This is a genomic window from Methylocystis sp. Uni0008 (assembly GCF_056838045.1).
The window spans coordinates 2,097,898-2,151,634 of sequence record NZ_CM166370.1 but is presented as its reverse complement, the minus strand read 5'-3'; the positions used below and the strand labels follow the sequence as shown (position 1 = coordinate 2,151,634).

Annotated in this window: 59 protein-coding genes, 2 tRNA genes and 2 pseudogenes (2 of these 63 running past the window's edge); 41 read left to right on the top strand and 22 right to left on the bottom strand. The window is 62.3% G+C overall.

The annotated features are described in order from the left end of the window. The 4 genes from AC0X69_RS10760 to AC0X69_RS10745 form a co-directional block, all read right to left on the bottom strand. A protein-coding gene (locus tag AC0X69_RS10760) for a carbamoyltransferase family protein (protein WP_482607510.1) crosses the window boundary here: on the bottom strand, positions 1–1,681 show its 5' portion. 155 nt of this gene lie to the left of the window's left edge; the window shows 1,681 of its 1,836 coding nt (coding positions 1–1,681); its start codon is at positions 1,679–1,681; the stop codon falls past the left edge of the window. Positions 1,682–1,686: 5 nt separating this feature from the next. Continuing rightward, a complete protein-coding gene (locus tag AC0X69_RS10755) occupies positions 1,687–1,833 on the bottom strand; it encodes a DUF5989 family protein (RefSeq protein WP_409980301.1) in 147 nt (48 codons plus the stop codon). A gap of 14 nt (positions 1,834–1,847) precedes the next feature. Further along, complete coding sequence (locus tag AC0X69_RS10750; protein ID WP_482607508.1) at positions 1,848–2,264, bottom strand: SxtJ family membrane protein; 417 nt, start codon at positions 2,262–2,264, stop codon at positions 1,848–1,850. Positions 2,265–2,480: 216 nt separating this feature from the next. Continuing rightward, the gene (locus tag AC0X69_RS10745) at positions 2,481–3,638 is read right to left on the bottom strand and encodes an SGNH/GDSL hydrolase family protein (RefSeq protein ID WP_482613367.1); all 1,158 of its coding nucleotides are present in this window, start codon (positions 3,636–3,638) and stop codon (positions 2,481–2,483) included. A 159-nt stretch (positions 3,639–3,797) separates the two neighbouring features. Here AC0X69_RS10745 and AC0X69_RS10740 point away from each other — a divergent pair, with 159 nt between their 5' ends. Continuing rightward, positions 3,798–5,453, top strand: coding sequence for an adenosine deaminase family protein (locus AC0X69_RS10740; RefSeq protein ID WP_482607506.1), 1,656 nt, complete (start codon positions 3,798–3,800; stop codon positions 5,451–5,453). On the opposite strand, the gene AC0X69_RS10735 is transcribed toward AC0X69_RS10740, so the two are convergent. From AC0X69_RS10735 to AC0X69_RS10720, 4 genes are all read right to left on the bottom strand, one after another. Continuing rightward, positions 5,450–5,599, bottom strand: a complete 150-nt coding sequence (locus tag AC0X69_RS10735; protein ID WP_482607504.1) for a lmo0937 family membrane protein — start codon at positions 5,597–5,599, stop codon at positions 5,450–5,452. The genes AC0X69_RS10740 and AC0X69_RS10735 overlap by 4 nt on opposite strands. A gap of 36 nt (positions 5,600–5,635) precedes the next feature. Beyond that, positions 5,636–5,968: an acid-activated periplasmic chaperone HdeA gene (gene hdeA, locus AC0X69_RS10730; protein WP_482607503.1), complete on the bottom strand. Its 333-nt coding sequence runs from the start codon at positions 5,966–5,968 to the stop codon at positions 5,636–5,638. 107 nt (positions 5,969–6,075) lie between these two features. Then, positions 6,076–6,867: a TOBE domain-containing protein gene (locus AC0X69_RS10725; protein ID WP_482607501.1), complete on the bottom strand. Its 792-nt coding sequence runs from the start codon at positions 6,865–6,867 to the stop codon at positions 6,076–6,078. 90 nt (positions 6,868–6,957) lie between these two features. Beyond that, positions 6,958–7,215 carry a hypothetical protein gene (locus AC0X69_RS10720; protein WP_482607500.1) on the bottom strand — a complete coding sequence of 86 codons (258 nt, stop codon included), beginning with the start codon at positions 7,213–7,215 and terminating at the stop codon, positions 6,958–6,960. 634 nt (positions 7,216–7,849) lie between these two features. On the opposite strand from AC0X69_RS10720, the gene AC0X69_RS10715 reads away from it, so the two are divergent. The 3 genes and pseudogenes from AC0X69_RS10715 (at position 7,850) to AC0X69_RS10705 (ending at position 12,248) form a co-directional block, all read left to right on the top strand. Then, positions 7,850–8,653, top strand: coding sequence for an ABC transporter substrate-binding protein (locus AC0X69_RS10715; RefSeq protein ID WP_482607499.1), 804 nt, complete (start codon positions 7,850–7,852; stop codon positions 8,651–8,653). Further along, a pseudogene (locus tag AC0X69_RS10710) lies at positions 8,650–9,945 on the top strand (di-heme oxidoreductase family protein). The gene AC0X69_RS10715 and the pseudogene AC0X69_RS10710 overlap by 4 nt, the downstream one beginning before the upstream one ends. 17 nt (positions 9,946–9,962) lie before the next feature. Next, positions 9,963–12,248, top strand: coding sequence for a TonB-dependent receptor (locus AC0X69_RS10705; RefSeq protein WP_482607498.1), 2,286 nt, complete (start codon positions 9,963–9,965; stop codon positions 12,246–12,248). Between the two features lie 81 nt (positions 12,249–12,329). Here the strand turns inward: AC0X69_RS10705 and AC0X69_RS10700 are convergent, their stop codons facing one another. Both AC0X69_RS10700 and AC0X69_RS10695 read right to left on the bottom strand, forming a co-directional pair. Then, a complete protein-coding gene (locus tag AC0X69_RS10700; RefSeq protein WP_482607497.1) occupies positions 12,330–13,235 on the bottom strand; it encodes a hypothetical protein in 906 nt (301 codons plus the stop codon). Then, on the bottom strand, positions 13,232–14,389 hold the full coding sequence (locus AC0X69_RS10695) for a ribonuclease Z (RefSeq protein ID WP_482607495.1): 1,158 nt from the start codon (positions 14,387–14,389) through the stop codon (positions 13,232–13,234). The genes AC0X69_RS10700 and AC0X69_RS10695 overlap by 4 nt, the downstream gene beginning before the upstream one ends. A 26-nt stretch (positions 14,390–14,415) precedes the next feature. Here AC0X69_RS10695 and AC0X69_RS10690 point away from each other — a divergent pair, with 26 nt between their 5' ends. Continuing rightward, positions 14,416–15,408, top strand: a complete 993-nt coding sequence (locus AC0X69_RS10690) for an aldo/keto reductase (protein ID WP_482607494.1) — start codon at positions 14,416–14,418, stop codon at positions 15,406–15,408. A gap of 203 nt (positions 15,409–15,611) precedes the next feature. Next, positions 15,612–16,190: an HdeD family acid-resistance protein gene (locus AC0X69_RS10685; RefSeq protein ID WP_482607493.1), complete on the top strand. Its 579-nt coding sequence runs from the start codon at positions 15,612–15,614 to the stop codon at positions 16,188–16,190. Positions 16,191–16,357: 167 nt separating this feature from the next. Here AC0X69_RS10685 and AC0X69_RS10680 read toward each other — a convergent pair whose 3' ends face one another. The 3 genes from AC0X69_RS10680 to AC0X69_RS10670 all read right to left on the bottom strand — a co-directional run bounded on the left by AC0X69_RS10680 (position 16,358) and on the right by AC0X69_RS10670 (position 17,303). Then, positions 16,358–16,564, bottom strand: a complete 207-nt coding sequence (locus AC0X69_RS10680) for a hypothetical protein (RefSeq protein ID WP_482607491.1) — start codon at positions 16,562–16,564, stop codon at positions 16,358–16,360. A 51-nt stretch (positions 16,565–16,615) separates the two neighbouring features. After that, positions 16,616–16,692, bottom strand: a tRNA-His gene (locus AC0X69_RS10675). Positions 16,693–16,742: 50 nt separating this feature from the next. Then, the gene (locus AC0X69_RS10670; RefSeq protein WP_482607490.1) at positions 16,743–17,303 is read right to left on the bottom strand and encodes a DUF721 domain-containing protein; all 561 of its coding nucleotides are present in this window, start codon (positions 17,301–17,303) and stop codon (positions 16,743–16,745) included. Between the two features lie 63 nt (positions 17,304–17,366). Here AC0X69_RS10670 and mutY point away from each other — a divergent pair, with 63 nt between their 5' ends. Beyond that, on the top strand, positions 17,367–18,428 hold the full coding sequence (gene mutY / locus AC0X69_RS10665; protein ID WP_482607489.1) for an A/G-specific adenine glycosylase: 1,062 nt from the start codon (positions 17,367–17,369) through the stop codon (positions 18,426–18,428). A 23-nt stretch (positions 18,429–18,451) separates the two neighbouring features. Then, the gene (locus AC0X69_RS10660; RefSeq protein WP_482607488.1) at positions 18,452–18,718 is read left to right on the top strand and encodes an Imm74 family immunity protein; all 267 of its coding nucleotides are present in this window, start codon (positions 18,452–18,454) and stop codon (positions 18,716–18,718) included. A gap of 8 nt (positions 18,719–18,726) precedes the next feature. Here the strand turns inward: AC0X69_RS10660 and glpK are convergent, their stop codons facing one another. After that, positions 18,727–20,223: a glycerol kinase GlpK gene (gene glpK / locus AC0X69_RS10655; RefSeq protein WP_482607486.1), complete on the bottom strand. Its 1,497-nt coding sequence runs from the start codon at positions 20,221–20,223 to the stop codon at positions 18,727–18,729. A gap of 406 nt (positions 20,224–20,629) precedes the next feature. Here glpK and AC0X69_RS10650 point away from each other — a divergent pair, with 406 nt between their 5' ends. Next, positions 20,630–20,866: a (2Fe-2S)-binding protein gene (locus AC0X69_RS10650; protein WP_482607485.1), complete on the top strand. Its 237-nt coding sequence runs from the start codon at positions 20,630–20,632 to the stop codon at positions 20,864–20,866. Between the two features lie 27 nt (positions 20,867–20,893). Further along, a complete protein-coding gene (gene bfr, locus AC0X69_RS10645; protein ID WP_482607484.1) occupies positions 20,894–21,373 on the top strand; it encodes a bacterioferritin in 480 nt (159 codons plus the stop codon). Between the two features lie 45 nt (positions 21,374–21,418). On the opposite strand, the gene AC0X69_RS10640 is transcribed toward bfr, so the two are convergent. Continuing rightward, positions 21,419–22,036, bottom strand: coding sequence for a helix-turn-helix domain-containing protein (locus tag AC0X69_RS10640; RefSeq protein ID WP_482613365.1), 618 nt, complete (start codon positions 22,034–22,036; stop codon positions 21,419–21,421). A gap of 257 nt (positions 22,037–22,293) precedes the next feature. On the opposite strand from AC0X69_RS10640, the gene AC0X69_RS10635 reads away from it, so the two are divergent. The 3 genes from AC0X69_RS10635 (at position 22,294) to AC0X69_RS10625 (ending at position 25,104) form a co-directional block, all read left to right on the top strand. After that, positions 22,294–23,127 (top strand): UDP-2,3-diacylglucosamine diphosphatase, encoded by an 834-nt coding sequence (locus AC0X69_RS10635; protein WP_482613363.1) that lies wholly within the window; start codon positions 22,294–22,296, stop codon positions 23,125–23,127. Then, on the top strand, positions 23,127–24,227 hold the full coding sequence (locus AC0X69_RS10630; protein WP_482607482.1) for a glycosyltransferase family 4 protein: 1,101 nt from the start codon (positions 23,127–23,129) through the stop codon (positions 24,225–24,227). Before AC0X69_RS10635 ends, AC0X69_RS10630 begins: the two co-directional genes overlap by 1 nt. A gap of 97 nt (positions 24,228–24,324) precedes the next feature. Further along, complete coding sequence (locus AC0X69_RS10625; RefSeq protein WP_482607480.1) at positions 24,325–25,104, top strand: HesA/MoeB/ThiF family protein; 780 nt, start codon at positions 24,325–24,327, stop codon at positions 25,102–25,104. Between the two features lie 38 nt (positions 25,105–25,142). On the opposite strand, the gene AC0X69_RS10620 is transcribed toward AC0X69_RS10625, so the two are convergent. Continuing rightward, complete coding sequence (locus AC0X69_RS10620) at positions 25,143–25,496, bottom strand: RidA family protein (protein ID WP_482607478.1); 354 nt, start codon at positions 25,494–25,496, stop codon at positions 25,143–25,145. 250 nt (positions 25,497–25,746) lie between these two features. Between AC0X69_RS10620 and AC0X69_RS10615 the strand changes: the two genes are divergently transcribed. The 6 genes from AC0X69_RS10615 to AC0X69_RS10590 all read left to right on the top strand — a co-directional run bounded on the left by AC0X69_RS10615 (position 25,747) and on the right by AC0X69_RS10590 (position 33,445). Next, positions 25,747–25,822, top strand: a tRNA-Phe gene (locus AC0X69_RS10615). A gap of 201 nt (positions 25,823–26,023) precedes the next feature. After that, positions 26,024–27,331, top strand: coding sequence for a tyrosine-type recombinase/integrase (locus tag AC0X69_RS10610; RefSeq protein ID WP_482607477.1), 1,308 nt, complete (start codon positions 26,024–26,026; stop codon positions 27,329–27,331). A gap of 200 nt (positions 27,332–27,531) precedes the next feature. Then, positions 27,532–28,728, top strand: coding sequence for a DUF932 domain-containing protein (locus tag AC0X69_RS10605; protein WP_482607475.1), 1,197 nt, complete (start codon positions 27,532–27,534; stop codon positions 28,726–28,728). Positions 28,729–28,903: 175 nt separating this feature from the next. Beyond that, a complete protein-coding gene (locus AC0X69_RS10600) occupies positions 28,904–31,048 on the top strand; it encodes a ParB/RepB/Spo0J family partition protein (RefSeq protein ID WP_482607473.1) in 2,145 nt (714 codons plus the stop codon). 70 nt (positions 31,049–31,118) lie between these two features. Continuing rightward, positions 31,119–32,177 (top strand): DUF7146 domain-containing protein, encoded by a 1,059-nt coding sequence (locus tag AC0X69_RS10595; protein ID WP_482607471.1) that lies wholly within the window; start codon positions 31,119–31,121, stop codon positions 32,175–32,177. A 308-nt stretch (positions 32,178–32,485) separates the two neighbouring features. After that, a complete protein-coding gene (locus AC0X69_RS10590) occupies positions 32,486–33,445 on the top strand; it encodes a DUF2493 domain-containing protein (protein WP_482607470.1) in 960 nt (319 codons plus the stop codon). A 46-nt stretch (positions 33,446–33,491) separates the two neighbouring features. Here AC0X69_RS10590 and AC0X69_RS10585 read toward each other — a convergent pair. Beyond that, a pseudogene (locus tag AC0X69_RS10585) lies at positions 33,492–33,884 on the bottom strand (MerR family transcriptional regulator); the annotation flags it as partial. Between the two features lie 70 nt (positions 33,885–33,954). On the opposite strand from AC0X69_RS10585, the gene AC0X69_RS10580 reads away from it, so the two are divergent. The 4 genes from AC0X69_RS10580 to AC0X69_RS10565 all read left to right on the top strand — a co-directional run bounded on the left by AC0X69_RS10580 (position 33,955) and on the right by AC0X69_RS10565 (position 35,891). After that, a complete protein-coding gene (locus AC0X69_RS10580; RefSeq protein WP_482607468.1) occupies positions 33,955–34,386 on the top strand; it encodes a mercury transporter MerT in 432 nt (143 codons plus the stop codon). Beyond that, on the top strand, positions 34,387–34,629 hold the full coding sequence (locus tag AC0X69_RS10575) for a GDCCVxC domain-containing (seleno)protein (RefSeq protein ID WP_482607466.1): 243 nt from the start codon (positions 34,387–34,389) through the stop codon (positions 34,627–34,629). 24 nt (positions 34,630–34,653) lie between these two features. Continuing rightward, complete coding sequence (locus AC0X69_RS10570) at positions 34,654–34,956, top strand: hypothetical protein (protein WP_482607464.1); 303 nt, start codon at positions 34,654–34,656, stop codon at positions 34,954–34,956. A gap of 611 nt (positions 34,957–35,567) precedes the next feature. Next, positions 35,568–35,891: a DUF736 domain-containing protein gene (locus AC0X69_RS10565; RefSeq protein ID WP_482607462.1), complete on the top strand. Its 324-nt coding sequence runs from the start codon at positions 35,568–35,570 to the stop codon at positions 35,889–35,891. Between the two features lie 54 nt (positions 35,892–35,945). Here AC0X69_RS10565 and AC0X69_RS10560 read toward each other — a convergent pair whose 3' ends face one another. Next, complete coding sequence (locus tag AC0X69_RS10560; RefSeq protein WP_482613361.1) at positions 35,946–36,284, bottom strand: helix-turn-helix domain-containing protein; 339 nt, start codon at positions 36,282–36,284, stop codon at positions 35,946–35,948. Positions 36,285–36,401: 117 nt separating this feature from the next. On the opposite strand from AC0X69_RS10560, the gene AC0X69_RS10555 reads away from it, so the two are divergent. From AC0X69_RS10555 to AC0X69_RS10515, 9 genes are all read left to right on the top strand, one after another. Continuing rightward, positions 36,402–36,692, top strand: coding sequence for a hypothetical protein (locus tag AC0X69_RS10555; RefSeq protein WP_482607460.1), 291 nt, complete (start codon positions 36,402–36,404; stop codon positions 36,690–36,692). Positions 36,693–36,875: 183 nt separating this feature from the next. Continuing rightward, complete coding sequence (locus tag AC0X69_RS10550; protein WP_482607458.1) at positions 36,876–37,070, top strand: transcriptional regulator domain-containing protein; 195 nt, start codon at positions 36,876–36,878, stop codon at positions 37,068–37,070. A gap of 286 nt (positions 37,071–37,356) precedes the next feature. Next, positions 37,357–37,620, top strand: a complete 264-nt coding sequence (locus AC0X69_RS10545; protein ID WP_482607456.1) for a DUF2285 domain-containing protein — start codon at positions 37,357–37,359, stop codon at positions 37,618–37,620. A 182-nt stretch (positions 37,621–37,802) separates the two neighbouring features. Continuing rightward, positions 37,803–38,087 carry a helix-turn-helix transcriptional regulator gene (locus AC0X69_RS10540; protein ID WP_482607454.1) on the top strand — a complete coding sequence of 95 codons (285 nt, stop codon included), beginning with the start codon at positions 37,803–37,805 and terminating at the stop codon, positions 38,085–38,087. 17 nt (positions 38,088–38,104) lie between these two features. Further along, entirely contained in the window at positions 38,105–38,998 is an 894-nt protein-coding gene (locus AC0X69_RS10535; RefSeq protein WP_482607452.1) for a replication initiator protein A, read from the top strand. Between the two features lie 379 nt (positions 38,999–39,377). Then, positions 39,378–39,845 (top strand): DUF2840 domain-containing protein, encoded by a 468-nt coding sequence (locus AC0X69_RS10530; RefSeq protein WP_482607450.1) that lies wholly within the window; start codon positions 39,378–39,380, stop codon positions 39,843–39,845. Then, a complete protein-coding gene (locus AC0X69_RS10525; protein WP_482607448.1) occupies positions 39,842–40,342 on the top strand; it encodes a S26 family signal peptidase in 501 nt (166 codons plus the stop codon). Before AC0X69_RS10530 ends, AC0X69_RS10525 begins: the two co-directional genes overlap by 4 nt. A gap of 5 nt (positions 40,343–40,347) precedes the next feature. Continuing rightward, complete coding sequence (locus AC0X69_RS10520; RefSeq protein ID WP_482607447.1) at positions 40,348–41,178, top strand: lytic transglycosylase domain-containing protein; 831 nt, start codon at positions 40,348–40,350, stop codon at positions 41,176–41,178. Positions 41,179–41,421: 243 nt separating this feature from the next. Continuing rightward, the gene (locus AC0X69_RS10515; protein ID WP_482607446.1) at positions 41,422–43,161 is read left to right on the top strand and encodes a relaxase/mobilization nuclease domain-containing protein; all 1,740 of its coding nucleotides are present in this window, start codon (positions 41,422–41,424) and stop codon (positions 43,159–43,161) included. Between the two features lie 48 nt (positions 43,162–43,209). On the opposite strand, the gene AC0X69_RS10510 is transcribed toward AC0X69_RS10515, so the two are convergent. Both AC0X69_RS10510 and AC0X69_RS10505 read right to left on the bottom strand, forming a co-directional pair. After that, entirely contained in the window at positions 43,210–44,091 is an 882-nt protein-coding gene (locus AC0X69_RS10510) for an ImmA/IrrE family metallo-endopeptidase (RefSeq protein WP_482607444.1), read from the bottom strand. Continuing rightward, positions 44,088–44,471: a helix-turn-helix domain-containing protein gene (locus AC0X69_RS10505; RefSeq protein WP_482607443.1), complete on the bottom strand. Its 384-nt coding sequence runs from the start codon at positions 44,469–44,471 to the stop codon at positions 44,088–44,090. The genes AC0X69_RS10510 and AC0X69_RS10505 overlap by 4 nt, the downstream gene beginning before the upstream one ends. A 122-nt stretch (positions 44,472–44,593) precedes the next feature. Between AC0X69_RS10505 and AC0X69_RS10500 the strand changes: the two genes are divergently transcribed. Genes AC0X69_RS10500 through AC0X69_RS10490 form a run of 3 tightly spaced genes read left to right on the top strand, consistent with a single transcriptional unit; the run spans position 44,594 to position 47,406 of the window. Further along, entirely contained in the window at positions 44,594–45,880 is a 1,287-nt protein-coding gene (locus tag AC0X69_RS10500) for a nucleotidyltransferase domain-containing protein (protein ID WP_482607441.1), read from the top strand. Then, positions 45,870–46,370, top strand: a complete 501-nt coding sequence (locus AC0X69_RS10495; protein WP_482607439.1) for a type II CBASS E2 protein — start codon at positions 45,870–45,872, stop codon at positions 46,368–46,370. Before AC0X69_RS10500 ends, AC0X69_RS10495 begins: the two co-directional genes overlap by 11 nt. Next, positions 46,360–47,406, top strand: coding sequence for a CBASS cGAMP-activated phospholipase (locus AC0X69_RS10490; RefSeq protein ID WP_482607437.1), 1,047 nt, complete (start codon positions 46,360–46,362; stop codon positions 47,404–47,406). Before AC0X69_RS10495 ends, AC0X69_RS10490 begins: the two co-directional genes overlap by 11 nt. Before the next feature lie 162 nt (positions 47,407–47,568). Here the strand turns inward: AC0X69_RS10490 and AC0X69_RS10485 are convergent, their stop codons facing one another. Together AC0X69_RS10485 and AC0X69_RS10480 are read right to left on the bottom strand one after the other, a co-directional pair. Beyond that, the gene (locus AC0X69_RS10485; protein ID WP_482607435.1) at positions 47,569–48,258 is read right to left on the bottom strand and encodes an RES family NAD+ phosphorylase; all 690 of its coding nucleotides are present in this window, start codon (positions 48,256–48,258) and stop codon (positions 47,569–47,571) included. Then, a complete protein-coding gene (locus AC0X69_RS10480; RefSeq protein ID WP_482607433.1) occupies positions 48,259–48,705 on the bottom strand; it encodes an antitoxin Xre-like helix-turn-helix domain-containing protein in 447 nt (148 codons plus the stop codon). Between the two features lie 207 nt (positions 48,706–48,912). Here AC0X69_RS10480 and AC0X69_RS10475 point away from each other — a divergent pair, with 207 nt between their 5' ends. The 6 genes from AC0X69_RS10475 to trbE all read left to right on the top strand — a co-directional run. Beyond that, positions 48,913–50,931 carry a conjugal transfer protein TraG gene (locus AC0X69_RS10475; RefSeq protein WP_482607432.1) on the top strand — a complete coding sequence of 673 codons (2,019 nt, stop codon included), beginning with the start codon at positions 48,913–48,915 and terminating at the stop codon, positions 50,929–50,931. A 7-nt stretch (positions 50,932–50,938) separates the two neighbouring features. Continuing rightward, positions 50,939–51,376, top strand: coding sequence for a ribbon-helix-helix protein, CopG family (locus AC0X69_RS10470; protein ID WP_482607430.1), 438 nt, complete (start codon positions 50,939–50,941; stop codon positions 51,374–51,376). A 209-nt stretch (positions 51,377–51,585) separates the two neighbouring features. Then, positions 51,586–52,524, top strand: coding sequence for a P-type conjugative transfer ATPase TrbB (gene trbB / locus AC0X69_RS10465; RefSeq protein WP_482607428.1), 939 nt, complete (start codon positions 51,586–51,588; stop codon positions 52,522–52,524). Next, entirely contained in the window at positions 52,517–52,840 is a 324-nt protein-coding gene (locus tag AC0X69_RS10460; protein ID WP_482607427.1) for a TrbC/VirB2 family type IV secretion system protein, read from the top strand. Before trbB ends, AC0X69_RS10460 begins: the two co-directional genes overlap by 8 nt. Beyond that, on the top strand, positions 52,840–53,124 hold the full coding sequence (locus tag AC0X69_RS10455) for a VirB3 family type IV secretion system protein (protein WP_482607425.1): 285 nt from the start codon (positions 52,840–52,842) through the stop codon (positions 53,122–53,124). The genes AC0X69_RS10460 and AC0X69_RS10455 overlap by 1 nt, the downstream gene beginning before the upstream one ends. A 12-nt stretch (positions 53,125–53,136) precedes the next feature. Beyond that, positions 53,137–53,737: the 5' portion of a conjugal transfer protein TrbE gene (trbE, locus tag AC0X69_RS10450; protein ID WP_482607424.1), read on the top strand. Its footprint extends 1,835 nt past the window's final position; only the first 601 of its 2,436 coding nucleotides appear in the window; its start codon is at positions 53,137–53,139; its stop codon lies beyond the right edge, outside the window.

The following is a 53,737-nucleotide window of genomic DNA, read 5'->3' as shown; positions in this document are numbered from 1 at the left end:
GCACGTTGAAACTGGTGTTGACGAGCACGGGACAGCCGGTCATGCGCTTGAACGCCGAAAGCAGCGCGTGATAGCGCGGGTTTGTCTCTTCGTGCACCGTCTGGATGCGGGCGGAATAGTCGACGTGCGTCACGGCAGGAATCGAGCTGCGCGGAACGTTAAGCTTGTCGATGCCAAACAGCGCCTGCTGCTCGGGCGTCATCGCGAGACGATGCTTCTCCGCGACGTCGGCGACGAGCAGCATGTAGGGCGAGTCGCCGTCGAGATCGAACCAATCGGCGACATCCTCGCGCAAAACCGACGGCGCGAAGGGGCGAAACGACTCGCGATATTTGATTTTCAGATTAAGCGTCTTCTGCATCTTGTCGGAGCGCGGATCGCCAAGGATCGATCGACCGCCGAGAGCTCGCGGCCCGAATTCCATTCGACCCTGGAACCAGCCAATCGCTCTCTCGTCGGCAAGATCGCGCGCCGTCGCCTCGATCACATCGCCTTCCGACATCGTGTCAAATTTCGCGCCCGCGCCTTGCAAGCGGCGCTCGATCTCGGCTTGCGAGAATGAGGGACCGAGATAGGAGCCGCGCATGGCGTCACCGCCGCCGTTGAGGCTCCGGGGATTTTTCTTGTAGCCGTAATAGGCCGCGAGCGCCGCGCCCAGCGCGCCGCCGGCGTCGCCTGCGGCAGGCTGAACCCAAATCTGATCGAAGCTGCCGTCGCGCAGCAGCTTGCCGTTAGCGACGCAATTCAGCGCCACGCCGCCGGCGAGACATAGATTGCGCCCGCCTGTCTCTTTCGCGAGCGCGCGTGTGAGTCTGAGGACGATCTCCTCGGTGACCGCCTGTATCGAGGCGGCGATGTCCATGTGACGCTGGGTCAGCAGCTCTTCCGGCTTGCGCGCGGGACCGCCGAAAAGCTCATCGAACTTGGCGTTGGTCATCCGCAAGCCGGTGCAATAGTCGAAATATGACTGATCGAGCCGGAAGGTTCCGTCCTGCTTGAGGTCGATGAGGCGGTCCAGGATCAAATCGGCGTATTTCGGCTCGCCATAGGGGGCGAGGCCCATCAGCTTGTATTCGCCGGAGTTCACCTTGAACCCGGTGTAATAGGTGAAGGCCGAATAGAGCAGACCAAGCGAATGCGGGAAGCGCAATTCGCGCTGCATCGACAATTCGTTGCCGTTGCCGAAAGCGACCGACGTCGTCGCCCACTCGCCGACCCCGTCCATCGTCAGAACGATCGCGTCCTTGAACGGCGAAGGATAAAAGGCGCTCGCGGCGTGACTGAAGTGATGTTCGGCGAACAGCAGCCTGTTCGCCCAGTCGACGTCCGCCGAATAGGCCTTCATCTCTTTCAGCAGCAGCGATTTTTGAAAGAGCTTTTCCCGCAGCCAGAGCGGCAGCGCCATCTTGAAGGACTGGAAGCCGCGCGGCGCAAAGGCGACGTAAGTCTCGAGCAGGCGCTCGAACTTGACGAACGGCTTATCGTAGAAGGCGACGAAATCTATGTCCTGAGGCTTGGCGCCGGCCGCCTCAAGACAATAGTCGATGGCATGACGCGGGAAGCGGGAGTCGTGCTTCTTGCGCGAGAACCGTTCTTCCTGCGCGGCGGCGATGATTTCGCCATCCTCCACCACGGCGGCTGCGCTGTCGTGGTAGAAGGCGGAGATGCCAAGTATCCGCATCGCGATTAGAAGAGCGTGTAGATGAACGGAGCGACCGCGGTTCCTTGCAGAACGATCAGCGCGCCGATCAGCAGCATGATGACCAGCACCGGCGCCATCCAGTATTTCTTTCGGGTCTTCAGATAATCCCAAAGTTCGAGCAGAAAACTCATTTTTGCCTCTCTCCTCAGAACTGTTTGCTCATGTCGCTCGCCGTCTCGGACGTATCGCGCATGTTCCAGTAGGAAGTCGCATTCTTGTCGAACGAAAGTTTGAGCGGATCGGCCCCGCGCAACCGGAAGATCACCGCGATCGGCAGAATCACGCCAAAGAACAGGACGCCCATGATGATGGGGTTGGTGATTTTGTGCAGCGTCAAGCCAAGCTTGTGCCAAAGCCGGTTAAGCGGCCGCAGTTTGGCTGGCGCAAGCAACGCCGCCGCGGCGAAAGCGAGCGCTCCGGCGAGCCCCCAGTAATGAGGCGTCTCGCCATGCCACAGCGGCAGCATGCTGATGATGGCGATCGCCGCGGCGATCACCAGTCCGAACGATCGATCGGAGCCCATGGCGGCCGAACGGTCTCTCGAAAAATCCTCATGCGACATTCAGACGAGACCCCCCACGTCGCCTCGACGGCAAACTATCTCCAAGGCTCGCGAACGGCAAATTTTCGCGACCTCCATCGCTCCATTTGAGGCGGCAAATTAAGGGATATCGTCCCGGGTATCAAGCTTACGATTTTGCCGCGGCGGGGTCGCGCCGACGTGAATTCTATCGCTTTTACGGAAGGTTACGGCGCGGCCGGGAAACCTGCCGCCGCCTCACTCAAAATTCTCGATGAGTCGGCGCGCGAGGAGTTCGTTGCCCCTGGCGTTGAAGTGGAAGTCGCCCCAGAAATACAGCGATCTGATGAAATCGGAATCCTGCGCCTTGTACTGAAAAAAGTCCGGAAAATGATCGAAGAATTTTCTGCATTTGCCGGCGCACCAGTCGCGCCAGAGGCGCGCTTGCCGGGAATGTTCATTGTCATAGAGCAGCTGTTGCGGCCAGGGATAGACGCCAACCGACAACGTCACGCCGCGCGATGAAAGAAGTTCATGCAGGCGATCCATTTGCCTCTTGGCTTTGTCGATCGACGCTTCGATCCCCAGAGCGCCATAGCAGCTTGAGTCGTCGCTATAGGTCCAACTCGGACGCGCATAGTCGCGACTATAAACAGCGCGCGACTTCGAGAGATCCTCGAAACTCGCGTGTTCGAGCGCTCTCGACAGCTGCGCCGAATAGCGCATCTGTCCGAGGAACTCGCCGATATAGGAGAGCTTCTCCCACCAGCGCCTCTCCGGACGCTGCAGCGGCGGGCGCGGCACCGGCGAACATTCCTCTGAGCCGGTCTGAAACAGGCCCATCTGCAAGACGCCATTCGCGTCGTAGGAATAGAGGATGGCTTCATCCTGTATGTCGGAGATGTCGATATAGACGACGGCTTCGTCGAATTTGAGCCCGGACTCGAGAAGATATTTGAGCTTCTCGTAATAGACCGACGGCGCGTAACTCGAAACGCCTGCATTCAACACGTCAATCGCGGGAAACGCTTGCGCAAAAAAGCCGACGAAAGACTGCTCGTAGGGAACGCCGAGGCTTTCAGTGAAGGAGTCGCCGATGAAGACGACCCGTTTGCGGTCCGTCGTTAGCGGCACGTCGCGCACGGCGGCGTCTCTGAAGCCCAGCGAATTGGTGAAAATGCGAACCTTGTTCGAGCCCCACGCGTCGAAACCGTCAAAATTCGGTTTGAGACCATGGGTGAAATGAGGGTCGCGAACGCGCAGCTCGTTTCTCGCAGGCGCCAGAAAAGGATTGCCGCTCTTGTAGACGAGATGAAGAACAATCTCCGCAACGACGACGAGACCTATGAGAAGGCCGAAGTTGATGAAAAAAATGCGGAATAGCTTGGAAGCTGAGATTCTGCGCAACCACGACATCGACATTGGGCCGAACTGAGTTTCCCGGAGATTGTGAGCGTCAGTCTTGTCATAGATCGACTGAATTGAGCAAGCTTCCTTTGCAAAAATTCGATTTGCGTAGTCGAATGCCGAGCGAAGTTTTTGTTCGCTTGAGACGCTGCATTCTCGGAGCCTTTCATGACGTCGCCTCTGCGTCGCCCTTTCACTGCAATTCGGCCAGCCGCTGCGCCGCTGCGCATTCTCGCGATGATCCTGGCGATCGCCTGGGGCGGTTGCGTAAATGCGCGAGAGACGTCGAGCGCCGCCCTGGACGCCGCTTCAGCCGCCCTGGATCGTTTCCGCGGCAATGGCGCCGCGCTGCGCAGTTTCCTTGCCGAAATGCCGAAAGGCGGCGATCTGCACAATCACCTTTCGGGCGCCGTCTATGCGGAAAGCGCTTTGGCCTGGGCGCGCGCCGAAGGCTGGTGTTTCGACGTCGCCAGCAAGGCGGCGCTGCCGCCGCCTTGCGACGCCGCGTCCAAACCGCCTCTCGCCGAGGCGTTGCGCTCCACGCAATCCTACCGGGACGCGATTAACGCCTGGTCGATGCGCGACGTCATCACCGCGCGTGTGAGCGGTCACGATCAGTTCTTCAACAGCTTCTTCCGCTTTTCAGATGTGACGGGAAACAATATTGGCGCAGCCCTCGCGGAGGTTGTCGAACGCGCCGCGTCTCAGAACATCCTGTACCTCGAGTTGATGATAAGTCCGCTGATGGGCGATGCGCGCGATCTTGGCGACAAGATCGGTTGGAAGGACGATCCTGATGCGATGCTCTCGGCGCTCGACGACAAAGGGCTCGGCGACCTCGCCAAGCGCGCTGGGGCGAGCGTCGCAGCCGTCGTCGCGGACAAGGACCGACGGCTCGGCTGCGGCGACGCGGCCACGCGCCGGCCCGGATGCGACGTTGCCGTTCGCTTCCTCGCTCAGGTTTATCGCAATGTCGATCGCGCGAAGTTGTTTGCGCAGACGGCGCTTGCCGCGCGCCTCGCCTCGCTCGACGGACTCGTCGTTGGATTGAACCTCGTCGCTGCGGAGGACGATGAAGTCACGCTGGGTAGCTACAGCGATCAGATGCGTATCGTCGGCGACGTCGGACGCCGGCATCCGAAAGCGCGGATCAGTCTCCACGCCGGCGAGCTGACGATGGGTCTTGTTCCTCCCAAGGACCTGACCTTCCATATTCGCGAGGCGGTGGAGATCGCCGGCGCAAAGCGCATCGGGCATGGAGTTGACATCGGCTTCGAGCGCGACGCCAAAGAACTGATGGGGCGAATGGCGCGCGATGGAATCATGGTCGAAATCAATCTCACCTCCAATGCGCAAATTCTTGGCGTCGAAGGCGCTGACCATCCGTTTCCGCTCTATCGTAACGCGGGGGTGCCTACGGCGCTGTCGACAGACGACGAGGGCGTATCGCGGATCGATCTCACGCATGAGTACCAGCGCGCCGCGCGCGCCTATGAACTTTCCTACCGCGACCTGAAACAGCTTTCTCGAAACAGTCTGACCTACGCCTTCCTTCCAGGCGGAAGCTTGTGGCGGGATCCCGGCGCGGCGCGCCCGGTTCCCGCTTGCGCGGGCGGACAGCTCGGGACTGGGCCTTCACGCGACTGCAGCCGCTTCTTGGCGGGCTCAGAAAAAGCCAGACTGCAGTGGGAGCTCGAAGCGCGCTTCGCCCGCTTCGAGTCGAAATGGAGTGGGCGGCAGGGGAAGCCGGCGAACGGCGTTGCGCGGGCTTCGCCGTCCCGGTCGTCGTCCAAACAGGAGCATTCTGCGCGGCAAGGTCGCTAAATGACGCTGCGGCCCCGGATGATGCGCAGGAGGATCACGACGATTGCGATCACAAGCAGAATGTGGATGAAACCGCCGAGCGTATATGAGGACACGAGGCCGAACAGCCACATGATGAGGAGAATGACGGCGATCGTTTCAAGCATTGTTCAGCCCTTCCAAATGGCGGCCACGCACGGACGTCACAGTTTTTTGCCGAGCGACTTTGCGTCGTCTTCGACCTTTTTCCAGGCGCCCTTCAACTTGCTCCAGAAAGACTCTTTCGGCGCCTTCTTGCAATCGTCGATCACCATGGGGATGACCTTTTCAGCGCCTTCGATATCGACTGTTGATCCCGTCGGCTTGCCGGCCTTGCTTTGAGCAGAGGACCAGTAGATCACTTTAGGCTGAAATTGTTCATCGACGGCCAGGAACTCATCGCACGTCCATTTCGACGTCGGCTTTTTCGTTTCCGCGATTGCGTTCGTCGCATAAAGGAATAAGCCGGCCGCGGCGATAAAATAAATTCGGTTCATGGAATGCTCCTTAGGCGCGACGCTTCTGTCGAAGCGTGGCGAAGAGACTATTGCGGAATTACGCCCGTCGCCAGTTGCGCTGCAGCCGCCGACCTCTCCGGAGGCTGCTATTCCACCGCCAAAATGACGTCCGAAGCGTTGAAGGTCGCCAGGGCGGCGTCGCCTTCCTTCAATCCCATGTCTTCGACGTCGCGCCGCGGCGTCACCACGGTCATCGTCTTGCCGAAACCAACGTCAAGCAGGATTTCGCTGTTGCGTTCGGCGTCTATGCGCTGGGTGACCACGCCGCGAAAGCAGTTGCGCTGCAGCGGCGTCGCGTCTCCTGCCGGCGCCAGGCTGACAAAGGAAGCTTTGATGAGGGCCAGAGCCTTGCGTCCCGGAGCAAGGTGCAACTGCTCGGCCGCTTCATTGGTCACGATCGCGAGGATCGTATCCTTCTCCGACACGCGCAGCGTCACTTCGACGTCGACCGGCCACTTCTTGACCTGGGTCACTTCCGCTCGGAAGACGTTGCGCGCCGAAATCGTCATCCCGGCGGTCCAGAGCAGGAAATCTTCAGCGCCGGCGAGACCCTCTTCAGCGATTGTCTCCGATATGCGCCCGAGCTTTTCCTCGAGGCGATGGAAGGTGGCGATCAGCCGCCGGCCTTCCTCGGTCACTTCTGCGCCGCCGCCGCTGCGGCCGCCCGCCTTGGTGACAAAGGCCGGCGTCGGCAGCAGGTTGTTAATGGCGTTCACGGCGTCCCATGCGGCCTTGTAGCTGAAGCCGACGGCTTTGGCGGCCTTGGTGATGCTGCCGTGGGTCGCGACCGCCTCCAACAGCTTCACGCGGTCGCGGCCGACGAGGAGTCGGCCCTCGCTGCGCAGCGCCAGTGAAGCATCAATCTTGCCGTCCGCCATGTCAGCGCCTCGCCTCATCGCCCGGATACAGGGTCGATAGTCAGGACGCAACCGGCTCAGGCGCTCCCGACGGCTTCTCCCACGCGACAATCACGCGACCGCCGCGAAGGCGATCTTTGCGCCGACGCCGAAGCGGGCGCCGTAATTCGCGTGGCGCTTGTTCTGCTGAATAGCCTGGCGCGCGGGACGCCTCCGGCGCGCCTGTAAGAACAGGAACCCTCGTCTTGTATTGAATTCGACAAAATGTAGTAAAGGCTCCAAACCGCCTGCGGCGTGCGAGGACGGCAAGATATAAGCTGTTGGAAAAGCTATATATTTTTTTGCAATCGTAATATGAATCGGTAACATATTCAGGCGTGTTGCATATATATCACACGCTTATATACTTATCATATGTGCACAACGTTCGGACGTTGACTTTTATAACCGTAGTTTGTAGTCAAGCTTTATGTAAGCTAACTACATAGCGGTGCTCGCCTCCCATGATTCGCCCCGTCGCTGTCGCTGTTATCGCCTGTATTTTCAATATTCTAGCAGCGTCGCTGTCCGGCGCGTCGGACGATGGGACGATCATCGTCGTCACAAGCTTTCCGGAAGAATTGACCACCCGTTACGAGCGGGAGTTCGAGCGAAATCACCCGCAAACCCACGTTCAATTCGTCTGGAAACAGTCCCGCGACGCGCTCGCCGAACTCAGCAAGCCGGAACAGGGTGGGGCGGATATTTATTGGTCGCCGGCGCTGGCAAATTTTGCGCTTCTTCGCGACCGCGGCGCGTTCCGCAAGATCTCGGTCGACCGCGCCGCCTATCCCGGCCGGCTGGGCGCACAGCAATTGTCCGACAAAGACGGCTTTTACGAAGCCTATGACGTCGCGGGCTATGGGATCGTCGTCAATCCGGGCGCGCTTGCCGCGGCCGGACTTTCGACCCGCCTCGGCGTTGGCGCGACCTCGCGTCGCCACAATATTCGCGCCGGACGGCCATGCCGGTCGCTGGAAAGGTCGGCTTTTCGCCCGCGCTTTACGATATCGTCCTTCAAAGCGAAGGTTGGACCGAAGGGTGGCGCCTCCTCAGCGAAGTCGCCGGCGAGGCGATGCTGCTCGAGTCCGGCTTCGCGCCGACGGCGTCCGTGCGCGAAGGCAAGGCCGCCTTTGCTCTGACCATCGATTTCATCGCCGAGAGCGCCAAAGCCAATGGCGCGCCGCTCGCGATGATCTATCCGGAGCGCACGGCGTTCCTGCCCGCCCATGTCGCGATGGCCGCCGGCTCCAAACACGCCGCCGGCGCGCAGGCCTTCATCGACTTCCTGCTGTCGAAGGAAGGCCAGCAGTTGATGATGGAGCGCGACAGCCGCCGCCATCCGGCGCGACCCGACGCCTATCAGAACGCGCCAGAGGGCTTTACGAATCCCTTTGCGCTGCCGGCGTCGACGATACTCGACTATGACTCGGAGATCGGCCGCCGGCGCCCGCCGCTGATCACGCTCCTCTTCGATCTGGCGATCGTCGAAAACCACGCCGCGAACGCCGAGCTGTGGCGAAAGCTGCACGACGCCGAAAAAAAATTCGCCGGCGACGCAAAGGCGATGGCGGTCGTCGCCGAGGCAAGGAAACTCGCCGGCTTCGTTCCGGTCTCCGACGCCGACTCGCGCGCGACTGACTTCCTTGAGCGTTTCGCGCGTCGCGACGCCATCGATCCGCAGCAGATCGCGCAGTGGCGTAAGGAGATCGCCGCTTCACGGCAAAAGGCGCATGCGCTGGTTGTGAGCCTGGACGCGGCACCGTGAAACGCCTCGGCGTCCTTTTATGCGCCGCGCTGCTGGCCGGCGCGGCGCGCTACGAGGCGAGCGGCCCCGAAAGCGAAGCCTTCACACAGGCTGTCGAGGGCTTGCAGGTCGAACAGGCCGCGAGCTTCCGCAAGGGAAGCGGCATATTCCGTCAAGCATGGGTGATCGGGCCGTCGCAGGATCATCCTGACTTTACCGGTCTCGGACCGCTCTACAATCGGCTTTCCTGCATCGCCTGCCACGTCAAGAACGGTCGCGGCGCCGCCCCGGATTTGGAAAATGGGCTCGCGCGCACGATGGCGGCGAGGCTGAGCGTCGATGGGAAGGACGCGCTTGGCGGACCACGAGCCCATCCCATTTACGGCGCTCAGCTCAATCCCGAAGGCGTTCCCGGCGTCGCTGGCGAAGGTCAGGCCGTCGTCGAATACGCCGAATTCGACGTCTCGCTCTCCGAGGGCGAGAAGATAACGCTTCGCCGCCCGACGCTCTCGTTCCGCAATCTCGCTTACGGTCCGCTCGGACCACAGACAAAGACGTCGCTGCGCAACGCGCCGCCTGTCTTCGGTCTGGGTTTGCTCGAAGCTGTGTCCGAAGCCGAGATTCTCGCTGGCAAGGGCAGGCCGAATTTCGTCTTCAGCGTCGAGACCAATCGCAAGGCGCTCGGCCGCTTCGGGCTCAAAGCCAATCAGCCCGATCTCATGCAGCAGATCGCCAACGCTTTCGCCGAGGACATCGGCATAACCTCGTCGCTGTTCCCTGACGAAAACTGCGCGTCGACTCGAAGCGAATGTCACGGCGCGTCGACCCCCGAGCTGACAGACGCGCAACTCGACGCCGTCTCAACCTATATCCGCGCGCTCGCGCCGCCAGCGCGGCGCAATCTCGAAGACGCTCGCGTCAAAGACGGCGAGGGCCTGTTTCATGAGATCGGCTGCGCCGCCTGCCATCGCGAGGCGCTGCACGTTGCGAATTTTCCGCTGCAGCCTGCGCTGAATGGCGTCGAGATCCATCCCTACGCTGATCTTCTGCTGCATGACATGGGCGAAGGACTCGCTGACGGCCGCGAGGATTTCGAGGCTGGTCCGCGCGACTGGTGAACGCCGCCGCTCTGGGGGCTGGGTCTCGCGGGCAAAGGCGGAGACGGCGCCAATTTTCTGCATGACGGCAGGGCGCGCACGCCCGCCGAGGCGATCCTCTGGCACGGCGGCGAAGCGCAAGCGTCGGCCGAAGCCTTCCGCAAACTTCCCGCACGCCAGCGCGACGCGCTGCTCGCTTTCCTCAACTCTCTCTGACGTTCATGGGGGCAAAGATGACCAGGCTGCTTACTTCGACGGCGATCTCAGGCGGCGTTCTTCTTTCGCTGTTGACGAGCGCCGGCGCGCAGACTCAGCTGCCGCCGATCGAGGTGCGTTCGCCGAAAGCGTTTGAACTCGGACAGATCAAGGTCGGCGAACGCCGCCTCGGGCTTCCGACGAAGGTCGCTGCGCCTGCGGCTCCTGGCGGCGTCGGCGCCGGCGCGGGCGCGCCGCCTCCCACATGGTCCCCGTCGGAAAAAATCGATAATGGCCCGACCCCCCGACAGCATACCGACGCCTTTGGCGGCTATACGATCACCAACAGACAGATGGAGACTTTCTCTCGCGATACGCTGGACTCCGCGGTCAATCTCGCGCCGGGCGTGAACAGCCAACTTGTCGGCGGCACGCGCAACGAGCAGAACATCTATGTGCGCGGCTTCGACCGCTGGCAGGTGCCGCTCACCATCGACGGCGTGCGCGTCTACCTGCCGGCCGACAACCGGCTTGACTTCGCGCGTTTTCTCACCGCCGATATCGCCGAAATCCAAATCGCCAAGGGCTACGTCTCGGTGCTCGACGGGCCGGGCGGCATGGGCGGCCAGATCAATCTCGTCACGCGCAAGCCCTCTCGCGAATTGGAGTTCGAAGGAAGGGCGAAACTCGAATTCGGCCGCGACGGCACATTCCTGGGACCGCGCGCCTATGCCTACGCCGGCACGAAGAGGGATCTCTATTACGCGCAGCTCAGCGGCACCTTTCAAACGATGGACGGATGGATGCTGCCCGCGAGCTATAGGTCGACGCTGACGCAAGGCTGGGGCATGCGCGGCCAATCCTATTCACGCGACTTCAACATTGGCGCCAAGGTCGGCGTTACGCCCAATGCGACGGACGAATATTCGCTGAGCTTCAACCGCCAGGAAGGTGAGAAGGGAGCGCCGCTGCATATCACCGATCCGCTTGCGAGCCAGCGCTTCTGGAGATGGCCTTACTGGCGGGTGCAGAATCTCTATTTCCTTTCCAAGACCCAGCTTGGCGACGCCTCCTATGTCAAGACGCGCGGCTACTGGACCAAATTCGACAATGGCCTCACCGCCTATGACAACCAGTCGTTCATCACTCAATCCCTGCAGCGCTCCTTCATCAGCCCCTATATGGATTATTCTCTCGGCGCCGAGGTCGAGGCGGGCCACCAGTTCGGCGACATCGACACGTTGAAAGGCCTGTTCTTCTACCGCTTCGACAATCATGGCGAACAACAGAAAGGCTTCGGCCGGAATACTCTCAGCGGGCTCTTCCCAAACAACGACCCGAGGGGAAGAGTCGGATGCTTCACGGGCGTGCCTTGCTTGTTCGAGCCGCTCCAGACAAGCCAGGAGGACACTTATTCGGTCGCGGTCGAAAACACGTTCCATCCGCGCAAGGACATCGATCTCGTCGCCGGCTTCAGCTACGACTGGCGGCACTTGCGACAGGCCGACGAGTGGACTACGGATCGCGGCTACTTCCAATATACGCCCAAGGACGTACAGGCGCCCAATTATCAGGGCGCCGCGATCTGGCATTACACCGATCAGGACCGCCTTTATTTCAAAGTGTCGAGTCGAACCCGTTACCCGACGCTGTTCGAGCGATTCAGCTCCCGCTTTGGCGGCCAAACGTCCAATCCGGGACTGAAGCCCGAACGCGCCACCAATTTCGATCTCGGCTGGTCCTCCGAATTCGCGCCCGGCAGCCGCGTCTCGATCGACGTCTTCTACAGCCTCGTCGACAGATTCATCCAAGGCGTTCCCATACTCGACCCTACGGGCGTCCCTACCACGCAGCAACAGAATGTCGGCCAGGCCCGCTTCTGGGGCTCGGAAATATCGGCCGACTATTTCGTGCGGGAGGATTTCTCGCTCGGCGGCAATCTGACGCTGATCCGCCGCCGCCTGGATGCGCCGCCATCCCTGTTTTTCTCGGGGAGGACGCTCACAGGGATCGTCACGCTCCAGCCAATCGGCGTGCCCGATGCAAAGCTGATTTTCTACGCCGGCTATCGTCCGATCCCGGGGCTGACCATTATGCCGAACATCGAGATGGCGACCAGTCGATGGACCAGCGTCTCGACCGGCCTCGTGTATTACCGAACCAACCCTTACCTCCTAACGAATTTGAACGTGGACTACCAGCCTACCGACAACGTCAAATTTCAGGCCGGCGTGCGCAATTTCTTCGACGAGCTCTATACGGTGACGGACGGCTATCCCTCTCCCGGACGCAGCTTTTATCTCGCGACAAAAGTGAACTTCTAGGCGCGTTCGCGGGCGGGCCCTTCGTCTCGGTTCTTACCTTGGCGGAGGACCCGCCGCGCGATGCGAGCGCGCCGTCCCTCTCTATTTCAGCTTTGCGTCCCAGGTCGGCGAATCCGGGCTGCGGAAATCGAAATCCCAGGCGAATCTCCTCATCAGATTGACGCCCAGCAGGAAGGGAACGTTTCGACCGAGAGCGGCGCGCAAGCGGCCGAAGTCGTAGGAGATGACATAAAGATCGCGCAGAACCCGGCCTTCGCCGAGATCCAGCGACTTGATCCTGTATACGTTGAGCGAAATGCGGTTGCCGCCGACGCCGCTTGCGCTTGCCTTGGCCCTTACGGGGACGAAAAGTCCCTTGTGCTTGCGTATGAATTGCTGATCGACCGCCGAGACTTCCGCGCCCGAGTCGAACAGGCCCACAGCAGTGGTATTGCCGACGCGCAGGTCGACGCCGACGAGCCGCCCGTCGGGTCCCAGCCGCCGGAACGGTTTCGGCCGGCCGCCGGCCGTCGCGTCTCCGAAGAAAACGAGCTCGCGGCGATCGATATCCAGGCTGAAGCGCGCGCCTTTGAAAAAATCGATTCCCAACAGATCATCGCCGTCGCCCGGCGGACAGCGCGTGACCTCATATTTCGCCCGCCCGATGTTGGCGCCCTGGCTGGCGACGAGTTCGACCTGCGGCGCTTCAACCTCGTCGCACTGCATCGACGCGCCCGACGCTCCCGTCGACGCGCTGTGGCCGAGAATGGGCAGATCCTTGTTCCATGCGGCCAGCCTGAGGCGGGTGCTGGACGCCCCCGTGTCGAGGCGCATGGTTCCCATGACGTTGCCGACGCGGACCGGCAGGTAGATGCGCCCGCCGGAATATTGATCCTCGGTCACGGTCAGCGAAATGACGGAACGGCTTCTCTCTGCGCCGGCGCCGGCGACTGGGGAGAAGAACAGCGCCGCAAAAACGAAAAACGCCGTCGCCCGAAAAATTTTCATGAACTGCTTCCCGCTTCCGAATGCGTCTTCAGCTTAAGAAACGCGTCCTGAGCTTCGCGCGCAAGCTCCGCGCCTTGTCCCTTGTAGCGGGGCGAGTAATGAAAGGTCACGAGGCGCTTCGCGCCGGCGAGACGCGCGATCGTTCCCGCCTGACGCGCCGTCAGATGCCGCCGCGCTGCGGCGGCGGCCGAGTCACACTCCAGAAAACCGCCTTCGATGAAGAGCGTGTCCGCGCCTGCCGCGAGCTGCACGATGCGTTCGATGTTGCGGTCGGTGTAGGCGCAATCGACCACGTAAGCGATTTTGCGGCCCGAGGAGATCTTCATGATCTTCTTCTTCAGCAGGCCGAAGGGCAGAGCGTCGGGCTTCTCGCCTGCCGAATCATTCCAGCTGACCTTGATGGGCGCCGCATCGTCGACCCCGCGAAGCGTCGCATCCTTGAACGTCCGTAGCCACGGGCCCACGGCGAGGCCCATCGCATCGAGCCTGTTGCGCCATATGTTGATATGCGCGCGCTCTTCCAGAGCGAAAGCGAGAACCTGCAGTCCGTGATCGAGCGTCGTGGCGCGAACCTGAATGCCAGATTCCTTGTGCAGCAGTCCATCGCTGGGCGCGCTCTTCTCTTCATCGCGACGCGCAAATTGCGTTCGTCCCGAGAAGGACGCGGAAGACTTGGATCCGGATTCGTCGATTTCGGTGACGCGGAACGTCAGATTGCCGTCATAGCCGGCGATGAGGTTCCAGGAATAGGCTCTGAGCTTATGTTCAACCGCATCGATTATGCCGCGTGGCCCATAAACGCCCAGCGTCATTTCGCGCCCGAGCAGCCGCCGCAGCAGCTGATCGAAGCCGGCGAAGTGATCCATGTGCAGATGCGTCACGAAGACGTCGCTGATGCGCAGCATCTTTCGCGGCGAAAGCCGCGCGAGATCGCCAAGATCAAAGAGCAGCGCCCGCTTTTCGAAAACGAGATCGACGTAAAGTCCGGGATCATCGAACTGATCATTGATCAGCGCAGGGTCGAAATGGCGCGGCACGGTTCTTTCGCTCTCATTGCGCCCGGCAAGCATAAGCTCATGCGCGGCCGCGAGCAGGGATGCAGTAACATATAGTTGCGCGGCGCAGACAGGTTTGCGGGCGTCGTCAATCCGCATCGATCTGCGGCTTTAGGAGATCCTAAATGATCACTCGCAAACTCGGCGCGAACGGCCCGGTCGTTTCAGCCCTCGGCCTCGGCTGCATGGGCATGTCCGACCTCTACGGCGCATCGGACCGCGCGGAAGGCGTCGCCACCATTCACGCCGCTCTCGACGCCGGCGTAACGCTGCTCGACACAGGCGATTTCTACGGCATGGGCGACAATGAAATGCTGATCGCGGAAGCGCTGCGCGGCCGCCCGCGCGACGCCGCCATTCTCAGCGTCAAATTCGGCGCGCAGCGCGATCCGGACGGAAATTGGATCGGCTTCGACGGGCGGCCCTCCGCCGTGAAGACATCGCTCGCCTACAGTCTGAAGCGCCTTGGCGTCGATCATCTCGACGTCTATCGGCCGGCGCGGCTCGACCCGAACGTGCCCATCGAGGAAACGATCGGCGCCATCGCCGACATGGTCAAGGCGGGTTACGTCCGCTTCATCGGACTTTCGGAAGTCGGGCCGGAGACGATCCGCCGGGCGGCCGCCGTTCACCCCATCGCCGATCTGCAGATCGAATATTCGCTGATCTCGCGCGGAATTGAAAAGACGATTCTCCCGACCTGCCGTGCGCTCGGCATAGGCCTCACCGCCTATGGCGTGCTGTCGCGCGGGCTGATCAGCGGCCATTGGCAAGCCCAGAAGCAAACAGGAGCAATGGATTTTCGCGCGACTATTCCGCGCTTCCAGGGCGCCAATCTGGATCAGAATCTGGCGATCGCAGACGAGATCAAGCGCGTCGCCGACGCCAGAGGCGCGACCGTCGCACAGGTCGCCATCGCCTGGGTTGTATCGCGCGGCAACGATATCGCGCCGCTCGTCGGCGCGCGGCGGCGGGACAGGCTCTCAGAATCGCTTGGCGCGCTTTCGCTGACGCTCGATGGCGAGGCGCTTTCCGCTTTGGAGAACATCGCCGATTCCGTCGCGGGAGAGCGATATGCGAAGGCGCAAATGAGCCATCTCGACAGCGAACGCTCTTGAACGCCGCTCACGACGGGCCGCTTTTGCTCGGACCCTCCGAGGCTGATTCTATGTTCGTGGTTTCGCGTCGCTCGGAAAAGCCGGCGTATCTTCCGTCGGCCACAAAGCAGTGGAGGCGCGTTCTTCGCGGAATTATCCGCTTGCTATTTGCCTGTGATCGGCAAAGATCTGGCTTTCACCCACCTTGCCATGGAAGCCCTTAGATGCAGCGCCAGTTTGACTCTTTCGTTTCGGCCGCCCCCGACGTCCTCGCCGTACACTGGGGCTGGGTCATAGCCTTGGGGATATTTGTCGGGGCGCTGGGAATCCTGGCGATCATCCGCGCCCGAATGGCGACCTTCATCGCGGTCGGCTTTCTGGGCGCGCTGCTCATCGTCAGCGCGGTGTCGGTTCTCATCTTCGCCTTCTCGGCGGCGGGCCTGTGGACCGACTTTTTCGTTCACGTGCTGTGGGCGGTTCTGCTGGCGGTCGTTGGAATCATGCTCCTGACGCGCCCGGCGATCAGCGCCGAAGCGATCACGCTGCTGATCGCCTTCTATTTCATTGCCGAAGGCATACTCATCATCGGTTTTGCGCTGACCTCTCAAATCGAGGGTCTGTGGATGTATCTCCTGCAGGGCGGCGTCGCTTTGGTGCTCGGCGCGCTGTTGCTGACCGGCTGGCCGTTCACCGGACTCTGGGCGATCGGCACTTTCCTCGGCATCGATCTGCTGTTCAAAGGATGGGGCATCATTGCGCTGGGCTTCGCGCTTCGCGCCATCTCGGAAGGCAATCTGCTGTAACCGGAATCGCTCGATGTCATTCCCGAGGCGCGTAGCGCGATCGGGAATCCCGCGTCCGACCAAATTCTTGAACGTTGCTCGGAATTCCCGGTCAGGCCTCCGGCCTGCCGGGAATGACAGGCCCAGCGAATTCGACAGCCGGATTCAAAGGCCTTCGATGGACGGGCTCAATCGAGGCCGCCGGTCGGGTTGGCAAGCCAATAGAGCATGCAGAAGGCCGCCGTGATCAGGCCGGAGCCGAAAAAGGCTCCCGCCACGCCTTCATCGGGAATGGCGTAGCTCGCCGCCGACATCAGCAGACCGAAGGTTGCGACATAGATCGGCCGCGGGTCGCGTTCCGGCTGCTTGCCCTGAAGCCTTTTCCGCCAACTCATAAGTCGCCTTGCTCCCGGCGGACCAGGCCTGAATGTGGCGCACTAAGAGCATGGTACCGCCACCCCGGCTCGAACGGGGGACCCCCAGATCCACAATCTGGTGCTCTAACCAACTGAGCTATGGCGGCATTGAGCGGCGCGAACCTATGCGCGATTGCAAGCCTTTGCAAGACCGGCGTCAAGCGTCGCGGGGGTCCTGAATCGCGCCGGCGAGCGCGCGTTCGCCGAGCCTGATGAGCGCGGCGCGCAGGGCCTCTTCCGCGACGCCCTCGACCGCCTCGGCGGCGCGGGCGCGGGCCGCCGCGTCGGCCTTTGGCGGGCGGCCGGGGCTCGGCCGGGCAGGGGACGCGGGAGCCAGTTCCTCCTGCCGCAGCGAGAGCCGCGCGACGCATCGCCAGCCGAGATGCGCGTTGACCCGGTCGATGATGGTCGGCGCGAGATGCTGCAGCTCGAGTCCGAAGCCCGGGTCAACCCGCAGCACGAGAGTGGCCGGCTCGCGCGGCGTCTTTTCGCGGCGTTTTGCGCCGGGCGGCTCGGCCGGTTTCGTCCGCGCGCGCGGCGGCCATTGCAGTGAGGCGGGCGCGCAGATCCGGGCGATCCGCGCGCCGACGATCTCGCGCCAGCACAAAAGCAGCGAGGCTTCCCCGAAGCCGCGCGCGGCGACGAGCGGATCAAGTTCGCGCAGGACGTAATCCGCGAGCGGGCGCGCGAAACTTTTGGCGCGCGGGGAGAGGCTCATCGAGCTTGCGGCCGGGCCGCCCTTCTTGCGGGGGCGAGGCTTCGCCCTCTATCAATCGCGCTCATGATAAGGCCTCGCGCGAGATCGACCAAACCGGCGGAAGCGCTGCTTGCCTGGTATGACGCCGCGCGGCGCGAGCTGCCCTGGCGCGCGAGGCGCGGCGAAGCGCCGGACCCCTATCGGGTGTGGCTGTCGGAAATCATGCTGCAGCAGACGACCGTCGCCACGGTGAAGGACCGCTACAGGGAGTTTCTGGCCCGCTGGCCGACGGTCGAGGATCTGGCCCGCGCCCCGCTCGACGACGTTCTCGCGCTATGGGCGGGGCTCGGCTATTACGCCCGGGCCCGCAACCTGCACGCCTGCGCGCGCGCGGTCGCGGACTCCGTCGGCGGATTTCCGCGCGAGGAGACGGCCCTGCGGCGGCTTCCCGGCGTCGGCCCCTATACGGCGGCGGCGATCGCCGCCATCGCCTTCGATCAGCCCTGCGTCGCGGTCGACGGGAATGTCGAGCGCGTCGTCGCGCGGCTGCATGCGATCGAGCGCCCGCCGCGAAAGTCCGCGCCGCTGATTCGCGAAAAGGCCGCAGCGCTCATGAGCCATGCGCGGCCCGGCGATTCAGTTCAGGCGCTGATGGAGCTCGGCGCGCTGGTGTGCACGCCGCGAACGCCGGGCTGCGCCGCCTGTCCGCTGTCGTCCTGCTGCGCGGCGCGGCGCCTTGGCGCGCAGCGCGACTATCCGGCGCGCGAGGCCAAAGCGCCAAAACCCCGGCGCCGCGGCGCGATCTTCATCCTTCGGCGCGGCGACGAGGCGCTGCTGCGCCGATTGCCGCCCAAGGGACTGTTTGGCGGCATGAACGCCTTTCCCTCGACGCCCTTGACGCAGGACGTCGGCGCCGCCGAATTCTCGCGTTTCGCGCCCTGCGCCGCGGAATGGCGCGCGCTCGACGCGCCGGTGACGCATGTCTTCACCCATTTCGCGCTCGACGCGACGGTGTTCGTCGCGCATACGCGCGCCAAAGCGCCGCCCGCAGATTGCCGCTGGGCGGCGCGCGCCAATCTCGATAAAGAGGGATTGCCGACGCTCATGCGCAAGGCCGCCGTTCGCGCCGGACTTGTCGAGGAGTGAGAGCCGCAAGGCTGGAGGGAGCCATGGCGCGACGCGGAAGCGGCTATCAGGTCGAGATGACGGAGGGCGCGATTCGCGTGCGCCGCGACGGGAGGACGCTCACCATTCCCGCAGCGGCGCCGGACGCGGAATCGGACGAAGACGCCGATTTTGTCGTGCGTCTCGATGATCTCGACCATTGGGATGCGCCCGATGACGAAACGCCGATCGAGATCGAGGAGCTGCAGAAAATTCTCGACGCGGTCGAACGACAGCTCGAAAAGCACGGTTTAAGCGTCGATTTCGAATAGCGCGCCGGTCAGATCGCCCAGCCGAGCGAACGCTCGACAGCTTTTTCCCATGAGGCGATGAGCCGCAGGCGCTCCTGCGGCGTCATATCGGGCGTAAAGCGGCGCGACTCGCGCGCATGCGCGACGATGTCGTCGAGGCTTCGATAGACGCCAACGGCGAGGCCCGCCGCATAGGCGGCGCCGACCGCCGTCAGTTCGAGCTGCCGCGGCCGGACGACCGGCGCGTCATTGATGTCAGCCTGGAACTGCATCAGCAGGTCGTTCGCCGCCATGCCGCCGTCGACCCTGAGCGCGCCGATATCGACGCCTGCGTCCGCCATCATCGCGGCCAGAACCTCCCGGGTCTGGAAGGCCGCCGCTTCGAGCGCGGCGCGCGCGATATGGCCCTTGTTGGAGAAGCGCGTCAGCCCCGCGATCAGTCCGCGCGCATCGCCGCGCCATCGCGGCGCAAAAAGACCAGAGAAGGCGGGAACGAAATAGACGTCGCCATTGTCGGGCACGCTCCTCGCCAGCGCCTCGATCTCGCGGCTCTCTTTGATGACGCCGAGATTGTCGCGCAGCCATTGCACCAGAGCGCCGGCGATGGCGATCGAGCCCTCCAGCGCGTAGCAGGGTTTGGCGTCGCCAAGCTGATAGGCGAGCGTCGTCAGCAGGCCTTTGGTCGAGACGCGCGGCGTCTCGCCGACGTTCATGAGGAGAAAGCAGCCGGTGCCGTAAGTGTTCTTGGCGTCGCCCGCATTGACGCAGGCTTGCCCGAGCAGCGCGGCGTGCTGGTCGCCGAGCGCGCCGGCGAGCGGAACGCCCGCGAGCGCGCCGACGCATTCGCCGTAAACTTCGCTCGAGGAGCGTATTTCCGGCAGACAGGCCGCGGGGATGTCGAAGATCCGCAGCAGTTCTTCGTCCCAGCCCAGCGTTTGCAGGCTCATCAGCTGGGTGCGCGAAGCATTGGTCGCGTCGATGACGTGACGTCCTCGGCCCGGGCCGCCGGTCAGATTCCAGATGATCCAGGAATCGATCGTGCCAAAAAGCGCCTTTCCTTGCGCGGCGCTTGCGCGCGCGCCGGGGATCTCGTCGAAGAGCCAGCCGAGCTTGAGAGCGGAGAAATAGGTCGCGAGCGGCAGTCCCGTTCTTGCGCGGACGAGATCGCCCAAGCCTTGGTCCGTTAGGCGATCGACGGCGGCCTGGGTGCGCGTGTCCATCCAGACGATGGCGTTATGGAGCGGCGCGCCCGTCGCCGCATCCCACAGGACCGTCGTCTCGCGCTGATTGGTGACGCCGACGGCGGCGAGGTCCGCTGCCGAGAGTCCAGCCTTCGCCAGCGCCGCTTCAATCACGGCCTGAGCGTTTCGCCAGATTTCCGCCGCGTCGTGCTCGACCCAGCCGGGGCGGGGATAGATCTGGCGATGCTCGCGCTGCGCCTGGGCGAGGATTTCGCCGGACGCATCCAAAATCGCAAAACGCGTGCTCGTCGTGCCCTGATCCAGCGCGCCCAAGAGCTTCAGCATTCATAACCTTCTGATGAACGGGAATTTCAGCCCTGGTTCAGCGCGTTCGCCCGCATTCTCTCAACGGTTCCGTGACTTCCCATGAGGAGGATGCGCCATGAGATCGGCAGCCGTCAAAGCTGGTCTCGGCTCCACTGAATCTGAGCCGAGGGCCTCTCGCGGCTCTTTTCTTTCAAACTCTTGCCCTGCGGCCGAACGGTCCGAAATGAATTTGATGAACCGGCACGGTCCTTGCCACTTGAGTTCATCGATGCGGCCTTCTGTCCGAAAGCCGACATCGGAGTTGGCAAACCATGGGAAGAGGTGTAACCTACTGAAACGAAAGGTAGTTTGCAATCTTTCCAAACTAGGAGGTTTGCAGCCTTTCCAGAAAGTAGTTTGCAATCTTTCCAAACTAGGCTAAGCAATGATCGTCTGTTCGTGCAACGTCCTGTCGGACCGCGATGTGCGCGATACGCTTGGGTCCCGCGGCGACCGGCCTTCGGTTGCAGCGGTGTTCCGGCATATGGGTTGCGAGGCGAAATGCGGGCGCTGTGTGCGCAGCATCGTCGCCATCGTCGACCAGCACGCCGCGCGAGGGTTGGACGAGTGTCCAGGGAACGGCGATTGTGAGGGCTGTCGCGCCGACGAACTGGCGGCCTGACGTCTATTTCATGGAAAGGATGCGGACATGCGCGGTGACGCGAAAGTCATCGAGTATCTTAATCGCGGTTTGCGCGCAGAATTGACGGCGGTCAATCAATACTGGCTGCATTTCCGCATTTTCCACAATTGGGGCTTTCTCGAACTCGCCAAGAAATGGCGGGAAGAATCCATTGAGGAGATGCATCACGCGGATCATTTCGCCGAGCGCATCCTGTTCCTCGAAGGCTTTCCGAACATGCAGGTGCTCGATCCGCTGCGCATCGGTCAGTCGGTAGAGGAGATCATCAAGGCGGATCTCGCCACCGAACTCGGCGCCCGTGACTTGTATCTCGAAGCCGCCGCCTATTGCCTCTCGATCAATGACCGCGTTTCGGAGCAGCTCTTCGAAAGCGTGGTCAAGAGCGAGGAGAAGCACATCGACTTCCTCGAGACGCAGCTTGAACTGATCAAGCAGCTCGGCGTCCAGCTCTACTCGCAAAAGCACGTCGGCGGCCTGGACTCCTGAGCCGCGTCGTCGCTCGCCGCAGACGCTCGAACGCCTGCGGCGGCCTCATTCCATCACCGCAGCCTTGAGAATGCAGACCATCGTCGCCTGCGCCGGCGTCGAGCCGAGGTTGCGGATGACGTGCGGCCGATCGCAGCGGTAGCGCAAGGTTTCCCCGGCCTTCACGCTCGACCTGGCGCCGGCGACCTCGACCTCGAGTTCGCCCTCGCGCACGGAGAGGCTTTCGACCGAGCCGCGCTGATGCGCGTCCGATTCCAGCACGCCTCCTGGATCCGCGGCGAATTCGTAGCACTGCAGCCATTCAACGGTCTTGATCCAGCCGATGATCGCCAGACGGCATTTGCCGTCGTCGGAGACCAGGATGGGCGTGTCCGCCTTGCTGGTCTTCTCGAGGAAGGGTTCGTCTTCGGCCGTCTGCAGCACCCGCTCGATCGAGACGTCGAGCGCCTGCGCCAGACGCCAGATCGTGGCGAGCGTCGGATTCGTTTCGTTGCGTTCGATCTGGCTGATGATGGATTTCGCCACCCCGGACTGCTGAGACAGTTCGGAAAGCGACAGATTATAGGCCTTCCGCAACCGCTGCACGGTGGCGCCAAGCTGGCCTGACAGCGCCAGCGCGCCAGCCTCCATCATTTTTTGCCTGTCCTGGCCTTCGACGCCCATCAATTCCTGGCGCTCTACGCGCCCATCCATTTTCAGAATCGGTCCGGCAAGATAGCCGATTGCGTTCGAAATATCGAACGGTCCGCGACATCCCGTCCGGCTTTCGCAGGCATCGAGCCTTGCCGACGTGTCATCCGCCTGTGATGCGAATCTGGTCAATCAGTTCAAAGCGGCGAAGGCGAGAGGCGAACAGGCTCATGCTCGACAGAAACGCCAGATCGAATGTCCTCCAAGCGGCGCGGTCCCACACGGCGCAAATGTCAGATCCGGCAAGCGATCATGCGGTAAAGCGGTATCGGACGATTTTCCTGTCCGACCTTCATCTTGGCGCGCGCGGCGCGCAGGCTGAGCTGCTGGTCGATTTTCTCAAGCACAATGACGCAGACACTTTCTATCTCGTCGGCGACATCGTCGACGGCTGGCGTCTGAAGAACGGCTGGTACTGGCCGCAGGCGCATAACGACGTGGTCCAGAAGCTCCTGCGAAAGGCGAGAAAAGGCGCTCGCGTCATCTATGTGCCGGGCAATCACGATGAATTCGCCCGTGACTACGCCGGACTGAATTTCGGCGGCGTCGAAGTCGTCGAGGACGCGCTGCATGAAACCGCCGACGGCAGGACCATGCTCGTCATCCACGGCGATCAGTTCGACATCGTCGTGCGCAACGCGCGCTGGCTCGCCTTCTTCGGCGACTGGGCCTATGACTTCGCGATCGTCGTCAACACCTGGTTCAACCGCGCGCGCCGTATGTTCGGCGTCGGCTACTGGTCGCTTTCGGCGTGGGCGAAGCTGAAGGTCAAGAACGCCGTAAATTTCATCGGCGATTTCGAGAACGCTTTGGCTTCCGAAGCGGCGCGCCGCAATGTGGACGGCGTCATCTGCGGCCACATCCATCACGCGACGATCAAGACGATCTCCGGCAAGCTCTACGTCAATACAGGCGACTTTGTCGAGAGCTGCACCGCGATCGCCGAACACAGTGACGGCGTCTTCGAGATCTTGCGCTGGCACGATACGGCGGCTGAACGCGCGGCGGCGGACGCCGCAGAGCGCGCCAAGGCTTTGACGAACGAGAGAGCGGCGGCGGCCTGATGCGCATACTGGTGGCGACGGACGCCTGGCGTCCGCAGGTCAATGGCGTCGTCAGATCGCTCGAGGCCATGGCGCAATCCGCGCGCGCGCTCGGCGCCGAGATCGACTTTCTGACGCCGCGCGACTTCAATTCGCTGCCGATGCCGACCTATCCGGAGATCGCGCTGGCGCTCGCCTCGCCGCGCGCCGTCCGCCGGCGTCTCGGAGACGGCTATGATCATGTCCATATCGCGACCGAGGGTCCGATCGGCCTCGTGACCCGGGCCGTCATGTTGCGCGCCGGCCGCTGCTTCACCACGAGCTTTCACACACGCTTTCCCGAATATATCCAGGCGCGCTTCGGACTGCCGGTCGGGCTCGCCTATGCGGCGCTGCGCCGCTTCCATAACGCAGGCGCCGGCGTGATGGTGTCGACGCCGAGCCTCTCGCGGGAACTGTCCGAGCGCGGATTTCGGCGGCTGCTGCGCTGGTCGCGCGGCGTCGATCACGCGCTGTTTACGCCCGACGCGGCGGCGCCGCTTCCCTACGAGCGGCCGATTTTCCTTTACGCCGGCCGTCTCGCCGTCGAAAAAAACATCGAAGCCTTCCTGTCGCTCGATCTGCCGGGCACGAAGCTGCTGGCCGGCGACGGACCGGCGCGCGTCGGGCTCGAAGCCAGATTTCCGCAGGCGAAGTTCCTCGGCGTCAAGACGGGCGCCGAACTCGCCGCGCTTTACGCCTCCTCAGACGCATTCGTTTTTCCGAGCCGCACCGACACCTTCGGCATGGTGATGCTGGAAGCCATGGCCTGCGGCCTTCCGGTTGCGGCCTATCCCGTGATGGGGCCGCTCGACGTCATCGGCGCGAGCGGCGCGGGCGCGCTGAACGAGGATCTGCGGACGGCGGCGCTCTCGGCGCTCGACATCAGCCGCGAGGCGGCGCGCGCGCATGCGCTGACCTACACCTGGGAGAATTGCGCGCGGCAATTCCTCGACAATATCGCCTACGCCCGCGGCGCGGCGGCGCTCGGCGGCGTCGGCATTGAAGCGCTGCGCGCCACGAGCCAGGAGGGCGACGGCGAGCGCCGCTCGGCAAAAAATCGCCAGCCTGTGCAACCCTGAATCTCGATCGTGGGGCGATATCGCCGGCGCTGGAGGCGCGGGGGCGAAGCCGCTATGGTCGCCCGCGCCGCACCCCTGCGCGGCGCCGGAGCGCCTGTTGAGCCTTACCCCTGAAGAGATCGAACGCTATGCCCGGCACCTCGTGCTGCGCGACATCGGCGGGCCGGGCCAAAGCAAACTGAAAGCGGCGCGGGTTCTCGTCGTCGGCGCGGGAGGGCTCGGCGCGCCCTTGCTGCAATATCTCGCCGCGGCCGGCGTCGGCGCGCTCGGGGTCGTCGACGACGACGCGGTTTCCCTGTCGAACCTGCAGCGCCAGGTCATCCACGCGACGCAGGATGTTGGCCGGCTCAAGGTCGACAGCGCGCAAGACGCCGCCCGCCGCATCAATCCGCATGTGGTGGTCGAGCCGCATGCGCTGCGGCTCGATGCGACCAACGCGCGCGCGCTGATCGCGCGCTACGATATCGTCGCCGACGGTTCGGATAATTTCGCGACGCGCTATCTCGTGTCTGACGCATGCTTCTACGAGAGAAAGCCGCTCGTCACCGCGGCGCTCGGCGGCTTCGACGCGTCGCTGACGACGCTGCGGCCATTCGAGCATGGCGCCGACGGCCCCAATCCAACCTATCGCTGTCTGTTTCCGACGCCGCCGCAGCAAGGCGAAATCCCGACCTGTGAGGAAGCGGGCGTTCTCGGCGCGCTTGCGGGCGTCGTCGGCGCGATGATGGCGCTCGAAGTCGTGCGCGAGATCGTCGGCTTTGGCGAGGGGCTCGTGGGCCGCCTGCTGCTCATCGACGCGCATGGCATGCGCTTCGAGACCGTGCGCTACGCCTATGACCCGGAAAATCCGCTGAGCGGCGCCGGCGCGCGTTTATGAACGCGCGCCGCTTTTGACGGGGGTTTGCAACGGCGGCGCTACAGCGCGGCGATGACGGCGATCTCGACCTTATAGGCGGGCGCGACGAGCTTTGCTTCAACGGTGGCGCGCGCCGGCGGATTGGCCTTGTCGACCCATTCGTCCCAGACGCTGTTCATCTCTGCGAAGGTCGAGATGTCGGCGAGATAGATCGTCGCCGACAGGATATTCGCCTTGGCGCTGCCGGCTTCGGCGAGCAGCGCGTCGATCTGGGCCAGAATCTCGCGGGTCTGATCGGCGACAGAGCCGCCCTTCGACTTGTCCGCCACCTGGCCGGCCGTATAGACGGCGTTGCCGCGAACGACCGCCTGGCTCATGCGCGGCCCCGCGCCGATCCTCTTGATGCTGCTCATCCTGCCTCCTGCTGCTGCGCCGGTCTAGGCGAAGCGCGCGGCGCGGGCAAGCGGGCGTCGCGGCCGTGGGCAAGCGGGCATCGCGGCCGGAAGGCAACGAAGCCGCTTCTTCGCAGAGCTTTTGGTTCGCGGCGCGGCGGCGCGCGTCTTCGCGGCGCGCGGAATCCAATCTCGCGCTTCCGGTAGGCTCGCGGGTCTGGACAAGTCCTTGCGCGCTTTCTATAAGCCGCAACACATCGCGTCCGCGCGAGCCCAGGTAGCTCAGTTGGTAGAGCATGCGACTGAAAATCGCAGTGTCGGTGGTTCGATCCCGCCCCTGGGCACCAGCCATTTTTACGAATTGCTGCGATAATATACTATAATCAGATACTTGTGATAGGCGCGACGCACCCGTGCGTATCCGATTCTGCGCCCCGATATCCTGCGACTTGCTGTCTCCACCTTGCTGACGCCTTGCTAGAACGGTGCTCGAACGCTAACCTTTTTCTCGTTTCGAGTGACGTCCTTCCAGCCAAATTGGAGGAGGCATGCGCGACAAAATCACTAAGCGATCGGTCGATGCAATCGAGCCTGCGCTGTGCGACACGTTCCTGTGGGACACCGAGATTCCTGGATTTGGTTGCAAGGTCACCCCTAAGGGAGCCCGCATCTATGTCTTGCAATATGGGCGAGCTGGTCGCGACCATCGCGTCACCATCGGACGCCACGGCGTCGAATTTACAGCCGAGCAGGCGCGCAACGAGGCACGCCGTCTACGTGGTCTAATCGCCTCTGGCGGAAACCCGGCTCTCGAACGATCGCGAGATCGCTCCGAGCCGACCGTCGCCGCGCTCGGACAGCGTTATATTGATGAATATGCTCGACCGCATAAGAAGCCTTCAGGACTTGCTCAGGATCGACGAAACCTCGACAATCACATCATCCCGCTGATCGGCTCACTCAAAATCTCAGAGGTCGAGCGCCAAGACATTGCGCGCGTCATGCGGGATGTGGCAGCAGGTAAAACCGCGAAGGACGAGAAGACGAAACTTCAGGGCAGGCGCATTGTGCGCGGTGGCGAAATCGTCGCCAACCGCGTTCAAGCGCTCCTATCGAAAATGTTCGAACTGGCCGAGGATTGGAAATTTCGTCCTCCGAATTCCAATCCGTGCCGCGGGGCCAAGCGCTTTGCGGAACACAAGATAGAACGTTACCTGTCGTTCGATGAATTTGCCCGTCTGGGAAAGGCGTTGGCCGCAGCCGAGGAGGGACGCCTCGTGCCCGATGTTCAACGTATGCCAAGCGAACCCCAAAAAAGTCGCAACGGCGGTTGTAAGAAACGTCCGAAGCCGCGTTCACAGAATCCACATGCAGTCGCTGCGATTCGACTGTTGCTGCTCACGGGATGCCGACTCGGCGAAATTCTGGAACTGCAATGGTCAAACGTCGATCTCGAAAGACGTTTACTACTCCTTCCTGACAGCAAAACTGGGGCAAAGACCGTTTATCTTTCAGAAGCGGCGCTGACGGTTTTAACATGTGTCGAGCGAATCGAAGGCAATCCGCATGTTTTTCCCGGCAAGCGGCTATCGGAACCGCTCCGATCTATACGGAAACCGTGGGAACACATTTGCAAGGCTGCGCAGCTCCAAAACATCCGACTGCACGATTTGCGCCACAGTTTCGCGAGCATCGGCGCTGCTAACGGTCTCAGCCTCCCCATAATTGGCGCGCTGCTCGGCCATTCGCAACCGAACACCACCGCGCGTTACGCTCACCTTGCTGCGTCCCCACTTCATCAGGCCGTGGACGCCATCGGCAAGCAAATCGCCGGCGCGATGAATCGTTTGTCTTAACTACTTGCCGACAGCCGCTCGCTGCTCTCGAGACTTGAGTGCAATTAATGTTTTCTCTAACGACATCGCTTCCGGCACGCCCTGTTGCAGAGCAATCACTTATTCTGGCAACCTCCCAAGAGAGTGAGAGCTTGGACCGATTTCCATGACGGGTTGAGGACCGGGAGAGAGTTTCCCGGCACCCGTCATGGAGACGGACCATGACTCAGGTGGAATTTCTGGACGCCGCGCGTGGACACGACGGCGGCTACAAGGTGGATGCGAGCCGCGGCGCGCGGATTGGACGCGTGTCCTCTGAATGGTTCTCGCGGCCCGCGGATGAGCGGTATCTGTCGCTGTCGGAGCTGTTCGCGGCCGTGTACGGCCGGACCGAGCGCAGCCGAACGCGCACGGTAGAGAGCGCTGCGATCCGCGTCGAAGCCAGACGCGACGATTCCGATAAGCTTGCGCTCTCGCTGCCTGGTTCCGATGCGCCAATCGCGCCGACGCATTGGAGCTTCGGGCAACTCGCCAGTCTCGTCGGCGCGCCCGCGACATATCTGCGTCAGCTGCCGGCATCGCTCGCGGGGATCAATCTGCAATATGGGCTGAGCTCGCATCGCGCCGAGCAGGTCAAGACCCTCGAGATCGACGACGGTCGCGTTGAGCTGCGCGCAGTGACCGGTCCAGACTATGGCCGGATCTTCGATTATGAACTCGTATCCGCAGTGCAGCGCATCGCGGGCGATGGGACAGGCGACACGCGCTGGAAAGTTCCGGGCGTGCTCGACTGGTCGACAGGAATCTACAACCCCAATGTCGACGTGACACAGGATACGACGACACTCTATGCCTCAGACCGCGACGTCTTCCTCTTCCTCGTCGATGATCTGAACCCGATCGAGGCCGGCCGTCTGCCTGACGGGTCGCCTGATCTTTTCTTTCGAGGTTTCTACTGCTGGAACTCAGAAGTCGGCGCGAAAACGCTAGGCATTGCGAGCTTTTATCTTCGGGCCGTTTGTCAGAACCGCAATCTTTGGGGCGTCGAGGATTTCGAAGAGATCACGATCCGCCATTCCAAATATGCAGCATCGCGCTTCGCGCATGAGGCGGCGCCGGCGCTGACAAGATTCGCCAATTCCTCGCCCATGCCATTCATCAATGGCGTCAAGGCTGCGCGGGAACGGATTGTCGCCCACAATGACGATGATCGCGCCGAATTCCTGCGCAAGCGCGGCTTTTCGAAACCGGAGACCGCGAAGATCATCGAAACGGTGCTGACTGAGGAAGGTCGCAAGCCGGAAAGTGTCTTCGATTTCGTGCAGGGGATTACAGCGATCGCGCGTAAGAAGACGCATCAGGACGCAAGGCTCGATCTCGAGACGCGTGCAAAGAAACTGTTCGACCGCGCGGCGTAATTCCAGGCCCTACTGGCGCAGTGGCAAGCGCTGTGTGCGGCGCCCCTTGCTACTCTTGCCCTCAACTCCGTGATGTCCCGGCGTCGCCCTTAAAGTCAGAGGGCGGCGCTGCGCTTCGTGACGGGTTGGAGGCCAGGAGAGAGGCTCTCGGCCGCCCGTCGCGGAGTTCATTGCCATGGCCAAGTCGGCTCAGAAAATTCAGCTCAGCGCCTCGCGCGACATCCCCTTCAATAAGCTGGTCCTGTCCCAGGCGAATGTTCGCCGCATCAAGGCCGGCGTCTCGATCGAAGAACTCGCGGAGGATATCGCCCGCCGCACGCTCCTGCAGAGCATCACCGTGCGGCCTGTCCTCGACGAGCATGGCACCGAGACCATGTTCGAGATTCCGGCGGGCGGGCGCCGCTACCGCGCGCTGGAGCTTCTCGTTAAGCAGAAGCGCCTGGCACGCAACGCCCCCATCCCCTGCGTCATTCGTTTGGAAGGAACTCCTGAGGAAGACAGCCTCGCTGAAAATATCCAGCGCGCGCCCTTGCATCCCCTAGATCAGTTCCAGGCTTTTCTGACCTTGCGCGAGAAGGGCCAAAGTGAGGAGGAGATCGCCGCCGCCTTTTTCGTCAGCGTCGCCGTCGTGAAGCAGCGGCTGCGGCTTGCCTCCGTGTCCCCAAACCTTCTGGACATCTACGCCGAGGACGGCATGACGCTCGATCAGCTCATGGCCTTTACCGTCAATCCTGACCATGAGCGTCAGGAGCAGGTCTGGGAGGCGATCCAGCGCTCCTACAACAAGGAAGCCTATCAAATCCGCCGCCTTCTCACCGAAGGCGCGGTGCGGGCTTCAGACAAGCGCGCGCAATATGTCGCCGAAGACTACCTCGCCGCCGGCGGGCCTATCATGCGCGACCTTTTCCAGAGCGATGACGGCGGCTGGCTACAGGATGTCGCCCTGCTTGAACGGCTGGTCGCCGAAAAGCTGGCGCGCGACGCCGAACCCATTTGCCAGGAGGGCTGGAAATGGGTCGAGACGGCGATCGACTTTCCCTATGGCCACACCTATGGGCTCCGCCACCTTCAGGGCGAACGCCAGCCTTTGAGCGAAGAAGAAGTCGCAACACGTGAGTCGCTTCGTCTCGAAGCCGCTCAGCTCGAAGCGGACTATTCCGAAGCCGACGAAATCCCCGAGGAAGTCGATATGCGACTTGGGGAGATCGAGGCGGCGCTCGAAGCGATGGAAGACCGCCCGGTTATTTACGCGCAGGAGGATATCGCCCGCGCGGGCGTTTTTGTCAGCATCGACGGCTCTGGACGGCTGCGGGTCGAGCGCGGCTACGTCCGCCCCAAGGACGAAGCGCAAAGCGAGAAGCCCGAAGCATCAACCGCCAGAATCGAGATCGAAGAAGCCGCTGGCGCGGGTTCGACTGCGGCCGTCATGCCTCATCCCGACGCATCCGATGGCGATGACGCTGTTCGAACGAGCCCAGTGGAAGACGAGGAAGACGAAGGCGTTAGGCCTTTGGCGGACAAATTGCTGACCGAACTGACCGCCTATCGCACGCTGGCGCTGCGCGAGGCGCTCGGCAATGACCCGGACACCGCGTTCCTCGCGGCGCTTCATGCCCTGTGTCTGCGGCTCTTCTATCGCTATGGCTCCGACACCTGTCTTGAGATCGAAGCAAAGAATGTTCGTTTCGGCGCACAGGCGCCAGGTCTCTCGGATACGCCGCTCGCAGCGAAGGTCGACCCGCGTCATCTCGACTGGTCGCAGCAACTCCCGGCGGAGCCGCAAGACCTCTGGGACGCACTCACGACCTTTGACGCCGAAGCGCGCCAGCAACTCTTCGCACATTGCGTCTCGCTGACGGTAAACGCCGTGCACGAGCCCTGGAGCCGACGGCCGCGCGCTATCGCCCATGCGGATTGTCTCGCGGTTTCGCTTTCCCTCGACATCGCAGCAACGGGGTGGACGCCAACGGTCGACAATTTCCTCGGCCGCGTCACCAAGGCGCGGATGGTCCAGGCGGTTCGCGAAGCAAAAGGCGCCGACGCCGCCCGGCGCATCGAGGGGCTGAAGAAGGGCGACATGGCGCAAGAAGTGGAACAGCTTCTTTCCGGAACGAACTGGCTTCCTGAGCCGCTCCGCACGCCTGAACATCCGCTGAATGTTTCGGCGGAAGCATCTTCCGATGCCGCCGGTCCGGAAGACTCCGCGGCCGTCGAACAATCGGCGGCGATCGAAAGCGAATCGGCCATCGACCAAACCACGCCCAGGGACGATGCTGATCGGGCGTCGGTCGACGGCCCCCAGGGCATCGCCGCCGAGTAGACCTCCCCGAGGCCGATAGCGAGGGGCTCGCCAGAGATGGCGGGCCCCTTTTTTCTTGGAGGATGAATCAGTGTCGAACTCGGTCGCCTCGGAACTGGCCAGCCGCCTCGCGCAAGAGGCTGAGGCGGTCTGCCGCCGGTATTTATCGAACGGTCGTCGCTCGGGCGGCTATTGGCTCGTCGGCGACATCAACAATACGCCGGGCTGCTCGCTTTTTGTGCGCCTGAAAGGCGACGCATATGGAAGAACCGCCGCCGGCAAATGGGTGGATGCGGCGACGGGCGAGCACGGCGATTTGCTCGACGTCATCCGCATCCGATGCAATTTGAGCAATTTCGGCGACGTGCTCGACGAGGCGCGGCGCTTGTTGAACAGCGAGCGATGCGGCGCAATGCCCACGTCGACAAACCCTGCTTCACTCTCTCCGGCCGGCTCTCCCGAGTCGGCGTGCCGATTGTTCCACATGTCGCGCCCGATCGCGGGCACGCTGGCGGAAACCTATCTCAGACATCGCGGCATCACGGCCTTTCTCGAAACAAGCGCGCTTCGCTTTCATCCGCGCTGCTACTACCGCCCCGATCGACACGCGCCGACGCAGGCCTTTCCGGCGCTGATCGCCGCTATCACCGACGCCTCAGGCGACATCGTCGGCGTTCAGCGCACGTGGCTCGATCCGTCCGGCCAGGACAAAGCCGCGATCGAAACGCCGAGGCGGGCCATGGGTCAGCTGCGCGGTCATGGCGTCTGGTTCGGATCTGTCGTCGACGCTATGGTGGCCGGCGAAGGCGTCGAGACCATGATGTCGCTTCGGTGTGCACTACCGCGCCTGCCTATGATCGCGGCGCTCTCCGCCAGCAATCTGGCGGGCCTGTCGCTCCCGCCGACTTTGCGCCGCCTCTACATCGCGCGCGACAATGACGCCGCCGGAGACGATGCGACGGACCAACTCGCGCAGCGAGCGTCATCAGCCGGCGTTGAGACGATCGTCCTGTCGCCGATGTTCGCCGACTTCAACGACGACCTCCGCCTTCTCGGCATCGAACTTCTTGCGGCGCTGCGAACGCAGCTCGCTCCTGAAGATGTCGTTCGCTTCATCCCCCGAATGTCAACGCACAGCGCGGTCGGTTGATCGACGGCCCAATCCGGACGGCGCAATCGAAGAATTGCTCGTGGCGATCCTGATCGCCGAAAGGGCCGAGCCTGCGGCCTTCAAGAGGGGTTGGTCCTGCGGCAAGCGATCCGGCGCCGCAACGGCGGACGGCAACTATTTTCCGCCGCGCCCTCAAGGGGCGCTTTGCAGCGCGAAACAAAATAGCCGCCGCCCGCCATCCTGCGCTGCGCTACGGCCGCTACGCGGTGCGCGCCGGCTCTTCCTTGCCGCCTAGGACGCCCATGCAGGCCGCGAAGGGCGCGGCCGATCCGGCAAAGGGCTGCGCCATGACAATCCATTCAAATGAGACACGACCGGCTTCACCCCTCGCGACCTCTCCGACCGATCGCGTTCTCACCGAGTTGCAACTCTATGGCTTTCGTCCCTTCGAGGGCGAACCCGACCCTCGGCCATTGCCGGAAGCGCAGTCTATCGCCGGCGCGGTCGCGGACATCTTCGACGCGCTCGTCTCGACGTTGTCAGATACGCGTCTCGAACCGGATATCGAAGATCTGCTGTGGTCGACGGTCAATATCTTTCATCGCGCCGTGCTGCGGACCGAACGTGGGCTCGACGACAATGAGGCCGCCCAAAAGCGCAGCCAGAAAGAGCAGGACGGCTCCGAAATCCGCTCGGTCGAATTGGAGCGTCTGATCGCTGCGGGCGTTACGCTGATCGAGCGCCGCGACAGCATGGAGCTTTTCCGCGACGAGGCCGCCGATCAATTCGAGCGCCATACCGGATCAGCTTGGCGACCCCGGTCGGGTTCCAGAGTCAATCACCGCGCTTTGACCTCCGCAATGATAGACAGTCGTGATTTTATCGCCGCCAAACGTCGCGCCGATTCCGACGCACTTCTTCCCCCCGGTCCAAAAATCGCCTTTACCGGCGGACTCGATTTCAACGATCATCGGGCAATCTGGGATCGTCTCGACAAGGCTCTCGCGAAACATCCCGATATGGCGCTATTGCACGGCGGATCGCCTAAGGGCGCCGAACGCATCGCCGCCTGCTGGGCCGAGAACCGCGCGGTTCCGCAGATCATCTTCAAACCCGACTGGAAGCGTCACGCTAAGGCTGCGCCATTCAAGCGAAACGACCACATGCTGGCGACGCTGCCAATCGGCGTCATCGTCTTTCCCGGGTCAGGCATCTCCGCCAATCTCGCCGATAAGGCGCGCATGCTCGGCATCCCGGTATGGAAATTCATCGACGGCGGCGCGTCGGCGCGTCAGATCGACTCTTGATGCGGCGATCAATCTTCGCCGATTGATTGATCGGCGCGCCTTTCGAAGCGGCCAGCATGTCGAGCACGGGGCATGATGGAGCAGGGTCGCCCGAGCAGCGGGAGACTGTATCGGCCAGAATATTCTCAAGTCTGGCGAGGTCTGCGAGCTTCGCTCGAACCTCGTCGAGATGCGCTTGCGCAATCTCTCTTACCTCGGCGCAGGACGCGCGGGACGGCTCGGCGAGCGCCAGAAGCGCGCGGATTTGCTCGATGCTGAATCCCAGCTCGCGAGCGCGGCGAATAAAGGCCAGCCGTCGGATATGACCTTCCTCATAGACGCGGTGCCCACTCGCCGTCCGCGCCGGAGACGGCATGAGCTCGATGCGCTCGTAATAGCGCACAGTTTCGAGATTGACGCCCGTCGCCGCCGCAAGTTGCCCAATGCTGAAAGGCTGCATATTTCGCTTGCACCCGTAGTTGCTACGGGTTGCAGAATAGCCCCTACGTCGAGAAAGGGCGAGCTAAGCTATGACCGTCAACCACGCCGCACAAAAAACCACGCCAGACGCTCCGTCTTCCTCCGCCGCGCCAGCGACGCCGAAGTGGTTCGCGGCCTTTGGACTTGTCGCGGGTCTCGGCGCGGTCGTGGCATCGTCGTGCTGCGTCATTCCCCTCGGATTAGCCGCTCTCGGCGCAGGCGCGGGCGTGCTGGGCGGACTCGAAGCGGTCGCGATGTGGCGCGCTCCGCTGCTCTCTGTCAGCGCCCTGGCAGTTGTCGGGGGCTGGGGAGCGTGGTGGTTGAAGCGTCCCGTTGCCTGCGCATCGGACGCAAGCTGCGCGTCGCCCGGTCGCTCGCGCGCAACGCTGGCGTTGCTCCTCTGCGCGTCGACGGCCGTACTCGCGGCGGCAAGTTGGAGCTATATCGACCCAATGCTGCTCAAGCTTTTTGGAGGCCGCTGAATGCAACTCGTCTCGACCATTACTTGCCCGTCCTGCGGTCATAGATCAGCGGAAATGATGCCGACTGACGCTTGTCAGTTCTTCTACGAATGCAGGGGCTGCGGCGCCCTCCTCAAGCCAAAGGCGGGGGATTGCTGCGTGTTCTGCTCCTATGGCGACGTTCCGTGCCCGCCGGTTCAGGAAGCAGGAGAGCATGGCCGCGCCGCCGGATGTTGTTCGGGCATGCAGCATGGGAGTTTATGAAATCGGTTCGATGGCCGGTTACACATGTCCGAAGATGGATCTCTTGATTCGCTGGGCGCGTTGCTGGCCGGCGTGATCGCCGCCGCACTTACGCTCGGTTTGGCGCAGCGCATTTTTGCGGCGACGCATTCCCCCACGAGCCGGGCGCTCATTGGATCTATTTACACAGTGCCAGCTGTCGTCGCCGGCTATCATGCCGCTCTTGGCCTCTCGCGTTTGACGGCGACACCTTCTGTATGGCGGCAAGCGCTTGCGGTCGTTGGCTCGATCGTGACGGCGGCTGTTGCGTGGTCACGTATTCGCCAAAGTGCAGAGCGCACTAACTGACTGGAGACAGCGCCTCTTGTCTTGGTCTCTGCGCCCGGCTAGCGAATCGCACGCGTGCAACTTTGCCGTCGTCCATAGATGCAGGGAGCGGTCTGCGTCATGCTCTAAGGCGACTTATTCGAGCCTCGCTGTGTCGCCGGGCGTTCGAGAAATTCGTGACGGCGGTGCATCCGGTCGCCAGCTGCCTTACCTTTGTTCTCGGCAGATATGTTGGAAGCGACCCATTCCTGACGCCCCGCCTTTTCGCGCGCGGCTACTTCCTTTCCCTCGCTTTGAATTCCGACGGTCTTGTTTTTTTGCCCACCCGTTGGCGAAGTCATCTCTAGAGGTTGCTGTCTGGCCAGCTACGACCATCACGACCTCTCTTATGGCTTCATCTGGCCGAAGACCGGCTGCGCCTCGATCGCCATAGCCGCAACAGCATAGGCGCAACTTTCTTCCCCTGACGCCTGCGGCGTCATTCCTCGCGAAGCAAGAAAGCCGCGCCCATGCCGTCCTCCGCTTCGCTGCTGCCCTGCGGGTGCGTCGGCGAGTCGCCTTCGGCCTGTTGATCGCCATCGAGGCCGCGATGGTCGCGGGCTCGAAGACAGCAGAACCTAAGGAGACTTACCATGGCGAACATCGGCTCTTTCAAGAAATCCGGCAACGAATTCCTCGGCGAAATCGTGACGCTCAGCGTCCAGGCCAAAGGCGTCCGCATCGTCCCCGAGGCCAACCGTGCCAACGACAACGCCCCGAGTCATCGAGTCTTCGTCGGTCGTGCGGAAATCGGCGCCGCCTGGTCCAAGCGCTCCAACGAGGGCCGAGACTATCTCTCGGTCAAGCTCGACGATCCGAGCTTCACGGCTCCGATCTACGCCAATCTCTTCGACGACGAGGATGGCGACGGCTACTCGCTGATCTGGTCGCGGGGTCGCAAACCGAATGGCGACTGAACGCCAATGCCCCGCCTGAGACATCGGGCGGGGCAGTCCTTCCTTTCGGGTAAGTCACGCTTTGGCGCTTGGTTTTCCACTTGCTCGCGCTGTTTTCCTCGGAGCCTTTGACTCCCGTCGCTTCGCGCTACCTTTCGACCGCCCGCGCGCTTTCCCTTCGAGGCGTCGCGCCTCTTCTTCGCGCGCTTCATCATCCGGGGTGATCAAGGCGACATGATCCACGCCTAGCGCAAGCGCGATTTCGTAGAGGCTCACAATCGTTGGATTTCGGAGGCCGCGCTCAAGGCCGCTCACATATTGCTGGGTAAATCCCGACTGTTCGGCAAACTTCTCTTGCGTCAGGCCTTTCTCAAGCCTGATTCTTCGTACGTTTCTGCCGACCAGCCTCCGCATATCCATGAGGAAAGGCTGGACCGACACACACTATGAGGTTTATCCACTATAGTATGTATTTGCGCCCCAATTTCGCGCGAGACGCTCGCGGGAAAGATTGGCTAGAGTAAACATCTAATGTTCCCGGAATCGGAAACCGTGCCGCACACCAAAGCCAGCTCAATCGCCGACGTCGCGCCCACTGACGACCACGTGGTCGACTACGACCGCGCTCATTCGATCATTTATCTGCGATTGCTAGACGCCGCAAAGGAAGGCGCCGCTTGGGAAGAAGTAGCGAAAATCGTCCTTGGAATCGATTCGGAACGTGAGCCAGAACGCGCGAAGCGTGCCTACGATACGCATCTTAAGCGTGCAAAATGGATGACGATGAATGGTTACAAGCACCTTCTCGACGGGTCGCCGTGAGTGGTTCTTCGGGCCGAGTTTTGTAGCGCTAAATTGATATGGTTCGATCAGGCGCCATTGGGAAGGTGATGTAACGGGCCGTTCGCCGAGAACGATGGCGCCGCAGTTCCGGGATTTCTTAGACAAATTATCGACAAATAGTCTTTCAAACATTGGCTTAGCCACTCCACGATGAGAATATTCATGACAAGCGGCGATTGGCGCTCAGAAGGCGCATATGAGCATTTGCGAGATACAAACTGGCGCGACTACGCCTGGGAATATCTGCGGCGCAACGATGACTATCAGGCGCAATACGCCGATCCCGAGTTCCGGGCGCGGCTCGACGCCGGCGTAGACGGACCCGAGCGGTGTTGGGGGCTTCGATTTCGCGGTTGATCCAGCGCTGAACGCCGTCGAAGCGGAAATTTTCTGGCGTCCCGAATGCTGCTCCAGCGTTGTGATGCTCGACGCGCATCCAGCCCTTACCTCAATGCTCGTCTACGCGCCGCAAAATTGGCCCGACCTACGGTCTCGTCGCACGACGTCGGATGGAGACTATTTAATCCTTGGCGCGAGACGCCGGGAACATCGGCTCTGGTTGCCCGGCCCTCCGGCGCCAGGCGCCGCGCTTTCAGCGCTTATTCCCGTCGATAAGTCGACACAGACGCGTTCTGCGGCAACCTTGCGTTTTCTCCGCCATATCAGCGGGGCATCCTCCGCCGGCGCGGCGCAAATCCACGATAAGCGAATGTCAGAGATGCTCCGCGCCCTCGATGGACACCTAGTGAAGGCAACCTATCGCGACATTGCACAGCAACTATTCGGTCGTGAGCGACTGAACCGCGAGCCTTGGAAGACTTCCTCGATCCGCGCCACGACAATCCGCCTCGTGAAAGGCGGCATTGCGCTGATGCGCGGCGGCTATCGCAAGCTTCTGACAAAATAGCCGATCCGCTCGCGGACAATTCCGCTCAGCCGCTTTCCGCGTCGCGAGAACCGGCAACAGCGAGGGTGACGAATCTCGCACTCGATAAATTCGTCATCCCTCCCTCCGAACCTTCTCCGCCAGTGTGATCGACGACGGCCGCCGATCGTCGGCGGCGCGCCTCGCCATTCGAAGGTTCGATCATGTCCGCGCAATCAGCAGAACTCCCGCCGCGCTATCTGCGCACGCCCGAAGCCGCACGCTTCCTCGGTCTCTCTGGCCGCACGCTCGAAAAGCACCGCACCTATGGCACCGGCCCCCGCTACTCCAAGCTCGGCGGCCGTGTCGTTTATCGCGTCGACGACCTCCAGGCATGGGTAGAACGCGGAACCAAAGCCTCAACGTCCGATCCCGGCGTCGGGACCGTTTTGCCGGCGCGTCGCCACGCCAGTGACGTGCTCCTTCGCGTCAGTCAGCCGCGCCGTTGAGCTCTCGGACTCGCGCCATGGCACGCCGATCCGGCCGTCTCCTCAGCGACGAATGGGAGCAGCTCGAGTTGTTTCGCGCGCTCCCTGGCGATCTCGCGCCGCGCGACGCCCAGGACCTGATGTCCTACCCATTTTTCAGCCTCGCCAAATCCAAACGCTTGACGCCGATCGACTTCCGGATGGGAGAGATTGTCATCAAAGTCGAAGCGACGCCTGAGCACGGCATGGCGACCATTTGGGACGCCGACGTGCTCATTTGGGCGGCTTCCCAGATCGTCCAGGCGCGCGACAATGGCTTGAAAACATCGCGCCTGATGGCGGCGACTCCTTATGAGATTCTGACGTTCATCGGGCGCACGACGAGTGCGCGTGACTATCAGCGGCTGAAGGGTGCGCTCGACCGGCTGCAGTCGACAAGCGTCGCGACATCCATCCGCCAGCCGGCGGAGCGGCGGCGCCACCGCTTCTCCTGGATCAATGAATGGAAAGAAACCTCCGACGCGAACGGTCGGCCGCTCGGCGTCGAATTGATCCTGCCGGATTGGTTCTATGCGAGCATCCTGAATGAAGCCCTGGTGCTGACGATTGATCGGGAATATTTCGCGCTCACGGGCGGTTTGGAGCGCTGGCTCTATCGCCTCGTGCGCAAGCATGGCGGCCGTAAAGGCGGCGGCTGGAGTTTCGATTTCCGACATCTCCACGTGAAGTCCGGCGCACTGTCGCCGCTCAAACATTTTGCGTTCGACCTGCGCGACATCGTACGTCGGCAGCCGCTTCCAAACTACCAGCTCTCCATCCGTCACGGCCCGCTTGGTGACGAGCGTCTCGTCTTCGCGCCGATTCCACTCGACCCATTCGAGCGCGCTTTAGACCGCCTCGATTTATCTCTCCCCTCTGTGGATAAGCTGTGAAAACGTTCGTGCTATCGGGGACCGACCCTATCGTGCCATCAGGGACCAGATCCTCGTGCTATCGGGGACCAAAATGGTCACTAAAGCCCTGCTATGTCATCGTTCACGGCCTTCCTAACTGTACTAACATTGAATCCTTCGGATTCATTCTAACGGACAGCGCCGCAATCCACCTTGTGGACACTCCTGGCCAAGGTCTGCCGAAAAGAGAGGGCGGGCAGAGCCGTCGGTCCGCGTCCATCGTCATTTATCGGCGTCCCAAGGCCACGCTCCGAGGCCGCGCGCCTGCGCAAAAGCGGCGCATCGAGAGAACTCGCTCCATTATCGATCCATACGTCGCAATTAACTCGGAGAGTTCTGCGCCTTGCGGAGGCGCGCCATGACCCCGCTCACCGAAGTGGAGCTCTATTTTCTCAAGGGCAAGATCGAGCGCTGGATTCGTTTCGGCGCGCCTGGGAACGAACGCACGCTCGACCGTCGGCGACGCATAGCTTACTTCGCGCCGGGATCAATTTTCGCATTCGTCCGCTGGGCGTCGAACGGTTACGGGACGCTTGTTTCGCGCATCGATATTCTGCGCGCCTGCAAATCGATCGAGCCCTATTCGACTGTCCCCGCCGTCAAACCCGGCGCTGAAATTCTTCTGCGAGCGGTAGGCTGGAACAATGTTCAGCGGGTTCTGCGCGCCATCGACGCCGTCGAAGCGCTTGGCTTTGCGCCGCAAGATATTTGCCCGGATCATTGGCGGCATATCCACAGTCGGCTGGCTGCTGGCCTGCCGCCGCGGCCCTATACGCGAGAACGCCATAAGGCCTGGCTCCTGCGCGCGAGGGTAAAGTCCAAATGATCAGATCCATCGTTCTCACATTGCTCGCAAGCTGCGCCGTCGCGTCAACATTCGCGGCGACGCACGATCCGCTTGTGGTTTGGAACGCTTCCGCCAGCGTCCCAATAGGTCTCTATTCCGTGCAGTCTATAGGCAAACTCGCCGTCACCGATCTTGTCGTCGCACGGCCGACCAATGAGCTGTCAAACTGGCTTACCGAACGCGCCTATCTCGCCTCCGGCGCGCTGCTGATCAAGCGGGTTGCGGCATTGCCAGGGCAATCAATCTGCCGCAACGGGCGGGCCGTGACGGTCGACGGCATCGATATGGCCGAGGCTCAGGAACGCGACCACCTCGGGCGACCGCTGCCTACTTGGAGCGGCTGCCTTTCGGTGGCTCCAGGCAAAGTCTTTCTTCTCAACTGGGATGAATCCTCGTCGCTCGACGGACGCTACTTCGGGACCATTCCTTTGGAAAAGTTGATTGGACGCGCAGTCCCGCTTTGGACGTGGGAGTGACGCGAATGGCGCCTAAGAAAATTCGCACGCTCACCAGAGGACGTTGCCGCCGATTTGCGTTTTCGGTGAATATGCTCAGTTTTTTGACAGCGTTTGGCGCGATTTTGCTTTCGCAGGCACATGCTACCGAAACCGCCAAATGCGCGCTCAATTCGACTCAGGCATCGGCGGAAGCCATCAGCAGTGCGACTGACGAGGCGTCGCGCCGCTTCCATATCCCGCCCCAATGGATTGGGGCAGTCATGCGCGCTGAAAGTCATGGCGACACATGCGCCGTATCCCGAAAAGGCGCAATCGGTCTGATGCAGATCATGCCAGCGACCTACCTGGAGCTACGCCTCAAGCATGCTCTTGGACCCGATCCATTCGATCCACGCGACAACATCTTGGCCGGCGCAGCCTATCTTTCCGAGATGTTCGAGCGTTATGGCGAAGGCGGTTTCCTTGCCGCCTATAATGCCGGTCCGCGGCGCTACGGAGAATATTTGCATGGACGCCCGTTGCCGGCGGAGACGACAAATTACGTTGCGGGACTTGCATTGAAATTGGGCCTCGATGAGCTTCCTGCCAAACAAAGTTCCCCATCCGCCGACATCAGCAAACCGTCAACCTTCGTTGCTCTAACCAAACTGAATTCTGCGCGGCAAATCGCCGGAAACAGCGCGACCAGCGCCGGAGCGACTACCGGGGAAGCCGTCCCTCACCCTCTTTTTCCGGCGCAGCGCGACGACAAAATATTTGCGCGAATTTCGCTTTCGAATGACGACGCTATCGCAGATTTGAGCCCGGTTCATCGTTCGGCTACCGAAATTTTTGTAGCGCGTCGCGCTCGATGATCCCTTTCAAGCTCTATCGCATGTTAGCGCAGCAACTCGCGCCTTTGTGCGCGAGCGTGGCGGAGGGAGCGCAAGCGACCGACCTATGGCAGGATAAAAGAGACAGCCTGCGGCTTTCTCGGGCGGTCGTTTTGGCGTTACTCGTCAACATGTTCGCACAGGCTGCGTATTTGAGGCGCAGCCGGTCGGTTTCGACAAGCCGTTGCATAGACTCATCAATTTTCACCTCGTCGGACTGCTGCCATGTCTCGTGACGACGAAATCAACATTCGTCCTGGCCGTATCCGATCGAAGGCGCCGGTAAAGGGGAAGAGCTTCGTTGCGCGCGTTCTCGCGGCGACGCAGAAGGCCGGCGGGCTGCATCGCTCTGGCGCTCGCGGAAGTAGTCGCGGCGCCTTCGGGCGCGGCCGCGCCGCGAGCCTCGGTGCGCTGCGCGGTCTGAGTTCAGGGTCTCGTGGCGTGGTGATCAAGGCGCGCGTCGTTCGGCACAGCCAAAAATCGGTGCCGCTCTCCGCTCACCTGTCCTATCTTCGCCGCGACGGCGTCACCCGCGACGGCGCTCCGGGCAGAATGTTCGACGCGGCCAGCGACGAAGCGGATGCACGCGCTTTCGCCGAACGCTGCCAGGGCGACCGACACCATTTTCGATTCATTGTCTCCCCAGATGACGCCCCCGAGCTCTCCGACCTTCGCGCCTTCACGCGCGATCTGATGGCAGAAATGTCGCGCGATCTCCGCACGACGATCGATTGGGTGGCGGTCGAACATTGGAACACCGAGCATCCCCACATCCACGTCCTGATGCGGGGCCGAGCAGACGACGGCGGCGATCTCGTTATCAACCGCGACTATATCAGCCGGGGTCTTCGCGCCCGGGCCGAACAGCTCGTGACCTTGGAGCTTGGGGCCCGTAGCGAGCAGGAAATCCGTCGCGCTTTGGAGAGGCAAGTCGACGCCGATCGCTGGACGCCGCTCGATCAAGCCCTCGCGCGCGAGGGCGCCCGCCATGACGGGTTGATTGATCTTCGGCCCGTTGGCGACCGGGCTCAGAATGCCGAGCGAACCATGCTTGTCGCCCGCGCCCGCAAGCTGGAGAGACTCGGCCTCGCGGCGCCGACCGGCCCAGGACAATGGGTCATGGCCGAGAACGCGGAGACGACGTTGCGCGCGCTCGGCGAGCGCGGCGACATCATCAAGCGCATCCATCGTGGCTTGAGTGAGCGCGGTCTTGATCGTGCCCCAGCTGAATTCGTGCTCGACGCCGAAACGCGCGGCGATACGATCATCGGCCGACTTCTCTCTCGAGGCCTCGACGATGAACTGAAGTGTTCCGCATTCGCGATCATCGACGGCGTGGACGGCCGAACCCATCATGTGCGGTTTTCTGATCTCGACGCGACTAGCGACGCCGCTCCAGGCGCCATCGTCGAAACGAGGTGCCTCATGGCGCGCGAAGGTGAACCGTCGCGCCTTGTTCTCGCGGTGCGCTCCGATCACGCACTCGCTGATCAAGTTCACGCCCCCGGCGCGACGTGGCTCGATCGGCGCCTGGTGGCCACGGAGCCGACACCTCTCGCCGAGAACGGCTTTGGACGCGAAGTGAGGGACGCACTGGAGGCTCGCACCGAGCACCTCGTCTCGGAAGGACTCGGCCGGAGGCAAGGCCAGCGCGTCGTCTTCGCTCGCGACTTGCTCGATACGTTGCGGAAGCGGGAACTCGATGTAGCTAGCGGTCGCATCGCCGCCGAAACCGGCCTCCCGCGCCACGCTGTCGCTGAGGGAGAAACCGTCGCCGGTGTCTATCGCAGTCGCCTCACGCTCGCGTCGGGCCGCTTCGCGATGATCGACGACGGCCTCGGCTTCCAGCTCGTGCCCTGGGCGCCGTCGCTGGAGAAGGAAATCGGCAAGCAGGTTTCGGGCGTCATGTCGCCGGGCGGGAGCGTGGATTGGAGTTTTGGACGGAGGCGAGGGATCGGACGATAAGGCGACACATCTATCAAGCCGCTAAGCCGAGTCTAACGTCTGTGTCCGTCATCGACGGAACCGTGGCGTCCAGCTTTCGATGAGATCGTCTTCGTTCTCGTCATCGGCCTGGGTCTCTTCCTGACCGATCGGTTTTGAGACGAGAACTGTCAGCACCTTGCCGTACCGGCCGAGACCAACGGACTCTTCAGACAGGGCGGCCTTCGTCGTGCCGCCGAGCCAGTCGCGCACATCAACTTCATCTGTCACGCGCTCCCCAGCCAGCACGGCATCGCACTGGGCGACGAGGCGGGCCGTCGCGGTACCCTTTGGAATGAGCGATCCCTTGCGAATCCAGTCGAGCTTCGGGAGCGACTTCATCGCTTCGGACATGAAGCAGTAATCGATCGTCTCGCCGGTGCTGACGATGACCGCGACGGCAGCGTCGGTGAGTTCCGCGAAGCGGATTGCCGTCGCCGTGCGCGACGTCACGCAGTGTTCCGCCACCACGTCGATCGCATCCAGCCCCGGGTCGTGGCGGTCCATCGCTTTGCGGAAGGGGGCTTCAGCCATCAAAAGGCCGGCCGCAAAATGATCGGCCTCCAGCTCATACGGGTCGTTGGTCACAAATCCCGCGCGCGAGACGTGCGGTCCGTTCTTCAGGACTTGGTCGACGTGACCCGGCAAAAAATAGTGCCCCAACTCGTGGCTGACGCTGAAACGCTGGAAGCCGGCGCTGGGAATATGGGTGGCATAAATGATGCCGAAGTCATTGCCGTGCCGCAGCAGCATGCCCGACACGCCCTCATGCTCCTCGGGCTTGCCCTCGATCATGATGTCCCGGCTCTCCGCGATGGCGAAGGGGTCGACCGGCAGCTCCGTGAGGCCTTCCTCCTTCAGGAAGGCCTCTGCCGTCTGCCGGGCAAGCTTGAGGCTGAAGACCCGGCTCACTCGTCCTTCTCTTTCCTGGCTTTCCGGTTGGCCAGCATTTCAAGGAAATCCTTTGCGATCTCGCGGTCGTGGCCAGTCAGTTTGGCGACGTCCCGGAACAGCGGATCGCCGTCCTGGGCCAGTTCTGGGCTGTCGACGCGGCCGAGCAAGTAGTCTGTAGTGATCTCCAGCGCGATCGCGAGTCGCTTGAGCGAATCGAAGGAAGGTTTGCGGCCGGTCTCGAAATGCGCGATCGAGCTGGGCGGCATACGCGCCCGTTTCGCCAGATCCTCCTGGCTATAACCCCTTAATTCCCTAGCATTTTTTAGCCTCTCGCGAAAAATGTCGGTCGAGGTTTGGTTTTCAGTCATGTCTTCTCCGACAGGTAAAACTTGACGCATTCTATAGAGCGTCATACATTCAAGACATGTATCTCATGTCGTGAACGACATACACAAGCAAAAGATCACGGCTTGGGCCGCCTGCCATCGGGGCCATGCCGCCAGACACAAGGATCCGTTTCATGTCCTACCAGAACCCCTTCCAGCAGACAGCCGCCCTCGACGAAGTCCTTCTCGATGTCGCCGCGCTCATCGAACTCAGCCCCCGCGACCGACGAATCGCGGAGAACCGTTACCGCCTGCTCAAACGTCACCTCGAACGCGACAAAAGCCCCCTCGCACCGTACCTGGTCGACGGCGTCAGCCTGATCTACGCGCAGGGCTCGATTGCCACGAGCACCACAATCGTAAGCGGCGCCGAGGACGATCGGTTCGATGTCGATGCGATCGTCGAAATCGACGTGCCGACGGAATGGGACGACTGCCGGGCGCTCGATCTTCTGGAAGAGGCGTTGCAGGGCTTCGCCGGCGCCGTCGCCATCGTACGCTGCACGCGCTGCGTCCAGTTGCAGTTCCCGTTCATGCACATGGACGTGACGATCATGGACCGACGCGCCCGGGTCGCCATTCCTCGCGCCGGGCAAATTTTCCATTCGCCGGACGAAGGCTATGCGTATCGCGTTGACTCAAACCCCTGGGGCTTCACAGCGTGGTTCCGGTCGACCGTTGGCATCGGTCAGGCGGCGTTTGCCGAGAGTCTGGGCCGCCACCGTGCCGCCGCAGCCCGTAGCCGCCTGCAATTCATCGACGAGCAGGAACGCCTTGTCGTGATGAAGGCCGACCAGCTCGACTTGCCGCCGATGATCCCGAGCGCCATCGACGCGCAGGAGGCTGTCTCACTGAAGCTCCTTAAGCGCTATCTCAACCTGCGCTACGAGAGCCTGACGCTGAACCGCCCACCCTCGATCTACTTCACCAAAAGGGCGGGCGACGTCGGCTATATTTCACAGGGCCTCTCGGCGCAGCTCTTGGCACTGGCTCATTCTACGGCCGAGATCATGCGGGCGCACATCGCGAACGGCACCCGGCCGGAGGAGGAGAACCCGTCCTATCCGGCCGATCAGATCAACGACCGGTGGCCCAGTGCCGGGCGGGAGGGCATAACCGATATGCGCACTCTCGCCGAACAGCTTGAGTATCTCGCGGAGCGCATTGAGACGATGGCCGTCGCGCCGCTCGCGGAAATCGCGAAGGCGATCGACGACCTGTTCGGCGAGCGCGTCGGGCGGGAACAGCGCACAGTGCTGGCCGAACGCTACGACCGGCGCGGCAGCGCGACTCCCATCCTGTCGGCGGCCCGCTCGGGCGCGATCCAGGCCCCGGCCGTCGTGGTATCGCCCGAGCGGTTTCGCGAGGTTCCGCGCCACAATTTCCATCCCTGCGTTCTGGGCGGCGGGGATGATGAATAGCGGCGGCAGGCGCCGGTCGCCCGACGCGCAGCTGACGGCGATGCGCCGCTTGTGGCCCGACTTCAAGGGCCGCAGGCTGCCGGATGGAACGCTCTGGTGGAGTGGGCCGCTGCGGCCGAAAGCGCAGTTTTACGCCGTCTCGCTATTCTGGAAGCCGGGAGCAATGTCGTTGCCCTACGTGATGGTTGACGACCCGCCGCTCGCGCCGCGGCCGGGCGCCACATTTGCTGAAATACCTCACCTTATCTTTCATCCGGAAGAGCCGACACGCTCGGGCCTGTGCCTGTTCGATCCGGAGGGCCGAGAGTGGTCCGATGCGGATCTGATCGCGGAGACGACGATCTACTGGGCCGCCGAGTGGCTGGCCTATTACGAATTGTGGAACCTGACCGGCGAATGGCTGGCGCCCGGCGTCGGCTATGACAGTGTGGCGCGCATGCACGCCGCTGAAGCGCGGACAGTGAAGGAGGTGCTGGCGGATGTTCTCTGATCGGCGCACAAATAGTCTGCGAACCAAGCGACGGCGCCAGCCTTGGCCAAAGAACAAGACGTTCAAGATCCTCTCGCTCGACGGCGGAGGGATCAGGGGAGTTTACACCGCAGAGCTTCTGCGTCGGTGTGACGAGACTTTTGGGCGGGGTGAGCCGCTCACGCGTTATTTCGACATGATTGCAGGTACGTCGACGGGGGGCATCATCGCTTTGGGATTGGGACTGGGATTTTCTACGGCAGATATTTCGGCTTTTTACCGCGACGACGGGCGTCGGATTTTTCCGCCCATGCCGGGGTGCCGGCTGGGCAGGATGCGCCAAAAGCTGGAATGGGCTTTCGGCCCCAAGCTGGCGCATGAAGAGCTCGAGAAGGCGCTGAAGAACCGGTTCGAGGATCATCTTCTCGGCGAGTCCGCCGCGCGTATCGTGATTCCGGCGTTCATGGTGCCGAAGACGGAAATCACAGTCTTCAAGACAGACCATCACGAGGATTTCCGGAACGATTACCAGACGCTGATGTGGAAGGTGGCCCGTTCGACCTCTGCGGCGCCGACTTATCTTAAGGGACACGAGCACGAAGAAAGCGGTCGGATTTTCATCGACGGTGGAGTATGGGCGAACAACCCCGTGATGGTCGCCCTGGTGGACGCGCTTTCGGCATACGACCTGACGCCTGGCCAGATCGAAGTTTTCAGCATCGGAACAGGAAATGCGCCGTTCGAGCTGGGCAGGGCTAGCGTCTTTGGCGGCTTGTGGGCATGGAAAGAGGTCATCAGAGCCGCCATGTTTCTTACTACCGACAACGCAACAGCACAGGCTAAGCTCTTACTTGGCCCTGATCGTTGTCTGCGCCTTGAACCGGCGGGCGAGGATGCGCTGGTCGAGATGGATGACTACGATGGGGCGTTCGCACGGCTTCCAGCTTTGGCGGACCGGGACTTTGAGACGAACAAGGAAAGTATCGCACGGTTCTTTTTTGAGATTGCGCCCCCTCGGGAGCGGCACTACTCCGTGGGCAAGGCTCAAGCGGGTTAGGCGACATTCGCGTCCAAGATTAGATGTTTCAAATAGCATGGAATGGCAGATAGTTAGACGCGAAGCGAACCACTATTTTTTCGATCCAGATGCAGATTTTGAACGGTTCCTGGACGCCTAGATGGAGCCTTTGAGCGAATTCCGCTGACCCCACTTCGCCGATCAACTCAGCCGGATCATCGCCGGCGTGGGCGCGCCTTGCCATTCAAGCCGCCAGATGCCGCCCTGCCGCAGGTTCTGGACCAGATCGGGCCGGAAGGCGACAAGGCACGCGCCGCCGGCATGGCGAGCCGACGGGTAAACAATGCCGTTACTCGCGGCCTCCGTCCGCAGGCGCCGCCCGAGCGTCTGGCCGGCCGGATAGGCGACGCCAGGGTCTTCGCGAAGGGCGGGCTCGCTTTCCGGGTCGGCGCCGCGAAGATCGTGAAACGGCCCGAAGAAATCGGCGAGCAGTTCGGCATAGTCGGTGACGTTATCGAACCGGCCAATCGCTTCGAGCTCGCGCGTCAAATGGTAGGACACTTCGCCAAGCGACGCTTCGACCTCGAAGGCGCAATACCATGCGCCGCGATCCTCGCTGTTGAAGCGATTGCCGCCCGGCCTCGTATGCGTGAAAGCGGCGTTGATGAAGGTGTAGCCGGGGCGGCCGAATACCAGTTCTCGTGGATCCAGACCTGACAAGCCCCTCTCCTGCGCCTGCAATCGACCATTGGTCACGCTCTCTAGACCGGCGAGATCTTCCAGAGCGCCGAAATTGGCGGCGAGCGGCGAGAGAACCGGCGGCTTGAGGCGGCCCGTCGAAATCAGCCGCACCGTATCGCGCTGAGATAGATCGACCGTCGGCGGCGACATTTACAAACCGCCGCGCAACGCGTCGATTTGCCGGCGAACTTCGAGCATTTTGGGAATGCCGCCCTCGATCATGGCGTCGAGTGGCCGGCGACCGGCATAGAGCGGCCCCTTGTTCGGCAGTCGCACCCATTCGTCGGAAAGCGGCTCCGAGAACAGCAGCCGCAGCCCCTTGAATATGCCAACGAGCGCGCTGACCCTAGTCAGCGTGTCCTGCGACAGCGCGCCGGGCCATTCGCCCTTTTTCATGCGAAACCAGGTCCGCTCGGACACGCCGCCAAGCAGCGCGCAAATTTCTGCGCTGGTCAGCCGCCAGATTTCCGAAAGGCGCACGACACCCTCAACGGCCGCGGGCGTCAGACGCTCCCGCGTCGCCGCATCCGCGAGATTGGGCGGCGTTGGGGGAAGCCCACCGTCCATGGCCGGGCCAGCGGCGTTTGCAAAGCTCATGACGGCCTCACAGGTTTCTTGTCATTTGACAGTCTATATACTGCCAATTGGCAGGCTATTCAAGAGACGTCCGCGTCACGAACGCTGTCGCGCATCGCCGGGCCCATTTTCGACATCCCCTGTTTTTGCACGCCTGAGCACGACGGCATTCGGCCGTCGCCGAATTTCTCTTGCACTCCGGAGCGTTGGCTTCGGAAGCTCACGCCCATGTCCGCTACCCGCATCCTCTGGGGTCAAATTCTCGTCGTCTTCGCGATTGTGCTCGCGACCACATGGGGCGCGACACAATGGACAGCGTGGCGTCTGGCCTTTCAGCCCGAATTGGGGCCGGCATGGTTCTCCATCGTCTCGTGGCCGATCTATCCCCCGCCTGCATTCTTCTGGTGGTGGTATCATTTCGACGCCTACGCGCCGTCCATTTTTGTTGAAGGCGCCGTGATCGCCGCCTCAGGCGGGTTCGCTTCAATCGCCGTCGCTATCGGCATGTCGGTTCATCGAGCGCAAGAAGCCAAGAACGTCATCACCTATGGTTCGGCGCGCTGGGTGACGGCAAGTGAGGTGCGCCAAGCCAAGCTGCTCGATCCAGACGGCGTCGTACTGGGACGTTTCGACGACGACTATCTGCGCCACGATGGACCGGAGCATGTCTTATGTTTCGCGCCGACCCGCTCAGGCAAAGGCGTTGGCCTTGTCGTGCCGACGCTCCTCACTTGGCCCGGTTCGGCCATCGTTCACGATATCAAGGGCGAGAACTGGGGTCTGACCGCCGGCTGGCGGGCGCGCTTCGGGCGCGTGCTGCTGTTCGATCCGACCAATGAGAATTCATGCCCCTACAATCCGTTGTTGGAGGTCCGGCGTGGGGCGGCCGAGGTGCGCGATGTTCAAAACGTCGCCGATATTCTCGTCGATCCCGAAGGCGCGCTGGAACGGCGAAATCACTGGGAGAAAACCAGCCACTCGCTGCTTGTTGGCGCGATCTTGCATGTCCTCTATGCGGAAGCCGACAAGACGCTCGCCGGCGTCGCCAATTTCCTGTCCGATCCCAGGCGCCCCATCGAGACGACGCTGCGCGCCATGATGACGACCGCGCATCTTGGCGACGTCGGGCCTCATCCCGTCGTCGCTTCGACCGCGCGCGAACTCTTGAACAAATCCGAAAACGAACGCTCCGGCGTGCTCTCCACCGCCATGTCCTTCCTTGGCCTCTACCGTGATCCTGTCGTGGCGCAGGTGACGCGCCGCTGCGATTGGCGGATCGACGATCTTGTATCGGCCCCGAGGCCGGCGACGCTCTACCTCGTCGTGCCGCCTTCCGATATTTCTCGCACCAAGCCATTGGTGCGCCTGGTCCTCAACCAGATCGGTCGTCGACTGACGGAGGAGTTGGACGCCAAGCAACGACGCCATCGCGTGCTCTTGATGCTCGACGAATTTCCGGCGCTCGGACGCCTGGACTTTTTCGAGTCGGCACTCGCCTTTATGGCCGGCTATGGGCTGAAGAGCTTTCTTATCTCCCAGTCGCTCAATCAGATCGAGAAAGCATATGGCCCAAACAACGCTATCCTCGACAATTGCCATGTGCGCGTTTCCTTCGCGACCAATGACGAACGCACAGCCAAGCGGGTGTCCGACGCGCTGGGCACCGCCACGGAAATACGCGACGCGCGCAACTATGCGGGCCATCGCCTCTCACCCTGGCTCGGCCATCTCATGGTGTCGCGTCAGGAGACGGCGCGTCCGCTGCTGACGCCGGGCGAAGTCATGCAACTTCCGCCCTCCGACGAGTTGGTGCTCGTCTCCGGGCTCGCGCCGATCCGCGCGAAGAAGGCACGCTATTTCGAGGATCGGCGATTGATGGCGCGCATCCTGCCAACACCAGCTGAAAAACGTCACGACCAGGGCGAATCACCTGACGGCGAATCGCCGCGCGACGCCCAAGATGATTGGAGCGCTTTCATTTTGCCGACAAAAGAGCCGACAAATGCGCGGGCCGCCCTCGCCAAAAAATCGGATGATCCCGATAATGGCGGCATTCGTCGTGAACCCGAGATTCCGGAGCATGAGGCGATCGCCCCCGAGTCGGCGCCTTCCACGCAGTCGCTGGACGATCCACCGCCCGAAGAACCCGACGACGAAGAAGTCATCCGCGCCCGAACGCTCGGCGCCCGTGTCCGATCGGTCGCGCGCCAAGCATCCATGGATCCCGACGACGGAATAGCTCTGTGAGGTATCCATGTCGGTAAAGCAACGCCTCTCGGTCTATCTCGACGCCGACATGATGGCGCGGCTCGAAAAACTCGCCGATAAGGAACGCACAGCCAAATCGGCGGTTGCGGAAGCCGCGATCATGTCGTTTCTGACCGCCGACGACGCTGATCGCTGGGAGGCAGCGGTCGCGCGCCGCATGGATCGGCTCACACGCTCGGTCGATCGCATGGAACGCGACCTCGAATTTTCGGTCGAGGCGCTCGCGCTCTATATCCGCGCCTGGCTCACCGCGACGCCGCCTCTCCCCGACAACGCGCAGGCCACCGCCCAGGCCAAGGGCCGCGAACGCTACGAAAGTTTCATCGAGGCGTTGGGGAGAAGACTCGCGAAGGGTCAACGCCTTTCACGAGAGGTCTCTCAGGAAGTCGCACCACCCTCTGGATCGAACGGCGCCGAGTCATAAGGCTGATCCATCGCTCGAGCTCACTTGCTCTCTTCCCTGTCATTATGCGCCAGAGCCCTACGCCCCCGACTGGCTTGTTGCATCGTATCGGCTTCGGCCTTTCTTAATCGACCCTGGTTTCGAGCCGCCGACAAGCGATTCGACGAACACCGGGGACGGCAGTGGCGGCTCACACTCAACACGCAGAAGCGATCTCGCGCGGCGCGCGCATGTTGCGCACCGCTCTGGGAGCACAGATTGCCGAATGGCTCGACGACGACGGCGTCGTCGAAATCATGCTCAATCCAGACGGACGGCTCTGGCTCGATCGGCTGACGAGCGGATTGGAGGACGCGGGCGCGCGCCTCTCGCCCGAAGACGGCGAACGTATCGTGCGGCTCGTTGCGCACCATGTCGGCGCCGAGGTTCATTCGGGCGCGCCACGGGTCTCGGCGGAATTGCCGGAAACAGGCGAGCGCTTCGAGGGACTGCTGCCGCCTATCGTCGCGGCGCCGGCTTTCGCGATCCGCAAGCCGGCGGTCGCTATCTTCACGCTCGATGACTATGTCGCCGCCCTGATTATGGGGCCGCAGCAGGCGTCGATCCTGCGCGCCGCCGTCGTCGAACGAAGCAATATTCTCGTCGCCGGCGGCACTTCGACCGGCAAGAGGACGCTCGTCAATGCGCTGCTGGCGGAAGTCGCCAGAACGAATGATCGCGTTGTCCTGATCGAAGACACGCGGGAACTGCAATGCGCCGCGCCGAACCTTTTGGCGCTACGCACCAAGGAAGGCGTCGCGACCCTCTCCGAACTCGTCCGCTCATCGCTGCGCCTGCGACCCGACCGCATTCCAATCGGCGAAGTGCGCGGCAGCGAAGCCCTCGATCTTCTGAAGGCGTGGGGAACCGGACATCCGGGCGGCGTCGGCACGATCCACGCGGGCTCCGCGCTCGGCGCGCTTCGTCGCCTCGAACAGCTCATCCAGGAAGCCGTCGTGACCGTTCCGCGCGCGATGATCGCCGAGACGATCCAGATCATCGCTGTGCTGGCGGGTCGCGGCGACAAACGCCGGCTCATCGAACTCGCCGCCGTGCAGGGACTGACCGAATACGGCGACTATGCGCTTGCCGATCTCACCCATCTCAAACTCGGAGAAGACCATGAATAGGACTTTGGCTCGTAAGCGCGTTGGCGCTGTCGTTCTCATCGTTGGCGTCGCCGTCCTTTCGACGCCGTCCTTCGCCGCCGGCTCCAACATGCCCTGGGAGCAGCCGCTCCAGCAGATCCTGCAGTCGATCGAGGGACCGGTCGCCAAGATCGTGGCGGTGATCATCATCATCACGACGGGCCTGACGCTCGCCTTTGGCGATACGTCGGGCGGGTTTCGGCGGCTGGTGCAGATCGTCTTCGGTCTTTCGATCGCTTTCGCCGCGTCGAGCTTCTTTCTCTCCTTTTTCTCCTTCGGCGGCGGAGCGCTGATCTGATGGAGAACGCGTCAATCCAAAATGGCAGCTCTATCGCTGGATTCCGCGTTCCGGTGCATCGCGCCCTGACCGAACCGATCCTGCTCGGCGGCGCGCCGCGCGCCATCGCTATCCTGAACGGCACACTAGCAGCAGCGCTTGGTCTTGGTCTGCGGCTGTGGATCGCCGGGCTCGCCTTCTGGATCGTGGCGCAATTTGCCGCCGTCTGGGCGGCGAAGCGCGATCCCGACTTCGTCGAAGTCGTGCGCCGGCATCTGCGCTACCCCGCCCATCTTGGCGCTTGAGGAGCGGCGTTGATGCTGAACCTCGCCGAATATCGCAAGAAGCCGCAAAGCCTCGCCGACTTCCTGCCATGGGCGGCGCTGGTGGCACCTGGCGTCGTTTTGAACAAGGACGGCTCCTTTCAAAGGACGGCTCGGCTTCGTGGGCCGGACTTGGACAGCGCGACGCAGGCCGAACTCATCGGCGCGACGGCGCGCCTCAACAACGCGCTGCGGCGTCTCGGCTCAGGCTGGGCGATCTTTGTCGAGGCGCAGCGTAATCCCGCCCAGCACTATCCTGTACGCCGCTTTCCCGATCCGGTCTCGGCGCTGGTCGACGAAGAGCGCAAGGCGCAGTTCGAAGAGGAAGGCGCGCATTTCGAGAGCGGCTATTTTCTGACCCTCGTCTATCTGCCGCCGGAAGACGACGCAGCGGGCGCCGAGAGCTGGCTCTATGAGGGACGCGCCTCTGGCGATACGCCGCGCGCGATCCTTTCTGGCTTTTTCGATCGCACCGATCGCCTGCTACAGCTGATCGAAGGCTTCGCGCCAGAGGCCGAATGGCTCTCCGACGCCGAGACCCTGACCTATCTCCATTCCTGCGTCTCGACCAAGCGTCACAATGTGCGCGTTCCCG

Bases quoted from the DNA above. Each gene is read 5' to 3' on its own strand.
- AC0X69_RS10755 (WP_409980301.1), bottom strand. From the start codon at position 1,833: ATGAGTTTTCTGCTCGAACTTTGGGATTATCTGAAGACCCGAAAGAAA.
- AC0X69_RS10750 (WP_482607508.1), bottom strand. From the start codon at position 2,264: ATGTCGCATGAGGATTTTTCGAGAGACCGTTCGGCCGCCATGGGCTCC.
- AC0X69_RS10745 (WP_482613367.1), bottom strand. From the start codon at position 3,638: ATGTCGTGGTTGCGCAGAATCTCAGCTTCCAAGCTATTCCGCATTTTT.
- AC0X69_RS10740 (WP_482607506.1), top strand. From the start codon at position 3,798: ATGACGTCGCCTCTGCGTCGCCCTTTCACTGCAATTCGGCCAGCCGCT.
- AC0X69_RS10735 (WP_482607504.1), bottom strand. From the start codon at position 5,599: ATGCTTGAAACGATCGCCGTCATTCTCCTCATCATGTGGCTGTTCGGC.
- hdeA (WP_482607503.1), bottom strand. From the start codon at position 5,968: ATGAACCGAATTTATTTTATCGCCGCGGCCGGCTTATTCCTTTATGCG.
- AC0X69_RS10725 (WP_482607501.1), bottom strand. From the start codon at position 6,867: ATGGCGGACGGCAAGATTGATGCTTCACTGGCGCTGCGCAGCGAGGGC.
- AC0X69_RS10720 (WP_482607500.1), bottom strand. From the start codon at position 7,215: ATGTTACCGATTCATATTACGATTGCAAAAAAATATATAGCTTTTCCA.
- AC0X69_RS10715 (WP_482607499.1), top strand. From the start codon at position 7,850: ATGCCGGTCGCTGGAAAGGTCGGCTTTTCGCCCGCGCTTTACGATATC.
- AC0X69_RS10705 (WP_482607498.1), top strand. From the start codon at position 9,963: ATGACCAGGCTGCTTACTTCGACGGCGATCTCAGGCGGCGTTCTTCTT.
- AC0X69_RS10700 (WP_482607497.1), bottom strand. From the start codon at position 13,235: ATGAAAATTTTTCGGGCGACGGCGTTTTTCGTTTTTGCGGCGCTGTTC.
- AC0X69_RS10695 (WP_482607495.1), bottom strand. From the start codon at position 14,389: ATGCGGATTGACGACGCCCGCAAACCTGTCTGCGCCGCGCAACTATAT.
- AC0X69_RS10690 (WP_482607494.1), top strand. From the start codon at position 14,416: ATGATCACTCGCAAACTCGGCGCGAACGGCCCGGTCGTTTCAGCCCTC.
- AC0X69_RS10685 (WP_482607493.1), top strand. From the start codon at position 15,612: ATGCAGCGCCAGTTTGACTCTTTCGTTTCGGCCGCCCCCGACGTCCTC.
- AC0X69_RS10680 (WP_482607491.1), bottom strand. From the start codon at position 16,564: ATGAGTTGGCGGAAAAGGCTTCAGGGCAAGCAGCCGGAACGCGACCCG.
- AC0X69_RS10670 (WP_482607490.1), bottom strand. From the start codon at position 17,303: ATGAGCCTCTCCCCGCGCGCCAAAAGTTTCGCGCGCCCGCTCGCGGAT.
- mutY (WP_482607489.1), top strand. From the start codon at position 17,367: ATGATAAGGCCTCGCGCGAGATCGACCAAACCGGCGGAAGCGCTGCTT.
- AC0X69_RS10660 (WP_482607488.1), top strand. From the start codon at position 18,452: ATGGCGCGACGCGGAAGCGGCTATCAGGTCGAGATGACGGAGGGCGCG.
- glpK (WP_482607486.1), bottom strand. From the start codon at position 20,223: ATGCTGAAGCTCTTGGGCGCGCTGGATCAGGGCACGACGAGCACGCGT.
- AC0X69_RS10650 (WP_482607485.1), top strand. From the start codon at position 20,630: ATGATCGTCTGTTCGTGCAACGTCCTGTCGGACCGCGATGTGCGCGAT.
- bfr (WP_482607484.1), top strand. From the start codon at position 20,894: ATGCGCGGTGACGCGAAAGTCATCGAGTATCTTAATCGCGGTTTGCGC.
- AC0X69_RS10640 (WP_482613365.1), bottom strand. From the start codon at position 22,036: ATGGGCGTCGAAGGCCAGGACAGGCAAAAAATGATGGAGGCTGGCGCG.
- AC0X69_RS10635 (WP_482613363.1), top strand. From the start codon at position 22,294: ATGTCAGATCCGGCAAGCGATCATGCGGTAAAGCGGTATCGGACGATT.
- AC0X69_RS10630 (WP_482607482.1), top strand. From the start codon at position 23,127: ATGCGCATACTGGTGGCGACGGACGCCTGGCGTCCGCAGGTCAATGGC.
- AC0X69_RS10620 (WP_482607478.1), bottom strand. From the start codon at position 25,496: ATGAGCAGCATCAAGAGGATCGGCGCGGGGCCGCGCATGAGCCAGGCG.
- AC0X69_RS10610 (WP_482607477.1), top strand. From the start codon at position 26,024: ATGCGCGACAAAATCACTAAGCGATCGGTCGATGCAATCGAGCCTGCG.
- AC0X69_RS10605 (WP_482607475.1), top strand. From the start codon at position 27,532: ATGACTCAGGTGGAATTTCTGGACGCCGCGCGTGGACACGACGGCGGC.
- AC0X69_RS10600 (WP_482607473.1), top strand. From the start codon at position 28,904: ATGGCCAAGTCGGCTCAGAAAATTCAGCTCAGCGCCTCGCGCGACATC.
- AC0X69_RS10590 (WP_482607470.1), top strand. From the start codon at position 32,486: ATGACAATCCATTCAAATGAGACACGACCGGCTTCACCCCTCGCGACC.
- AC0X69_RS10580 (WP_482607468.1), top strand. From the start codon at position 33,955: ATGACCGTCAACCACGCCGCACAAAAAACCACGCCAGACGCTCCGTCT.
- AC0X69_RS10575 (WP_482607466.1), top strand. From the start codon at position 34,387: ATGCAACTCGTCTCGACCATTACTTGCCCGTCCTGCGGTCATAGATCA.
- AC0X69_RS10570 (WP_482607464.1), top strand. From the start codon at position 34,654: ATGTCCGAAGATGGATCTCTTGATTCGCTGGGCGCGTTGCTGGCCGGC.
- AC0X69_RS10565 (WP_482607462.1), top strand. From the start codon at position 35,568: ATGGCGAACATCGGCTCTTTCAAGAAATCCGGCAACGAATTCCTCGGC.
- AC0X69_RS10560 (WP_482613361.1), bottom strand. From the start codon at position 36,284: ATGCGGAGGCTGGTCGGCAGAAACGTACGAAGAATCAGGCTTGAGAAA.
- AC0X69_RS10555 (WP_482607460.1), top strand. From the start codon at position 36,402: ATGTTCCCGGAATCGGAAACCGTGCCGCACACCAAAGCCAGCTCAATC.
- AC0X69_RS10550 (WP_482607458.1), top strand. From the start codon at position 36,876: ATGACAAGCGGCGATTGGCGCTCAGAAGGCGCATATGAGCATTTGCGA.
- AC0X69_RS10540 (WP_482607454.1), top strand. From the start codon at position 37,803: ATGTCCGCGCAATCAGCAGAACTCCCGCCGCGCTATCTGCGCACGCCC.
- AC0X69_RS10535 (WP_482607452.1), top strand. From the start codon at position 38,105: ATGGCACGCCGATCCGGCCGTCTCCTCAGCGACGAATGGGAGCAGCTC.
- AC0X69_RS10530 (WP_482607450.1), top strand. From the start codon at position 39,378: ATGACCCCGCTCACCGAAGTGGAGCTCTATTTTCTCAAGGGCAAGATC.
- AC0X69_RS10525 (WP_482607448.1), top strand. From the start codon at position 39,842: ATGATCAGATCCATCGTTCTCACATTGCTCGCAAGCTGCGCCGTCGCG.
- AC0X69_RS10520 (WP_482607447.1), top strand. From the start codon at position 40,348: ATGGCGCCTAAGAAAATTCGCACGCTCACCAGAGGACGTTGCCGCCGA.
- AC0X69_RS10515 (WP_482607446.1), top strand. From the start codon at position 41,422: ATGTCTCGTGACGACGAAATCAACATTCGTCCTGGCCGTATCCGATCG.
- AC0X69_RS10505 (WP_482607443.1), bottom strand. From the start codon at position 44,471: ATGCGTCAAGTTTTACCTGTCGGAGAAGACATGACTGAAAACCAAACC.
- AC0X69_RS10500 (WP_482607441.1), top strand. From the start codon at position 44,594: ATGTCCTACCAGAACCCCTTCCAGCAGACAGCCGCCCTCGACGAAGTC.
- AC0X69_RS10495 (WP_482607439.1), top strand. From the start codon at position 45,870: ATGATGAATAGCGGCGGCAGGCGCCGGTCGCCCGACGCGCAGCTGACG.
- AC0X69_RS10490 (WP_482607437.1), top strand. From the start codon at position 46,360: ATGTTCTCTGATCGGCGCACAAATAGTCTGCGAACCAAGCGACGGCGC.
- AC0X69_RS10485 (WP_482607435.1), bottom strand. From the start codon at position 48,258: ATGTCGCCGCCGACGGTCGATCTATCTCAGCGCGATACGGTGCGGCTG.
- AC0X69_RS10480 (WP_482607433.1), bottom strand. From the start codon at position 48,705: ATGAGCTTTGCAAACGCCGCTGGCCCGGCCATGGACGGTGGGCTTCCC.
- AC0X69_RS10475 (WP_482607432.1), top strand. From the start codon at position 48,913: ATGTCCGCTACCCGCATCCTCTGGGGTCAAATTCTCGTCGTCTTCGCG.
- AC0X69_RS10470 (WP_482607430.1), top strand. From the start codon at position 50,939: ATGTCGGTAAAGCAACGCCTCTCGGTCTATCTCGACGCCGACATGATG.
- trbB (WP_482607428.1), top strand. From the start codon at position 51,586: ATGTTGCGCACCGCTCTGGGAGCACAGATTGCCGAATGGCTCGACGAC.
- AC0X69_RS10460 (WP_482607427.1), top strand. From the start codon at position 52,517: ATGAATAGGACTTTGGCTCGTAAGCGCGTTGGCGCTGTCGTTCTCATC.
- AC0X69_RS10455 (WP_482607425.1), top strand. From the start codon at position 52,840: ATGGAGAACGCGTCAATCCAAAATGGCAGCTCTATCGCTGGATTCCGC.